49 protein-coding genes, 1 tRNA gene, 2 rRNA genes and 3 pseudogenes (2 of these 55 only partly in view) are annotated in these 56,172 nt (G+C 60.7%); 22 read left to right on the top strand and 33 right to left on the bottom strand.

Features of this window, described 5'->3' with window-relative positions:
* Together ACA051_RS14060 and ACA051_RS14055 are read left to right on the top strand one after the other, a co-directional pair.
* Window positions 1-1,217, top strand: partial view of a nitrite/sulfite reductase gene (locus tag ACA051_RS14060; RefSeq protein WP_497375302.1) — the 3' portion only. Its footprint begins 442 nt before the window's first position; only the last 1,217 of its 1,659 coding nucleotides appear in the window; its start codon lies off the left edge, out of view; the stop codon is at window positions 1,215-1,217.
* Window positions 1,201-1,695 (top strand): DUF934 domain-containing protein, encoded by a 495-nt coding sequence (locus ACA051_RS14055; protein ID WP_497310340.1) that lies wholly within the window; start codon window positions 1,201-1,203, stop codon window positions 1,693-1,695. The genes ACA051_RS14060 and ACA051_RS14055 overlap by 17 nt, the downstream gene beginning before the upstream one ends.
* Before the next feature lie 50 nt (window positions 1,696-1,745).
* On the opposite strand, the gene ACA051_RS14050 is transcribed toward ACA051_RS14055, so the two are convergent.
* Together ACA051_RS14050 and sohB are read right to left on the bottom strand one after the other, a co-directional pair.
* Window positions 1,746-5,552 (bottom strand): dermonecrotic toxin domain-containing protein, encoded by a 3,807-nt coding sequence (locus tag ACA051_RS14050; protein ID WP_497375300.1) that lies wholly within the window; start codon window positions 5,550-5,552, stop codon window positions 1,746-1,748.
* A gap of 175 nt (window positions 5,553-5,727) precedes the next feature.
* Window positions 5,728-6,750, bottom strand: coding sequence for a protease SohB (gene sohB, locus ACA051_RS14045; RefSeq protein ID WP_497375298.1), 1,023 nt, complete (start codon window positions 6,748-6,750; stop codon window positions 5,728-5,730).
* A gap of 204 nt (window positions 6,751-6,954) precedes the next feature.
* Between sohB and ACA051_RS14040 the strand changes: the two genes are divergently transcribed.
* From ACA051_RS14040 to ACA051_RS14030, 3 genes are all read left to right on the top strand, one after another.
* Window positions 6,955-7,665 (top strand): histidine phosphatase family protein, encoded by a 711-nt coding sequence (locus ACA051_RS14040; RefSeq protein ID WP_497375296.1) that lies wholly within the window; start codon window positions 6,955-6,957, stop codon window positions 7,663-7,665.
* A gap of 64 nt (window positions 7,666-7,729) precedes the next feature.
* Complete coding sequence (locus ACA051_RS14035; RefSeq protein ID WP_403098197.1) at window positions 7,730-8,044, top strand: SCP2 sterol-binding domain-containing protein; 315 nt, start codon at window positions 7,730-7,732, stop codon at window positions 8,042-8,044.
* 294 nt (window positions 8,045-8,338) lie between these two features.
* A complete protein-coding gene (locus tag ACA051_RS14030; RefSeq protein WP_497375553.1) occupies window positions 8,339-10,186 on the top strand; it encodes an amidohydrolase in 1,848 nt (615 codons plus the stop codon).
* Between the two features lie 143 nt (window positions 10,187-10,329).
* Here ACA051_RS14030 and ACA051_RS14025 read toward each other — a convergent pair whose 3' ends face one another.
* The gene (locus ACA051_RS14025; RefSeq protein WP_497375294.1) at window positions 10,330-12,960 is read right to left on the bottom strand and encodes an MGH1-like glycoside hydrolase domain-containing protein; all 2,631 of its coding nucleotides are present in this window, start codon (window positions 12,958-12,960) and stop codon (window positions 10,330-10,332) included.
* A gap of 169 nt (window positions 12,961-13,129) precedes the next feature.
* Between ACA051_RS14025 and ACA051_RS14020 the strand changes: the two genes are divergently transcribed.
* From ACA051_RS14020 to ACA051_RS14010, 3 genes are all read left to right on the top strand, one after another.
* Window positions 13,130-13,993, top strand: a complete 864-nt coding sequence (locus ACA051_RS14020) for a LysR family transcriptional regulator (RefSeq protein WP_497310335.1) — start codon at window positions 13,130-13,132, stop codon at window positions 13,991-13,993.
* A 100-nt stretch (window positions 13,994-14,093) separates the two neighbouring features.
* Window positions 14,094-15,239 (top strand): sterol desaturase/SRPBCC family protein, encoded by a 1,146-nt coding sequence (locus ACA051_RS14015; RefSeq protein WP_497375292.1) that lies wholly within the window; start codon window positions 14,094-14,096, stop codon window positions 15,237-15,239.
* A complete protein-coding gene (locus ACA051_RS14010; RefSeq protein ID WP_497375290.1) occupies window positions 15,236-16,327 on the top strand; it encodes an SMP-30/gluconolactonase/LRE family protein in 1,092 nt (363 codons plus the stop codon). The genes ACA051_RS14015 and ACA051_RS14010 overlap by 4 nt, the downstream gene beginning before the upstream one ends.
* 121 nt (window positions 16,328-16,448) lie before the next feature.
* Here ACA051_RS14010 and ACA051_RS14005 read toward each other — a convergent pair whose 3' ends face one another.
* Together ACA051_RS14005 and ACA051_RS14000 are read right to left on the bottom strand one after the other, a co-directional pair.
* Complete coding sequence (locus ACA051_RS14005) at window positions 16,449-16,691, bottom strand: hypothetical protein (protein ID WP_497310332.1); 243 nt, start codon at window positions 16,689-16,691, stop codon at window positions 16,449-16,451.
* A 111-nt stretch (window positions 16,692-16,802) separates the two neighbouring features.
* A complete protein-coding gene (locus ACA051_RS14000; RefSeq protein WP_497310331.1) occupies window positions 16,803-17,045 on the bottom strand; it encodes a DUF465 domain-containing protein in 243 nt (80 codons plus the stop codon).
* Between the two features lie 219 nt (window positions 17,046-17,264).
* Between ACA051_RS14000 and ACA051_RS13995 the strand changes: the two genes are divergently transcribed.
* On the top strand, window positions 17,265-17,789 hold the full coding sequence (locus ACA051_RS13995; RefSeq protein ID WP_497310330.1) for a DUF4142 domain-containing protein: 525 nt from the start codon (window positions 17,265-17,267) through the stop codon (window positions 17,787-17,789).
* A 54-nt stretch (window positions 17,790-17,843) separates the two neighbouring features.
* On the opposite strand, the gene ACA051_RS13990 is transcribed toward ACA051_RS13995, so the two are convergent.
* Window positions 17,844-18,116, bottom strand: coding sequence for a hypothetical protein (locus tag ACA051_RS13990; protein ID WP_497310329.1), 273 nt, complete (start codon window positions 18,114-18,116; stop codon window positions 17,844-17,846).
* 88 nt (window positions 18,117-18,204) lie between these two features.
* Here ACA051_RS13990 and ACA051_RS13985 point away from each other — a divergent pair, with 88 nt between their 5' ends.
* Window positions 18,205-18,396, top strand: a complete 192-nt coding sequence (locus ACA051_RS13985) for a hypothetical protein (RefSeq protein ID WP_497375666.1) — start codon at window positions 18,205-18,207, stop codon at window positions 18,394-18,396.
* A 97-nt stretch (window positions 18,397-18,493) separates the two neighbouring features.
* Here the strand turns inward: ACA051_RS13985 and uvrA are convergent, their stop codons facing one another.
* Both uvrA and ACA051_RS13975 read right to left on the bottom strand, forming a co-directional pair.
* Window positions 18,494-21,124: an excinuclease ABC subunit UvrA gene (gene uvrA / locus ACA051_RS13980; protein WP_497375288.1), complete on the bottom strand. Its 2,631-nt coding sequence runs from the start codon at window positions 21,122-21,124 to the stop codon at window positions 18,494-18,496.
* Window positions 21,125-21,184: 60 nt separating this feature from the next.
* Entirely contained in the window at window positions 21,185-23,296 is a 2,112-nt protein-coding gene (locus ACA051_RS13975; RefSeq protein WP_497310327.1) for a hybrid sensor histidine kinase/response regulator, read from the bottom strand.
* A gap of 251 nt (window positions 23,297-23,547) precedes the next feature.
* Here ACA051_RS13975 and ACA051_RS13970 point away from each other — a divergent pair.
* Window positions 23,548-23,931: pseudogene (locus ACA051_RS13970) on the top strand (flavin reductase family protein); the annotation flags it as partial.
* Between the two features lie 222 nt (window positions 23,932-24,153).
* Here the strand turns inward: ACA051_RS13970 and ACA051_RS13965 are convergent.
* The 8 genes from ACA051_RS13965 to ACA051_RS13930 form a co-directional block, all read right to left on the bottom strand.
* On the bottom strand, window positions 24,154-24,813 hold the full coding sequence (locus ACA051_RS13965) for a DUF799 domain-containing protein (protein ID WP_497310326.1): 660 nt from the start codon (window positions 24,811-24,813) through the stop codon (window positions 24,154-24,156).
* Complete coding sequence (locus tag ACA051_RS13960) at window positions 24,810-25,151, bottom strand: DUF4810 domain-containing protein (RefSeq protein WP_370654478.1); 342 nt, start codon at window positions 25,149-25,151, stop codon at window positions 24,810-24,812. The genes ACA051_RS13965 and ACA051_RS13960 overlap by 4 nt, the downstream gene beginning before the upstream one ends.
* Before the next feature lie 60 nt (window positions 25,152-25,211).
* Complete coding sequence (locus ACA051_RS13955; protein ID WP_497310592.1) at window positions 25,212-25,886, bottom strand: CsgG/HfaB family protein; 675 nt, start codon at window positions 25,884-25,886, stop codon at window positions 25,212-25,214.
* A 326-nt stretch (window positions 25,887-26,212) separates the two neighbouring features.
* Entirely contained in the window at window positions 26,213-29,311 is a 3,099-nt protein-coding gene (locus ACA051_RS13950) for an error-prone DNA polymerase (protein ID WP_497375286.1), read from the bottom strand.
* Window positions 29,287-30,702 carry a Y-family DNA polymerase gene (locus ACA051_RS13945; RefSeq protein ID WP_497375284.1) on the bottom strand — a complete coding sequence of 472 codons (1,416 nt, stop codon included), beginning with the start codon at window positions 30,700-30,702 and terminating at the stop codon, window positions 29,287-29,289. Before ACA051_RS13945 ends, ACA051_RS13950 begins: the two co-directional genes overlap by 25 nt.
* A 7-nt stretch (window positions 30,703-30,709) precedes the next feature.
* Complete coding sequence (gene imuA, locus ACA051_RS13940) at window positions 30,710-31,327, bottom strand: translesion DNA synthesis-associated protein ImuA (RefSeq protein WP_497375282.1); 618 nt, start codon at window positions 31,325-31,327, stop codon at window positions 30,710-30,712.
* Window positions 31,327-31,944, bottom strand: coding sequence for a transcriptional repressor LexA (lexA, locus tag ACA051_RS13935; RefSeq protein ID WP_497375280.1), 618 nt, complete (start codon window positions 31,942-31,944; stop codon window positions 31,327-31,329). Before lexA ends, imuA begins: the two co-directional genes overlap by 1 nt.
* 38 nt (window positions 31,945-31,982) lie before the next feature.
* Entirely contained in the window at window positions 31,983-32,900 is a 918-nt protein-coding gene (locus ACA051_RS13930) for a LysR family transcriptional regulator (RefSeq protein WP_497375278.1), read from the bottom strand.
* Between the two features lie 103 nt (window positions 32,901-33,003).
* On the opposite strand from ACA051_RS13930, the gene ACA051_RS13925 reads away from it, so the two are divergent.
* The gene (locus ACA051_RS13925; RefSeq protein ID WP_497375276.1) at window positions 33,004-34,746 is read left to right on the top strand and encodes an amidohydrolase; all 1,743 of its coding nucleotides are present in this window, start codon (window positions 33,004-33,006) and stop codon (window positions 34,744-34,746) included.
* Window positions 34,747-34,854: 108 nt separating this feature from the next.
* A complete protein-coding gene (locus ACA051_RS13920) occupies window positions 34,855-35,592 on the top strand; it encodes a TorF family putative porin (RefSeq protein WP_497310319.1) in 738 nt (245 codons plus the stop codon).
* A gap of 100 nt (window positions 35,593-35,692) precedes the next feature.
* On the opposite strand, the gene ACA051_RS13915 is transcribed toward ACA051_RS13920, so the two are convergent.
* From ACA051_RS13915 to ACA051_RS13870, 10 genes are all read right to left on the bottom strand, one after another.
* The gene (locus tag ACA051_RS13915) at window positions 35,693-35,965 is read right to left on the bottom strand and encodes a DUF971 domain-containing protein (protein ID WP_497310318.1); all 273 of its coding nucleotides are present in this window, start codon (window positions 35,963-35,965) and stop codon (window positions 35,693-35,695) included.
* Window positions 35,962-36,924: a HEAT repeat domain-containing protein gene (locus ACA051_RS13910; RefSeq protein ID WP_497375274.1), complete on the bottom strand. Its 963-nt coding sequence runs from the start codon at window positions 36,922-36,924 to the stop codon at window positions 35,962-35,964. The genes ACA051_RS13915 and ACA051_RS13910 overlap by 4 nt, the downstream gene beginning before the upstream one ends.
* On the bottom strand, window positions 36,921-37,769 hold the full coding sequence (locus ACA051_RS13905; RefSeq protein ID WP_497375272.1) for an ABC transporter ATP-binding protein: 849 nt from the start codon (window positions 37,767-37,769) through the stop codon (window positions 36,921-36,923). The genes ACA051_RS13910 and ACA051_RS13905 overlap by 4 nt, the downstream gene beginning before the upstream one ends.
* Entirely contained in the window at window positions 37,769-38,551 is a 783-nt protein-coding gene (locus ACA051_RS13900) for an ABC transporter permease (protein ID WP_497375270.1), read from the bottom strand. Before ACA051_RS13900 ends, ACA051_RS13905 begins: the two co-directional genes overlap by 1 nt.
* A gap of 207 nt (window positions 38,552-38,758) precedes the next feature.
* Window positions 38,759-40,177: an ABC transporter substrate-binding protein gene (locus ACA051_RS13895; protein ID WP_497375268.1), complete on the bottom strand. Its 1,419-nt coding sequence runs from the start codon at window positions 40,175-40,177 to the stop codon at window positions 38,759-38,761.
* Between the two features lie 236 nt (window positions 40,178-40,413).
* Window positions 40,414-40,659 carry a 4Fe-4S dicluster domain-containing protein gene (locus ACA051_RS13890; protein ID WP_007946457.1) on the bottom strand — a complete coding sequence of 82 codons (246 nt, stop codon included), beginning with the start codon at window positions 40,657-40,659 and terminating at the stop codon, window positions 40,414-40,416.
* 25 nt (window positions 40,660-40,684) lie between these two features.
* The gene (locus ACA051_RS13885; RefSeq protein WP_497310313.1) at window positions 40,685-42,415 is read right to left on the bottom strand and encodes a fumarate reductase/succinate dehydrogenase flavoprotein subunit; all 1,731 of its coding nucleotides are present in this window, start codon (window positions 42,413-42,415) and stop codon (window positions 40,685-40,687) included.
* Window positions 42,412-43,164: a GntR family transcriptional regulator gene (locus ACA051_RS13880; protein WP_497310312.1), complete on the bottom strand. Its 753-nt coding sequence runs from the start codon at window positions 43,162-43,164 to the stop codon at window positions 42,412-42,414. Before ACA051_RS13880 ends, ACA051_RS13885 begins: the two co-directional genes overlap by 4 nt.
* Window positions 43,165-43,446: 282 nt before the next feature.
* Window positions 43,447-44,415, bottom strand: coding sequence for a Gfo/Idh/MocA family protein (locus ACA051_RS13875; RefSeq protein ID WP_497375266.1), 969 nt, complete (start codon window positions 44,413-44,415; stop codon window positions 43,447-43,449).
* A gap of 17 nt (window positions 44,416-44,432) precedes the next feature.
* A complete protein-coding gene (locus tag ACA051_RS13870; protein ID WP_497310310.1) occupies window positions 44,433-45,320 on the bottom strand; it encodes a Dyp-type peroxidase in 888 nt (295 codons plus the stop codon).
* A gap of 661 nt (window positions 45,321-45,981) precedes the next feature.
* Here ACA051_RS13870 and ACA051_RS13865 point away from each other — a divergent pair.
* The gene (locus ACA051_RS13865; RefSeq protein ID WP_497310309.1) at window positions 45,982-47,607 is read left to right on the top strand and encodes an NADP-dependent glyceraldehyde-3-phosphate dehydrogenase; all 1,626 of its coding nucleotides are present in this window, start codon (window positions 45,982-45,984) and stop codon (window positions 47,605-47,607) included.
* A gap of 68 nt (window positions 47,608-47,675) precedes the next feature.
* Window positions 47,676-48,692 carry an FUSC family protein gene (locus ACA051_RS13860; RefSeq protein ID WP_497375264.1) on the top strand — a complete coding sequence of 339 codons (1,017 nt, stop codon included), beginning with the start codon at window positions 47,676-47,678 and terminating at the stop codon, window positions 48,690-48,692.
* 7 nt (window positions 48,693-48,699) lie between these two features.
* Here ACA051_RS13860 and ACA051_RS13855 read toward each other — a convergent pair whose 3' ends face one another.
* Window positions 48,700-49,593 carry a DMT family transporter gene (locus ACA051_RS13855; RefSeq protein WP_497310307.1) on the bottom strand — a complete coding sequence of 298 codons (894 nt, stop codon included), beginning with the start codon at window positions 49,591-49,593 and terminating at the stop codon, window positions 48,700-48,702.
* A gap of 135 nt (window positions 49,594-49,728) precedes the next feature.
* Here ACA051_RS13855 and ACA051_RS13850 point away from each other — a divergent pair, with 135 nt between their 5' ends.
* On the top strand, window positions 49,729-50,166 hold the full coding sequence (locus tag ACA051_RS13850; RefSeq protein ID WP_010461024.1) for an Lrp/AsnC family transcriptional regulator: 438 nt from the start codon (window positions 49,729-49,731) through the stop codon (window positions 50,164-50,166).
* A gap of 57 nt (window positions 50,167-50,223) precedes the next feature.
* Window positions 50,224-50,550 carry a YceK/YidQ family lipoprotein gene (locus ACA051_RS13845; protein WP_497310306.1) on the top strand — a complete coding sequence of 109 codons (327 nt, stop codon included), beginning with the start codon at window positions 50,224-50,226 and terminating at the stop codon, window positions 50,548-50,550.
* Between the two features lie 59 nt (window positions 50,551-50,609).
* Here the strand turns inward: ACA051_RS13845 and ACA051_RS13840 are convergent, their stop codons facing one another.
* Complete coding sequence (locus tag ACA051_RS13840; RefSeq protein WP_008006561.1) at window positions 50,610-51,281, bottom strand: Bax inhibitor-1/YccA family protein; 672 nt, start codon at window positions 51,279-51,281, stop codon at window positions 50,610-50,612.
* Window positions 51,282-51,404: 123 nt separating this feature from the next.
* On the opposite strand from ACA051_RS13840, the gene ACA051_RS13835 reads away from it, so the two are divergent.
* Window positions 51,405-51,492, top strand: a tRNA-Ser gene (locus tag ACA051_RS13835).
* A gap of 63 nt (window positions 51,493-51,555) precedes the next feature.
* On the opposite strand, the gene ACA051_RS13830 is transcribed toward ACA051_RS13835, so the two are convergent.
* Complete coding sequence (locus ACA051_RS13830) at window positions 51,556-52,002, bottom strand: hypothetical protein (protein WP_497375262.1); 447 nt, start codon at window positions 52,000-52,002, stop codon at window positions 51,556-51,558.
* A 256-nt stretch (window positions 52,003-52,258) separates the two neighbouring features.
* On the opposite strand from ACA051_RS13830, the gene ACA051_RS13825 reads away from it, so the two are divergent.
* The 3 genes from ACA051_RS13825 to tnpC all read left to right on the top strand — a co-directional run bounded on the left by ACA051_RS13825 (window position 52,259) and on the right by tnpC (window position 54,389).
* Entirely contained in the window at window positions 52,259-52,408 is a 150-nt protein-coding gene (locus ACA051_RS13825) for a winged helix-turn-helix transcriptional regulator (RefSeq protein ID WP_497375260.1), read from the top strand.
* Window positions 52,409-52,478: 70 nt separating this feature from the next.
* Window positions 52,479-52,838 (top strand): IS66 family insertion sequence element accessory protein TnpB, encoded by a 360-nt coding sequence (gene tnpB / locus ACA051_RS13820; protein WP_024647222.1) that lies wholly within the window; start codon window positions 52,479-52,481, stop codon window positions 52,836-52,838.
* 18 nt (window positions 52,839-52,856) lie between these two features.
* Window positions 52,857-54,389, top strand: coding sequence for an IS66 family transposase (gene tnpC, locus ACA051_RS13815; protein ID WP_497370753.1), 1,533 nt, complete (start codon window positions 52,857-52,859; stop codon window positions 54,387-54,389).
* Between the two features lie 193 nt (window positions 54,390-54,582).
* Here the strand turns inward: tnpC and ACA051_RS13810 are convergent.
* Window positions 54,583-54,945: pseudogene (locus ACA051_RS13810) on the bottom strand (isochorismatase family protein); the annotation flags it as partial.
* 1 nt (window position 54,946) lies between these two features.
* Between ACA051_RS13810 and ACA051_RS13805 the strand changes: the two are divergent.
* Complete coding sequence (locus ACA051_RS13805) at window positions 54,947-55,036, top strand: TetR family C-terminal domain-containing protein (RefSeq protein ID WP_497310303.1); 90 nt, start codon at window positions 54,947-54,949, stop codon at window positions 55,034-55,036.
* Window positions 55,037-55,145: 109 nt separating this feature from the next.
* Here the strand turns inward: ACA051_RS13805 and ACA051_RS13800 are convergent.
* From ACA051_RS13800 to ACA051_RS13790, 3 genes and pseudogenes are all read right to left on the bottom strand, one after another.
* A pseudogene (locus tag ACA051_RS13800) lies at window positions 55,146-55,349 on the bottom strand (transposase); the annotation flags it as partial.
* A 125-nt stretch (window positions 55,350-55,474) separates the two neighbouring features.
* Window positions 55,475-55,590 (bottom strand): 5S ribosomal RNA (gene rrf, locus ACA051_RS13795).
* A gap of 173 nt (window positions 55,591-55,763) precedes the next feature.
* Window positions 55,764-56,172 (bottom strand): 23S ribosomal RNA (locus tag ACA051_RS13790); it runs 2,483 nt beyond the window's last position.

The following is a 56,172-nucleotide window of genomic DNA, read 5'->3' as shown; positions in this document are numbered from 1 at the left end:
TCGTTCGTCAGTGGACCACGTTCCACCCTGAATTCGCCTACCTGCCGCGCAAATTCAAGATTGCCATCAACGGTTCGACCTCTGACCGTGCGGCCATCGAAGTCCATGACATCGGCCTTGAGCCGGTGCACAACGCTGCCGGCGAACTCGGCTTCCGCGTGCTGGTGGGCGGTGGACTCGGCCGTACACCGGTGGTGGGCGCGTTCATCAATGAATTCCTGCCGTGGCAAGACCTGTTGAGCTACCTCGACGCCATCCTGCGGGTCTACAACCGCTATGGCCGTCGTGACAACAAGTACAAGGCGCGGATCAAGATTCTGGTCAAGGCCCTGACGCCTGAAGTCTTCGCGCAGAAAGTCGACGCGGAAATGGAGCACCTTCGCGGTGGCCAGACCACGCTGACCGAGGCTGAAGTGCACCGTGTCGCCAAACACTTCGTCGACCCGGACTACAAGGCCCTGGACAACCAGGCGGCCGAACTGGTCGAGCTCGACAAAGAACACCCGGGCTTCGCCCGCTGGCGCACCCGCAATACCCTGGCCCACAAGAAGCAGGGCTATGTGGCGGTGACCCTGTCCCTGAAGCCGACCGGTGTTGCACCGGGCGACATCACCGACAAGCAGCTCGACGCGGTGGCCGACCTGGCCGATCGTTACAGCTTCGGTCAACTGCGCACCTCCCACGAGCAGAACATCATTCTGGCCGACGTTGAACAGTCCCAACTGTTCGCGATGTGGGGTGAGTTGCGCGAGCAAGGTTTCGCCACGCCGAACATCGGCTTGCTGACCGACATCATCTGCTGCCCTGGCGGTGATTTCTGCTCGCTGGCCAACGCCAAGTCGATCCCGATCGCCGAGTCGATCCAGCGTCGTTTCGAAGACCTGGACTACCTGTTCGACATCGGCGAGCTGGACCTGAACATCTCCGGCTGCATGAATGCCTGTGGTCACCACCACGTCGGCCACATCGGCATCCTCGGGGTGGACAAGAAAGGCGAAGAGTTCTACCAGGTCTCCCTCGGTGGCAGCGCGAGCCGCGACGCCAGCCTGGGCAAGATCCTCGGCCCGTCCTTCGCCCAGGAAGCCATGCCTGACGTGATCGAGAAACTGATCGACGTGTACATCGAACAACGTACCGAAGACGAGCGTTTCATCGACACCTATCAGCGTATTGGTATCGACCTCTTCAAGGAGCGCGTCTATGCAGCGAATCATTAAGAACAACGAAGTCGTCGACGAAACCTGGCACTTGTTGCCCAAGGACTTCAACATCGACGAGATCAGCAACTGTGACGACCTGATCGTCCCGTTGCAGCTGTGGCGCGAGCACAGTCGTATGCTCAAGGCCCGCGATGGCGGTCTGGGCGTGTGGCTGGATGCCGATGAAGAAGCCGAGGAAATCGGTGACGACGTCGATCAGTTCAAGGTGATCGCGCTGAATTTCCCAGCCTTCACCGACGGTCGCAACTACTCCAATGCGCGCCTGCTGCGTGACCGCTATGGCTTCAAAGGCGAATTGCGGGCGATCGGCGATGTGCTGCGCGACCAACTGTTCTACCTGCATCGCTGCGGTTTCGACGCCTTTGCACTGCGCGCCGATAAAGACCCCTACGAAGCCCTGGAAAGTCTCAAGGACTTCTCAGTGACCTATCAGGCCGCCACCGACGAACCGCTGCCGCTGTTCCGTCGCCGCTGATATCGGCAAAACCTTGAGCCCCGCCTGGGGCTCAAGGCACTCTCCTTCCCTTAGAAACCGGCACGCGCCTCCAGCGCCCTGAATGCCGCCATTGGGTGATCGAAGCGCCCGCTGCCGCTACTTATTCGACCCCATGTTTCGTCCGTAGCATCGGCCTCTTGCATCAATCGCCAGACCCGGGCCTGAAGTGACAGGTAGCTGACCCGAAAGTCGGCTGTCAGGCTCAGCCGGTCTATGACGGCTAAAAACCGTGTGCCGGAGGGTTTACCTGCCAATCGCTGCCACAGGGCTTGCCGGGACTGTTGCAACGCTTCGTCGCAGTCGCGCAACCACACCGTCGGCGAACCATAATCTGCGCTCGGAGCGCTCAACCACAGATTGACGCCCGTCTGTTCACGATGGCTGATCAACCGGTGCAACGTGTCCGCGTCCGTCAACGGATTCCCCCATAACAGCACGCGGTCGTCCGCCACCGCCTGATTGATAATCGCGGACGGAACCCGGGCAATACGGTTGTCGCGCAAATCCAGCAATGTCAGGCAAGGCTCATCCTTGATCCCTACCGGGCAGCGGCTGATCCCGGTGTTCCTCAGGTTGAGCTTGCGCAAGTTGTTCATGCCCAGCACCACCGGCGGTACGCCCAACGGGTTGTCGCTCAGGTCGAGCGTTTGCAGGTGGGTCAGATCACTCAACTGTGAAGCGGCCCGCTCAGTGAACATCAACTGCGTGGCTCGCAAATTGAGTGAGAGCAGTTGAGGCAATTGGCCGATGACAGGTGGCAAGGCGCGCCCTGCGTCGCCCCCCACGAAGAAAGGACGCAAGTCGACACCTTCCAGATTCAACACTTCAAGGTTTGGAAAGCTCTCCAGGAACCCGTTCAAACTGTCGTGCTCGGTCAGGTGAAAACCTTGCATCGACAATTCGATGACATCGTTGAACCTGGCATTCAGCGTGGGTAACCGGTGATAGTCCTCGAAAGCCAGGTCCAGCCTGACACCGCGCAGTTGTCCGTCGGCAAAGACACGATCCTGCAGCGGCCCGCGTTTTTGCCAAATGGCGACAAGCTCCTCGGCGAGCTCTGTCCTGACACCTCTCTCCTGTTGCAGGGCGGCGTGCACCAGGTGGGCATTGTGCACGGCGATTTGCGCAGGGCTCATCCCCTCCGCCTCTTCATCCCCCAAGGCCACGAAGGGGATGTCCATGTCGGCAATGTCTTGCGCGGCTTGATCGACCCAATCGGTCAAGTCGACGTTGAGCTGTTGCAGTTGCAGATTCAGCTGGTCGATATAGGCCTGCACCCTGCCCTCCGCGAGCAGCAACACCTGATCAATGCCCGCGTCGTTGATATTCGGATAAATGTCCTTGATCTGCAACTTGATCGCTTGCAGCTTCAGGGCGTCACCCTGAGGGGTCGTCGGGTAGCCCCCGCCGCGCAGCCCCTGTGGCTCGAAGGTCATGCCTCTGTCCAGCCTTTGCAGACCGAGCAGGGTTTCAGCACGGGGCAATGCCCGATCGCTCAGTTCGAGCCGCAACGCGCTGGCCTGATCTGCTGACGAGAGGTGCAACGCCGAGCGTTCCTCGTCCGTCAGCACGCCAAGGAGCGCGTCGTAGAAATCCGTTTGCCGGCCTTGGCGCAGGTAACGGTTTCCCACCTTGATGACGTTTCGGTAGTGAGAGGTGTCAAGGGGGCCGCAACGGTCAATAACCCGGCCAGTGGACGAACCGTCGAGTACCTCGATTCGCAGGTCTTTTGGCCAGCCAGGCAGATTGTTCAGAGAGTGCAATGCGAGGGTGTCCGTCTCGGCGTTCGCGACCGAGCGCAGATAGAAGCCTTCATAGGCTCGATCGAGCCGTAGTTGCTGTTGGTATTGCCGCGCCTTGCCGTCAAGACGTGCGAATAGTTGACGTGCCTGCGCAATATCGGGCGCCTGCTGGATGTCCACCCCATAACGGTCGAGCAGTTGCTCAATGGCGATTGTCGGCAAGTCGGGATATTGCTGCTGAAACAGCCGGACCCACTCATGCTCCGACCCTTGAAGTACCGCATAACGCTGGCTGAATTGCGCAGTATCCCCGGCCTGACCGAGATCCTGATCGATCTTGAAACGGCTGATCGTGTCTGCCAGTAAAGGGGTCGGTGGCCGCCCCGTCTGCATCAACCGCAGCATGTCATCGTCGACCGCGCTGACCTTGGCGATCTGCGCCAGGACCTCATCGCTGAAGGAGGCCACCGAGGGGCCAATTCCACGGATCAGCTCGATGCGGTGGCTCAAGGGCGTCGGCGCAACGGCCGGTTCCGACGCAGGACGGGCGCCCGGCTCTCCTGGTTCAACGTCAGGCTCGCGGACGCGCTCCGCCATGCTATCGGCCTCGACAGCGTCCCCCTTCAGCGCCGACTCGGCACCCAGCATCGGCAACGCATTAAGCAAGCCAAACACCGTGCGCGTCCGGCCCTCCGAGCGCTGGCCCGGCGTTTTTCCGTTGACCGCCTGATTCAAACCATATCCGGCGTCAATGAGCCCGGCCAATGCCAGCAACCCCTCGCCGCCGGGGACAAACAAGGCGAGCGGGCCGAACCGGTTGACCCATTGCACAACGGGTTCGACGACAGCGCTCAACTGATCCCGGTTGACCTGCGCATCGTCCCGGATGGCCTGGATCTCTGACTGTGCGGCCTGCTTCATCGTCAGTACCAAGCGGGCAAAAGGATCGGTCGCGACGTTTGGATCGTCGTAGCCGATGTATTCGTTCGGGTCCCAGTAGCCGTCGTTGTTAAAGAAGCCGGCGTTGTTGCCCAGCCAGTGCTTTGCCGGATAAAGCGCCATGCCATCCAGCGCCGTCAGGACACCGGCGTGAAACGTTCCATCCTCGCGATCGTCTTCAGCAAAGTGACGGGCCAGCGCCTGCCGTGCCTCGCTGGACTTGCCCTGTGTGACAACCCATTGGTGCAGTTGCGCGGTATCGGCGAATTCATGCAGCGGGGAAGAATTGCCGGGGATGTACACCAGCAGGCGGGCACTGGCGGTGTCACGAAAGACCCAGATATCGGTCGCGGTGTAGCGGTAGAGTTTCAGAAGGCCGAACTTGACGGTTGAAGGCACGCGAGTTGGTGCTTGCAGTTGCTCCAGGGTCAGCGTTTCCCAAGGCTGATCGGCGGGCAGACCTGCCGCCCGCATCGCAAGTGCCAGACCTTTTTGCGTCAGGCGTTGTTCATGTCGCTGCAACCAGGCCGCCATAACGAACGCCGCTTTGACCGACGTTCTCAATGCGTAAGGCCTGGACGCCACTAGCACAGCGTCGGCTGGCCATGCCTGATCGAGAGACGCTTGATACAGGTCCTTCAATTCCAGCTCCCAGACCCACTTCTTGAAGTCGGCGGGCCGGAGATTGATCTGCGTCAGCGGCCCATACACTTGCGGGGTGGTTTGACGGTAGATGCCTTCATAGGTCCGGTGATTGCCGCTGCCGTGATCGGCGAATTCATCGACGTGCTCGACGATCCGCACCGTCGGCCCGACGTCCGGCGGCGTGTACAGGCCGAACGCCGTCTCGGCAAAACGCCCGTCACCCACGGTCTGATAGTTGGACAACAGCGCTTGCAGCAACGACCGGGAACTCGCTACTCGCCCCTGCTCGAGACCGTTCTCGGCAGGATGGCCCTTGTAGTGGTAATCGAGCGTGACCAGCTGGGCTGTCTGCGGGTCGATGTCCGCGCCCCACTTTTCCATGATCAAGCGTTTGCCAAACTGGCCAGGGGATTGTGGCAAGGCGAGATCCACGGCGGCTTTGAGCTCGGTGCGCATTTGCAGAGACGGCGCGGGATGGGGGCCGGCAACATTATCGTCGGGTTCATTCATGGTGCATTCCATTGCAGTCATTTCGGGACCATCACCCTACCCGGCCTGAGTCCAGTCGGATGCCGGAGCGATCGACGATAGCCCTGGGAAAGTTCGCTATTCTCCCGTGGACTTTTCTGAAGGCAAAAAAAACCGTGGATATCCACGGTTTCATTTTTTTGCTCGGCGTAGAAAATTACCAGAAGCGTTGCTGAGTCAACCGGCTCCACCAGTTCAGCAAGACGCGATCGACCGACCCACTGGCCGCCATGCCGATGCGCTCTTGCAGGCTTTTGCGTTCGGCGTAATGCAAGTGGTACAGCTCGGACTTCTTCGCCCGTTCAGCGAGGTATTCGTCGCTGGTCTTGAGTTCGTCCACCAGTTGCTTGTCCAGCGCGGCGATGCCGAGCCAGATTTCACCGGTGGCAACTTCGTCGATGGCCAGTTGCGGGCGATAACGCGAGACGAAGTTCTTGAACAGCTGGTGCGTGATGTCCAGGTCTTCCTGAAACTTCTCGCGACCTTTCTCGGTGTTTTCGCCAAACACAGTCAAGGTGCGCTTGTATTCGCCAGCGGTCAGGACTTCGAAGTCGATGTCATGTTTTTTCAGCAAGCGATTGACGTTGGGCAACTGCGCCACGACGCCGATCGAGCCCAGAATCGCGAACGGGGCGCTGATGATCTTCTCGCCGATGCACGCCATCATGTAGCCACCGCTGGCCGCGACCTTGTCGATGCAGATGGTCAACGGCACGCCGGCATCGCGGATTCGCGCCAGTTGCGAGGAAGCCAGGCCGTAGCTGTGAACCATACCTCCGCCGCTTTCCAGACGCAGTACCACTTCGTCTTTGGGCGTCGCCAACGTCAACAGCGCAGTGATCTCGTGGCGCAGGCTTTCAGTGGCCGACGCCTTGATGTCGCCGTCGAAATCCAGCACGAACACCCGCGGCTTGTCCTCGGGCTTTTTCTTTTGCTTTTTGTCGGTTTTAGCCTGGGACTTGCGCAAGGCCTTGAGCTGGTCCTTGTCGAGCAAGGTTTGCTCCAGGCGTTCGCGCAGCTCTTTGTAGAAATCATTCAGCTTGCTGACTTGTAACTGGCCGGCCGACTTGCGCCGACCTTTGCTGCGCAGCGCCGCGAAACTGGCCAGGACCACCAGAATGGCGATTACCAGTGTCACGGTCTTGGCCAGGAAACTGGCGTACTCGGACAAAAACTCCACAGTGACTCCTTCAAAACGATGCGCGGCTCAAAACACGCGCGGGACAACGCCAGCATACCCATGCTCCGCCTCGGCGGCCAGCCGTGAAACCTCTGGCAACAGGCCTGTAACGGGCATTTCAAACAAGCGTATGTTTTTTCATTGACAGCTCACCGCCATCCTCATAACCTCGCCAAACCTTCAACGTACCGGGATGACGCGGACGTGGGCAGTATTTATCTGATTCGACATGGCCAGGCCTCCTTTGGTGCAGACGACTATGACGTCCTGTCGCCGACCGGTGTTCGCCAGGCAGAAATCCTCGGCCAGCACCTCGCCGAACTGGGTGTCAGCTTCGACCGCTGCCTCTCGGGCGACTTGCGCCGCCAGCAACACACAGCCACCAGCGCGCTGGAACAGTTCGCTGCCGTGGGCCTGCCGGTGCCGACCCTGGAAACCGATTCCGCCTTCAACGAATTCGACGCCGACGCGGTGATCCGCGCGCTGCTGCCGGCCATACTGGAAGATGAGCCCGAAGCCCTGGACATCCTGCGCAACGCCGCGCAAAACCGTGCCGAATTCCAGCGCATCTTCGCCCTGATCATCGAGCGCTGGCTCGCCGGCACCTATGACACGCCGGGGCTGGAAAGCTGGCTGGGTTTTGTCGAACGCGTGCAGGCCGGTCTTCATCGCATTCTCGAAAGCGCCGACAACACCCAGAAAATCGCCGTGTTCACCTCCGGCGGCACCATCACTGCACTGCTCCACCTCATTACCCAGATGCCGGCAAGGCAGGCATTTGAACTGAACTGGCAAATCGTCAACACCTCGCTCAACCTGCTGAAGTTTCGCGGTCGCGAGGTGGCACTGTCTTCTTTCAACGGTCATGCGCACTTGCAACTGTTGAAGGCACCGGAACTCATCACGTTTCGTTGAGTCCGGACTATTGTGACCCTGGCTGTAATCACCCAGCTCTATTTACCCAAGAAAGGATCGAACCATGACCTCCGTAGCTGATGCCGTACAAGCAATGAAAGCCAAGTTCAACCCAGCCGCTGCTGCCGGTCTGGACCTGGTATTCGGTTTCCGCATCGACGAAGAAAAGAACTTTTCGCTGATCGTTAAAGACGGCACTTGCGACCTGCAAGAAGGCGTGAATCCAGACGCGCAAGTGACCCTGGTCATGGACGCTGAAACCCTGGAAGGCATCGTCGACGGTTCGACCGACGGCATGCAAGCGTTCATGGGCGGCAAACTGCGCGCTGAAGGCGACATGATGCTGGCCATGAAACTGTCCGAGCTGTTCCCGAGCTAAGACAGCGGCTCCCGGTCTTCGGGAGCGCGCCTAGCTACAAACGAATCCCGCCCCTCGAGGCGGGATTCGTCGTTTTCCGCCCTCGGAAAACGGCTATCTGTGGATTTGCCGTCTATATTCCTTCTGGCCGCATGCGTCAGACATCGGCTGTTTGCCCCCGATCAATTTGTGCGGAGCACTGCCATGAGCCCACCTGACGAGCACGACGGTTTCAATCGCCGACGTGTACTGCAAGGCCTTTCGGCAGGCGCCGTCGGTGCCTGGATCAGTCCTCTCATCGCAGGGAGTAAAACCATGCCCGATACCCCGGCCGACCTCATTCTGTACAACGGACGCTTGCACACCGTCGATCGCAAGAAACCCCAGGCCAGCGCCGTCGCGATCAAGGACGGACGCTTCGTGGTGGTCGGCAGCGACGCCCAGGCCATGGCCCTGCAGGGCCCCGGAACACAAATCATCGACCTGCATGGCCGCACGGTGATTCCCGGCCTCAACGACTCGCACCTGCACTTGATCCGCGGTGGCTTGAACTACAACCTCGAACTGCGCTGGGAAGGTGTACCGTCGCTGGTCGATGCCTTACGCATGCTCAAGGACCAGGCCGACCGCACTCCCACGCCGCAATGGGTGCGGGTGGTCGGTGGCTGGAACGAATTCCAGTTTGCCGAGAAGCGTCTGCCAACGATTGATGAACTGAACAAAGCCGCACCGGACACCCCGGTATTCGTGCTGCACCTCTACGACCGCGCCCTGCTCAACCGCGCCGCGCTGAAAGTGGTCGGTTATACCCGCGACACACCGAACCCGCCGGGCGGAGAAATCCAGCGGGACGCCAACGGCGATCCCACCGGCATGCTGATCGCCCGCCCGAACGCCATGATTCTCTACTCGACCCTGGCCAAGGGACCGAAGTTGCCGCTGGAATATCAGGTCAACTCGACCCGCCAGTTCATGCGCGAACTCAATCGCCTCGGCGTGACCAGCGCCATCGATGCTGGCGGCGGTTATCAGAATTACCCGGACGACTATCAGGTCATCCAGCAACTCGCCAAAGACCAACAACTCACCGTGCGTATCGCCTACAACCTGTTCACGCAAAAACCCAAAGAAGAGCTGACCGACTTCAAAAACTGGACCAGCACCTCCCATTACGGTCAGGGCGATGATTTTCTACGGCATAACGGCGCCGGGGAAATGCTGGTGTTTTCGGCGGCAGACTTCGAAGACTTCCTCGAACCACGCCCGGACTTGCCGCAAACCATGGAACAGGAGTTGGAACCGGTGGTGCGCCATCTGGTGGAACAGCGCTGGCCATTCCGTCTGCATGCCACCTACAACGAATCCATCAGCCGCATGCTCGACGTGTTCGAGAAGGTTAATCGCGACATTCCGTTCGACGGTTTGCCATGGTTTTTCGATCATGCGGAAACCATCACCCCGCAGAACATCGAGCGGGTCAAAGCCTTGGGCGGCGGCATCGCCATCCAGGATCGCATGGCTTTCCAAGGCGAATACTTCGTCGACCGCTATGGTGCCAAAGCCGCCGAACACACGCCGCCGATTGCGCGGATGCTCGCCGAAGGCATTCCGGTCGGTGCCGGCACCGATGCCACGCGGGTGTCCAGCTACAACCCCTGGACGTCGATGTATTGGCTGGTCAGCGGCCGTACCGTTGGCGGACTGGAACTGTACCCGCAAGGCTTGAGCCGCGATACGGCATTGGAACTCTTCACCCACGGCAGCGCCTGGTTTTCTTCCGAACAAGGCAAGAAAGGCCAGATCAAGGTCGGGCAACTGGCAGATCTGATTGCACTGTCGGCGGACTACTTCCACATCGACGATGAAGCGATCAAATGGATCGAGTCAGTACTGACCATTGTCGACGGCAAGATCGTCTACGGCAGCGTCGAGTTCGAAAAACTTGGGCCGCCACCGGTGCCTGTGGTGCCCGAGTGGTCGCCCGTCGCCAAGGTACCCGGCCACTGGAAGCCCCTAGCGCCTCTGACGGCGCAGGTACATCAATGCGTCGGCGCGTGCGCGGTGCATGCACACAGCCATGAGCGGGCTCGATTGTCGTCAGCGCCGGTCAGCGACTTTCAGGGGTTTTGGGGCGCGTTTGGCTGTTCCTGTTTCGCGTTTTGAACAAAGACCTCGCCAACACCGCCGATCACTGTGGGAGCGGGCTTGCTCGCGAAAGCGGCGTGTCATTCAATATTGATGTCGACTGACACTCAGCCTTCGCGAGCAAGCCCGCTCCCACAAGGGGGGCTGCGTTGGGCGGTCCATCAAGGCTGCAACAACAGCGCAATCAGCGCGCTCCATCCCGTCTGGTGGCTGGCCCCCAATCCGCGTCCGGTTTCCCCATGAAAATACTCATGGAACAGCACCAGGTCGCGGCTCGCCGGGTCCGCCTGCAACTGCGGATACGCCGCCATTGACGGCCGATTGCCTTCTTCATCGCGAAGCACAAGCCGGGTCAGTCGTTGACTCAGGCTGTCGGCCACTTCTTCCAGTGAAGCCAGAAACCCCGATCCCGTCGGGTATTCCACCGAAAAGTTCTGATCGTAGTAGCGATGAAACTCGCGCAGGGACTCGATCAGCATGTAGTTGATCGGCATCCACACCGGCCCACGCCAATTGGAGTTGCCGCCGTACAGGCGCGATTCCGATTCTGCCGGTTCGTAATGGGCACAGAGCCGTTCGCCATTGATTCGCAGGCCGAATGGCTGTTCGGCGAAGGCTTTGGACAGTGAACGAATGCCGAACCCGGAGAGGAATTCGCTTTCATCGAGCATGCGTTTGAGCAGGTTCTTGGTCCGTTCGCCCCGCAACAGCGCCAGCAGCATCCGGTTGCCTTCCCCAGGTTCGGTCCAGCGTGACACCAGGCTGGCGAGGTCCGGGCGGTGACGCATGAAACCGAGCAGTCGCTCACGCAAGCCGGGCAACCCTTCATGCTCGTGCTGCTCCAAAACCTGCACGGCGAACAGCGGCATCAGGCCAACGATCGAACGTAAGCGCAGCGGTTCATTCACACCATCGGGGCGATGCAGGACGTCGTAGAAGAACTGATCCTGTTCGTCCCACAAGCCTTCGGCATCGGAGTCGACCCGGTTGATGGCCCCGGCGATGTAGAGAAAGTGTTCGAAGAACTTCACCGCAATATCGACGTACACCGCGTTACGCTTGGCCAGTTCCAAAGCGATGCGCATCAGGTCCAGCGCATAGGCGGCGACCCACGCCGTACCGTCGGCCTGGTCGAGCTGATAGCCGGGCGGCAACAGCGCCGAGCGGTCGAACAGCGCAATGTTGTCCAGCCCCAGAAAACCGCCCTGGAACAGGTTGCGGCCTTCGGCGTCCTTGCGATTGACCCACCAGGAAAAATTCAGCAGCAGTTTGTGGAAAATCCGCTCGAGGAAATCCATGTCCCCGGTTCCGGTCAGCGCCTTGTCCTGCTGATACACCCTCCAACAGGCCCAGGCATGCACCGGCGGGTTGGCGTCGTCGAAACGCCACTCGTAGGCCGGCAACTGGCCGTTGGGGTGCATGAAGCGGTCTTTGACCAGCAGCAACAATTGATGCTTGGCAAACCCGGGATCAATCAGCGCGAAAGCCACTGCCTGAAAGCCCAGGTCCCACGAGGCGTACCACGGATACTCCCAGGTGTCTGGCATGGAAACGATGTCGAAATTCGACAGGTGGCGCCAATGGGTATTGCGAATATGCGCACGGCCGGGTGGTGGCGAAGGTTGAGCCGGTTCGCCGTCGAGCCACTGATTGACGTCGAAGTAATACAGCTGTTTCGACCAGAGCAATCCGGCCAGCGCTTGACGCTGAACGTTGCGCGCATCCGCATCGCCGATGCCGGATTGCAGGGCCGCGTAAAAATCATCGGCTTCGCTGCGACGCCGTTCGAACAGGGCTTTGGCGTTGACCCGAACCGCACCGGTCGGCGCAAAACGCAAGTAGATGCATCGGCTTTGGCCGGCTTCAAAATCCAGGGTGAAGTGCGCCACCACCCGGGTTCCAGCGTCAAGGCGGATCGCACCGTTGTCGCCTGCGACCAGAAAATCATTGATGCCGTCCTTGAATGGCCCCTTCGCCGCCACGCCATCGAGTTTGGGGAAGTTGCTTTCGTTGTTGCAGAACAGCCATTGGCAGTCTTCTTCGCCCCAGGCGCTGACCTGCCGGTCGGGGAGTTGTGGGTGTCGGGCCAGGACCTCATCGCCGTTCAGCGTGAGGCTCGGGAGCGGCCCGTCCGCCGTCCAGCTCCAGGTGTTGCGCGCCCAGAGCTGCGGCAACACGTGGAGGCGTCCCGGCTGATCGGATCGGTTATGCACGGTGACGCGCATGAAAAGATCATCGGCCGCGTGTTTGGCGTACTCCACGGCCACATCAAAATAACGGTTGTCCTCGAATACGCCGGTGTCGAGGATTTCGTACTCGGCGTCCGCCAGTCCACGGCGGGCGTTTTCAGCCACGAGGTCGGCGTAGGGAAATTCGGCCTGCGGGTATTTGTAGAGCATGCGCATGTAGGCATGGCTTGGCACGCCATCGACGTAGAAATACAGCTCTTTGACGTCCTCGCCGTGATTGCCCTCGGCGTTGTTCAAGCCAAACAGGCGCTCTTTGAGAATCGGGTCGCGCTCGTTCCACAGGCCCAGCCCCAGGCACCAGTGCTGAGCCTTGTCGCAAAACCCGGCAAGCCCGTCCTCGCCCCATCGATAGGCTCGGCTGCGGGCATGGTCATGGGGAAAATAACGCCAGGCATCGCCATCGGCGCTGTAGTCCTCACGTACCGTGCCCCATTGGCGTTCGCTCAAGTAAGGCCCCCATGCGCGCCAGGCCTCGGCGTCGCGGCCGGTCAGGCGTTTGCCTTCAACCGTATCAAGGATGTTTGCTGCGTGCTTTGCCGTCATGGGGGGCGCCGTTGGGCTAGAGACGGTTGCAGTGTAGTGCTTCGGCACGCCACACAACTGAACAGACCCTGTAGCAGGCTCGCTCCCACAGGGGCTTCGCCAGCTGCTACATCAGCCCGCACCGGCAGGATCCGTTTACAATGCCCACACCTCCCGCACCGGCCGCCCCATGGACATCGATCTCGCTCGCACCTTTCTGGAAATTGTCCGCCACGGCAGTCTTGCCGCCGCCGCTGAAAAACTCCACGTCACCCAGACCGCAATCACGGCGCGTGTGCAAAAACTCGAGAGCCAGCTGGGCAGCACGTTGTTTGTGCGCAACCGTGCAGGGGCGCGGCTGACGCCCAATGGCGAGGCCTTTGTGGTGTACGCCAATCAACTGGTCGAGACCTGGGAAGCCGCGCGTCGGGACTTGCCGTTGCCAGACGGTTACCGCGATGTGTTGCATATTGGCGGCGAGGTCAGTCTGTGCAATCCGCTGATGCTCAGTTGGGCCGGTGAACTGCGCGAGAAGATTCCCAGCCACGCCCTTCGCATGGAAATCCGCGACGGCGAGAACCTGTTGCGCCAACTGGAACTGGGGGTGCTGGACGCGGCGCTGGTCTATCAGCCCGAATATTGGCCGCGCCTGCAAGTCGAGCAGATCCTCGAAGAAAAGCTCATCCTGGTACGCCTCGCCGGGCGGCCCGATCCTTATGTGTATATCGACTGGGGTCCGGACTTCCGCCGCCAGCACGATGCCGCCCTGCCGGAAAAAGCCAAGGCCGCCCTGAGCTTCAACCTCGGCCCCCTGGCCCTGCAATACATTCTGGAGAATGGCGGCAGCGGCTACTTCCGTACACGCGTGGTGCAGAGCTACCTCGAAAGCGGCGTGCTGGAGTCCGTGCCCAAAGCTCCGGAATTCAGTTACCCGACGTACCTGGTTTACTCGCGCGATCGCGACTCGGCGACCCTGCAACGGGCCTTCGATTTATTGCGTGAAGTGATCAAGACCGACGACGACTGGTCCCAGCGCTGGAATCCGCTGACCTGAATACACCGGATCATGGCGCTTAAGTCATCCAGGTTTGCTCAAGCTTGCGCGGGCAGATCAGCTAATCTGCTGGTTATAACAATAAGCAGAGGTGAACGCAGTGAGGCAGACCACCCAGGCATTTCGCGACCGCTATCGCGCTGACATCCATCCGCGCTACAACCCATGGCTGCACGGGGCCTTTGTGCTGCTGTTCGGCGTGCTGGCCATCGGTGGATTCTGGAGCACCGTGCATCAGGTCCGGCCGCTGGAATGGCTGACGGTGCCGTTTACGCTGTTGTTCTTCAACTTCGGCGTGTACCTGGTGCATCGGCACTTGGGGCATCACAAAAAGAGCTTTGCGCGGATGTTCTACGCCCGCCATGCCGGCGACCATCACAGCTTTTTCGCTCCCGGCCACATGACCTACGACAACGCCCGGGACTGGCGGGTGATTCTGTTTCCCGCCTGGCTGATCGTGGTGCACACCGTGGTCTTCACCCTGCCCGTCTGGTGGCTGCTCAAGCAGGTCGATGCCAACGTCGCCGGATTGTTTGGCGGCTGTCTGGTCCTCGGGTACCTGATGTACGAGGTGTTTCATGCCTGCGAGCATTTACCGCCGGACAACCCGGTCACACGTCTGCCGTGGATCCGCCAGATGCGCCGCTTGCATGAACTGCATCACCGCCGCGAGCTGATGCAGGAACGCAACTTCAATATCGTGTTTCCGCTGATGGACTACCTGTTCGGCACCCTTTACTGGGAGCCGGAGCCTGCCCCCCTGCCCCTGACGAGAACGACCATGACCCGCATGCAGCACCAGATCGCTATCGCTGGAAACCCGATTGACGTGCTCGCCTATGCCAGCACCGTCACCCGTTGGCCGGAGTGGCATCCGTCGTCCCTGAAGGTCGAGGGCCAAGGTGGACCGCTGCATGCCGGCCAGCGGTTCGAGGAGGACATCCTTGCCGGTGGCCGCACGGGGCATTTGAGCTGGGAGGTCAACGAATACCTGCCGGGACGCCGCTGGAGCGCCGGCGCGCGCGGTGATCACGGGTTGTCGCTGGTCGTGACCTACGAATGCGAGGCGCAAGGCGAAGGCACACGTTTTGTGCGGACCCTGGAGTATCAGTTCTCGGGCCTGGCGATGCGCATCACCAATCGATTGCTGCTCAAGCGACGTATCGAGCGTGAATCCGCAGAGTCGATGCTCGCGTTGCGCGAAATGGCGCAGAAAAACCTGACCCCCGCAGGAGTCAGCGTGTGAGAAGAACCTTCAGGTTTCGCCATCTGCTGTTGCTGCTGATCATGGTCCTGGGTGCTTTTCTGCTGTTGTTCCCCACCAAGGTTCGGCCGGTGGCCTGGACTCCGCCGCCGGCGCCCTCTCTCACCAGCGGGGTGTATGCCGACAACCAGCGGCTCAAAGGGGTGGAGCGTGTCGGCCCGGCGGACATCGAAGGGCCCGAGGCGCTGTTGTTGGAAGATAACGTGCTCATCACCGGGCTGCACGACGGCCGGCTGATCCGTACCAGCCTCGACGGCAAGGACACCAAAGTGCTGGCCGATACTGGCGGCCGGCCTCTGGGCCTGGCGAGGCACCCGAACGGACTGCTGGTGATCGCTGACGGCGTCAAAGGGTTGCTTTCCCTCGATGCCCAGGGCCGGTTGATCGCGCTGTCCACCGAGGCGGGCGGCGTGCCCTTCGGGTTTACCGATGACGTGGCCATCGACAAATCCGGGCACTACGCCTATTTCAGCGACGCCTCGAGCCGCTGGGGCTACGGTAAAGACGGCGAGGCGATCATCGAGCACGGAGGCGACGGCCGTTTGTTGCGCTATGACTTCCAGACCGGCAAGACCACGGTGTTGCTGGACACGCTGGAGTTTGCCAACGGCGTGACGCTAGGGCCGGACGACAGCTTTGTGCTGGTCAACGAAACCGGCGCTTACCGCATCACCCGCTTCTGGTTGAGCGGGCCGAAGGCCGGAACCCACGAGGTGTTCATCGATAATCTGCCGGGGCTGCCGGACAACCTCGCGTTCAATGGCCGCGACCGCTTCTGGGTGGCGCTCTACGCACCGCGCAATGCGCTGCTCGACGCCACGGCACCGCACCCGTTCGTGCGCAAAATGATTGTTCGGGCATTGACGGTACTGCCCAAACCCATGGATAAGCGCGCCTTTGCACTGGGTCTGAACCTGGACGGCAAGGTGATTGCCAACCTGCAGGATGCGAGCACGGGTAATTACTCGCCGATCACGACGGTGCGCGAGTATGGAGACTGGTTGTACCTGGGATCACTGAAGGCAAAAAACATGGCGCGCCTCCCCCTGACCACCGCCCTCCAGAAATAACCCCAAAACCTGTGGGAGCGAGCCTGCTCGCGATGGCGGTCTGACATTCAACATTGATATTGACTGGCAGGACCTCATCGCGAGCAGGCTCGCTCCTACAGGGGGTATGTGGTGGTTTTGCCTAGCGGGGGTCCATATCGTTATCGCGCACGGCGTTGTCCGTCTCTTCAAGCACCCGCTCAGGGTCCATCGCGGTGGTGTCGACTTCATCCAGCGGGCGCACACCTTCGTTGTTCGGCAATTCGTCGATACCCGGCTCGTCTTCGGGGTTGACCGTCGTGCGGCCGGGGCTTAGCGGTTCGGGATGGGTCGGGATGGGGTCGTACCCGCCCTGCTCTTCACTTGGAAATTTGGGCTCGTTCATAAGGCACCTCGCAACGAGTCGAAAAGGTCGGACTCTGATCTTTCGAGGTGCCGGTATTGATCACCGTTCCAATTTTTCAGTCACCGGTTGTCGGTGGCCGGGTTCGGTGCGTCAGGAAGACGCCTGGAGTTGTTTGACAATCTTGTCCTTGACCTGCACGCGCGTCTCCTTGAGCTTCTTCAGTGCGTCATCGCTGGGCGCATCCGATTGTGCGGTTTCAGCCTTTACTACCTCGGCGTCCGCTTGCGAATACTTGTTGATCAGTGAATCCAGTAACGGATCCTTGGAGCGTTTTTGCTGGATATCTTCCTTTGAAAGTTTCAGGTCCTGATAAAGGTCGTGTGGCACCGGCATGGAACACCTCCGTTTGTTGATCGGCAGCAAACGCGATCGATTGCGTTCGCCAACTATCAGAATGGCCTTGGTTGGCCGGTTCTGTCGACCGCCTATCAGACCAGCGGTGTCCGTTCGTCGTCCTGGCGCAAACCCGATAAAACCTTTGATCGAGCGCCTGCCTCCATTGAATAACGATCACCACGATCGCTGACCCGAAACCTGTGTGGAGAATGACCAATGGACGGATTCACCCTGCGCCACCTCGCCCTGGCAGTCGCCTTGAGCACCAGCATGTGCACAGCTGCTTTTGCCGCCACTTCCAATGACTTTGTCGACAACGCAGCCGCAGGTGGCATTGCGGAAATCGAGACCAGCCGACTGGCGCTGGAAAAAAGCTCATCGGCCGACATCAAGGCATTCGCCAACATGATGATCACCGATCATTCCAAGGCCAATGATGAACTGGCGGCCCTGGCGAAAAAGAATGACATCGAGGTGCCGGACGAGACGACGCTGGTCAAACAGGCCAAGGAAAAAATCCTCGACATGCGTGACGAGTCCTTCGACGCGGCCTACGCCAATAATCAGGTGAAGGCCCACGAAGACACGATCAAGCTGTTCGAAAAACAGGCCAATACGGTGACGGACGACAAAGTCAAAGGCGCCACCGAGCTGAAAGGCTTCGCGCAAAAAATGCTACCGGCACTGGAAAAACACCTGGAAATGGCGAAAAAGCTCCAGGCGGCCCACCCCAGCAAATAACCCGTAAAAAGAAGGCCGCATCGATTGATGCGGCCTTTTTGCATGCTGGCTGAACTAGCCGCCATCGGTATCGATGTCGGCATCCGTGTCATCGCCGGGTTTTGGCCGGTCCGGATTCGGTTTGAAACCGGGGCTGAACTCATTGTCATTGTCGGTGTGTTGATTCTTCTGATCCACCGCCGCATCGGCGCTTGGCGAGCCGGTGGATTGGCTCTGAAGCTGCTCCGCTGGCGCGCCCTCACCCGGCGTCTGCGGGTCGATCGCCGGGTCGTTGCGGTCGACCGGCGCCCCCGATTGATTCTGCTGTTGTGTCGATTGGTCTTTCATACGCACCTCGCTCATGACGGCCAGCCCGCGATTCAAACAGCCGGGGCCTTGAAGGTTCGAAGCCATCCCGGGACAGGGGTTCAATCCAATGGGTGGCCTATCGCCGTCGACGGCAGTGCCGGGCTCGCGCGAAGGCTTGCCGATCCTGTTCATGACCGGCTACGCGGAGAACGCGATCAACCGTCAGGTGTTTCTCGGTGATGGCATGGAGATGCTGATCAAGCCGTTTCAGATCAATGAGCTGCTGGACAAGGTCCGGCGCACGATCGATTGCGCCTGACACCGATCCTGTAGGAGCGAGGCTTGCCCGCGAAGAACGATAACCGGTTATGTCTGATTGACCGCGGCGCCCAATTCGCGGGCAAGCCTCGCTCCTACTAGTTAAGGGTCCGGGCGAGGAACGGGGCCGTCCTGCTCTTCTTGCTCCTGGCCACTTTCTGCGGCGTGCCGGCAACGACAATCTTCCCGCCCTGATCCCCCGCCCCCGGCCCGATATCAATCACCCAGTCACTCTGCGCAACCACGCGCATTTCATGCTCCACCACAATCACCGTGTGCCCCGCCACGACTAGCGTATTCAGCTGCTCGAGCAGCCGGTCAACGTCCCGTGGATGCAAACCGGTGGTGGGTTCGTCGAGCACATACAACGTCGCCCCACGCTGGTTGCGTTGCAGCTCGGTCGCCAATTTGATGCGCTGGGCTTCGCCACCCGAGAGCTCCGTGGCTGGCTGACCAAGGCGCAGATAACCTAGGCCAATATCGCGCAGCACTTCCAGAGAACGGCGAATGCCCGGTTGCTCGGCGAACACCTCGACCGCTTCGTCCACCGTCAATTGCAACACTTGCGCAATGTTCAAACCTTGCCAGATGATCGCCAGCGTCTCGGGGTTGTAGCGAGCGCCGTGGCAGGTCGGGCACGGTGCATAGACACTGGGCATGAACAGCAACTCAACGCTGACAAACCCTTCACCTTCGCAGGTCGGGCAACGGCCCTTGGCGACGTTGAAGGAGAACTGCCCGGCGTCGTAGCCCTCGGCCTGCGCCTGGGGGGTGGCGGCGTACAGTTTGCGCACGTTGTCGAACAGCCCGGTGTAGGTCGCCAGGTTCGAACGCGGCGTGCGGCCGATGGGTTTCTGATCGACCTGCACCAGGCGCTTGATCGATTCCAGCCCGGCCGTGACCTGACCGCCGCTGACTTGCGGCGCATCGTCCTCAAGGCTCAACTCTTCGGGCTCGCTGGCACTGGTTCCGCGCCCAAGATGCGCACCGACCAATTCCAGCAAGGCCTGACTGACCAGGCTTGATTTGCCGGAACCGGAGACGCCGGTCACCGAGGTAAAACACCCCAAGGGAAACTCGACGCTGAGGTCGTTCAGGTTATTGCGCGTGATGCCTTCCAGGCGCAGCCAATCGCTCGGCTTGCGACCGGTTCTGGCTTCAGTGACCTGCTCGGCGAAGAGGTAGGCACGGGTCTGGGAATCCTTGACCTCGGCCAGTCCTTGGGGCGGACCGCTGTAGAGGATCCGACCGCCGTGCTCGCCCGCCGCCGGGCCGACATCGATCAGCCAGTCAGCACGGCGCATGGTTTCCAGGTCGTGCTCAACCACAAACAGGGTGTTGCCGGCAGCCTTCAAGCGTTGCAGCGCTTCGAACAGCGCTTCACCATCGGCCGGATGCAGGCCGGCCGACGGTTCATCCAGCACGTAGATCACGCCGAACAACTGCGAACCCAATTGAGTGGCCAGGCGCAGCCGCTGCAACTCGCCGGACGACAGCGTCGGCGTGCTGCGGTCCAGGGCCAGATAACCAAGACCCAGATCGGTCAGGGTGCTGACCCGCTCCAGCAAATCCTGAGCGATCCGTTGCGCGGCCAGGCGTTTCTCCACCGAGAGGTTAGGCGTATGCCGCACGTCCGGCGCGCTGACATGGCCGCTGGCGCCGTGGGCCACGCGCTGTTCGCGGGCCTCGCGGGTCTGGCGGTGAGTCAACACCTCGCCCGCCTCATCGGCCTGTTCAAGGTAGCTGTGGGCCGCCACCGGTTTCAGCACCTCGGCCACTTGCAGTAACGGCATCTGCGACAGCTCGCCGATGTCGTAGCCGGCAAAGGTCACCGACAACGCCTCGCGCTTGAGCCGTTTGCCGTCGCACAACGGGCACGGGCTGCCGAGCATGAATTGTGCGACGCGCTTCTTCATCAGCGCACTTTGCGAGTGGCTGAACGTGTGCAGGATGTAGCGTCGGGCGCCGGTGAAGGTGCCCTGGTAGCTGGGCTCCATTTTGCGTTTGAGCGCCACTTTGGTTTCTTCCGGGGTGAGCCCGGCATACACCGGCACAGTCGGTGTTTCCTCGGTGAAGAGGATCCAGTCACGCTGCTTTTTCGGCAGCTCGCGCCAGGGTTTGTCGACGTCGTAGCCCATCGTCACCAGAATGTCGCGCAGGTTCTGCCCTTGCCACGCCGTGGGCCAGGACGCCACCGCCCGTTGGCGGATGGTCAGGCTCGGGTCAGGGACCATCAAGGCTTCAGTGACTTCATACACCCGGCCCAGGCCGTGGCATTCGGGGCAGGCGCCCTGAGGCGTGTTGGGCGAGAAGTCCTCGGCGTACAGCATCGGCTGCCCCGGCGGATAGCTGCCGGCCCGGGAGTACAGCATGCGGATCAGGCTCGACAGCGTCGTCACGCTGCCCACCGAAGACCGCGTACTCGGCGTGCCGCGCTGTTGTTGCAGGGCCACGGCCGGTGGCAGGCCTTCGATGGAATCCACATCCGGCACACCGACCTGATCGATCAGCCGCCGCGCGTAGGGCGCCACGGATTCGAAATAGCGGCGCTGCGCCTCGGCGTACAGCGTGGAAAACGCCAGCGACGACTTGCCCGAACCCGAGACGCCGGTGAACACCACCAGGGCATCTCGTGGAATGTCGACGTCAATGTTCTTGAGGTTGTGTTCCCGGGCACCGCGTACCCTGACCATGCCGGAAGGAGGATTGGAGGTGCGCGTTGAAGACATCGTGAGCCCTTGAATAAATAACTGAAATAAACAACTCCCCTGTGGGAGCAGGCCCTGTGGTCAGCCGCTCAGGACCGTGTGGATCATGTGTGTCAGTGCTTCGGGCCCGTAAGGTTTGCTCAGCAGATGGGTATCGGGGCTGAGCTGGTGATTGCGCGAAATGATGTCCCGGGTGTGGCCGGAGGTAAACAGCACCGCCACCGGGGGATTTTGCACCTTGGCCCAGGCTGCCAGGTCCGAGCTTTTGATCAGTCCGGGCATGACCACATCGGTGAAGATCAGGTTCACCGCCACGCCATCCAGCAACATCTGCATCGCCTGGTCGCCGTTGGCCGCGGTCAGGACCTGATAGCCCTCCTCGCTCAGCAACTCCACCGCCGAGCTGCGCACCGCTTCGTTGTCCTCGACCACCAGAATGGTTTCGTGCCCGCCCCGTTGCGGTGAATCCCGCAGCGTTGTTTCACTGGGCAACGCACGCATGCTGCGCGGAAAGTAAAGCTGTACCCGAGTGCCCTGCCCGACGACGCTGGAAATCTCGATGTGCCCGCCGCTCTGTTTGACGAAACCGAACACCATGCTCAGTCCCAATCCCGTGCCCTGACCGTCGGCCTTGGTGGTGAAAAACGGCTCGAACGCCTGCCCGAGCACTTCGGGCGACATTCCGGCGCCGGTATCGGCCACCGCGACACGCACATAATCGCCCGCTGCGATGCCCTTGCCGGCGCAGAATTTACGATCGAGCGCCACATTGCCGGCATTCAGCTCAATGGTCCCTTCGCCCTGCATGGCGTCACGGGCATTGATCGCCAGGTTGAGAATGGCGTTTTCCAACTGGTTGCGATCGACGTTGATGTACCAAGGTTCTTGCGGCACCTGCACATCGATCTGGATGGTTTCCCCCAGCGCCCGTTGCAACAGCTCACCCAGCCCTTCGAATATCTGTTGTGGGTCGCACACCGCCGGCGACAACGGTTGACGGCGGGCAAACGCGAGCAATTGCGAAGACAGTTTGGCGCCGCGCTCGACGGCCGCAATCGACGCACTGACCCGGCGCTGCACGTTCGCGTTGTCCGGCTCACTCCGCGCCAGCAAGTGCAGGTTACCGGCGATCACCTGCAGCAAGTTATTGAAGTCGTGGGCCACGCCGCCGGTGAGACCGCCGATGGCTTCGAGCTTCTGCGATTGCCGCAGTTGCTCTTCAGCTGCCAGCCGCGCATCGACTTCGTCGGCCACGCGTTGCTCCAGGTTGCGGGTGAATTTGAGCAAGGATTCTTCGGCCATCTTGCGTTCGTGAATATCGATCAACACGCCAGGAAAGCGGAAGGGTTCGCCCTGCTCGTTGAACTCGCAGCACCCACTGGCCTGCACCCACAAATAGCTGCCGTCAGGGCGCAAGACCCGGTACTCGGCATTAAAGGCCTCGCCGGTTGCCACTGACTGATTGACCTGCTCCTGGACCCAACTGCGGTCGTCGGGGTGAATCTGCGCTTCAGCAATGTCGGTGGGCAGGTCGGCGAGGTTCTGCTCGGCAGGGTAGGAAAAAGTCCGGGCGAAACGCTCGTCGCCGGACAACACATTGCCCTTGATGTCCCAGACGAACGAGCCAAGCAAAGCCCCGGCATTGAGCGCCAGGCGCACCCGTTCATTGTCGGCGCGATAAGCGTCTTCGGCTTCCTGGCGCCGGCGTTCGGAAATCACATGTTCAGTGGTGTCGACGACCATCGCCATGACCCCGGCGGGGAACCCTTCATCATCGGCGACAGGGCTGTAATAGAGGTCCAGCCAGACGTCTTCAGGGACCCCGTCGCGCAGCAATTCCAGCTGTTTATTGCGATAGGACAAAGTGCCGCCTGCCAGGCAGGTATCGACCACATGTCGATTGAACTCGGCCACTTCCGGCCAACCCAGCTCGACCGGGGAGCCCAGCAGATACGGATGGCGGCCACCGGCAAACGTCGAGTAGGCATCGTTATAGATCATGTAGCCCTCGCGCCCCCAGAGCATCACCATCGGCAGTGGCGACGCGAGCATCAGCCGCACCGAGCTGCACAGACTGGCGGGCCAGGTGTCGATGTTTCCAAGCTCGGTCTGGCTCCAGTCGAACGCGCGGATGCGCCCGGCCATTTCACCGTTCCAGCCGGCACACCCGTGGCTATCAGATAGAAACTGCATCGACTGGCTCTGTGTCCCTGTGAGTGGCTGACATGCGGAATCGCTGTGCGAGGACGGCGCGGGCCCGTTTGTTTCGAGCATCGCCGACGCCAATGGTTTCATATGAGGTTAGCCGATTCTTGATCTTCGGATTTGTTGTGGACTTGCCTGACAAAGAACCCTGTAGCAGCTGAGCCTGCGGGGACCTCTGTGGTGAGGGGGCTTGTCGGAACGCCGCATCGTCCCGTTCGGCTGCGAAGCAGTCGTGAAAATCGGTGCACGCGGTGCCATTTGCTCCCGGCTTCGACGAGTTGACGGCGGCGGGGCTGACAGCGATTACCGGCACCAGGGTCAAATGCCCGCGCATCGGTGAGGCGCCGGTGGCGGTGGCGTTGGAGTGTCGGCGGATGATGGCGCTGTCCATCGGGCAGTCGCGGGAGATTATCTTCGGGGAAGTGTTGATGGCGCACGTGCGGGACGAATTGATCGACCCGAAAACCTTGTACATCGATCAGCTAGGGCTGGATGCGATCGGGCGCATGGGTGGGCATGGTTATGCGCGGACCCGGGATTATTTCGATTTGCCGACGCGGTCATTGCAGGCATGGACGGATGCGCCTGGAGGCGGGGAGCGGTTTTGGCCTGCCACCAAATAAACTAAAATCACCTAATACTGTGGCGAGGGAGCTTGCTCCCGCTGGGCTGCGTAGCAGCCAAAAAACCTGTCAGCGCGTTTCTTCAAATAGATCGCGTCTTCAGTTTGACGACTGCTGCGCAGCCGAGCGGGAGCAAGCTCCCTCGCCACAGGAGGCACTTCACTACAGGAGCTTCCTTAGCTGATCGTTCCTACGCTCTGCGTGGGAACGATCTCACTAGGTTCAGTCAGTACCGTATTTCGGCGAACGCGGTCCGTACAGCAACCCCGCCGGTTGCCCGGCCGACAGCAGTCGCGCACTGGCCACACCGGCAATCGGGTGACCGGCGTCGGTGGCGCTGTTGATCACTTGCTTGACCGCTGCCGTAATCAGCATGCCAACCAAACCACCGCCACCGTTGTTGCCGCCCTCTTCGCTCGAAGCCCGGGCCGAGCCGGTCCAGAGGGTGGTGCCGCTCTTGAGGTCCACCAGCTTCGCGGTGGCGGTCACCACGGTTTCGCTGCTGATGATCATGTAGCGCGTGCCGTAGTCCGTCACGGTGATGTACAACGCCGCATCGGCACCGAAGATTTCCTGCAGCTTGTTGGCCGGTGCCTGGTGAATGTCCGCCGGTGTGGTCAGGCCATTCTGGCGGAATGTCTCATCGACCAGGGTGATCGGCAACACGTAGTAACCGGCTTCCGCCAACGGGTACGTAACCTGCGACAACATGCTGTAGGACGCCTTGACGTCCGGCGAGTTGTTCAGCGGCGGTAGCACCAGAATGGTTTTCGGACGGGCTTGCTTGTACGCCGAATAGTCCACGGTCTTGGGGCTGACGCAGCCACCGAGCACAGCCAGCGCCAGCAACCCGGCCAACAGTTTCAATGAGCGCGCGATCATTGGGTGTCTCCGGTCTTGGCGTTTTTAAGCAGAAAATCCATGTACGGCGTCGACTCGGGAAACAGAGTTTTCTCGGTCCTGAACTGCTGCACCATTTGATCGTCCTTACCCATGCTCAGGTACAACAGACCCAGGTGAGCGTGGTAGCCAGGCGGTGGCGTCTTGCCGGTGGACTTGATCTTCTGCAGGTCGCGCTCCAGCGCTTCGGCCTGAGCTTCCTTGGGTTCTTCACCCTTGAAGTACTCGTAGACTTCCGGCTGGTAGCTTTCCCACTGGTAAAGGGTTTTCGGGCCGGCGCAACCGGCCAACAGGCCGCTGACCAGCAATGTCGACGCCATCAGCGCCCACGACACATACGTCTTGAACATGCTTGTACCGCTCCTTGTCATCAACCTTGATCAGTTACCCGGTTTCCATGCCCCGGCGTTCATCCCGTCCACCAGGCGATTGATCGCCTCGCGCATGGCCAGGTCGAGCACTTTGCCGTTGAGGGTCGAATCGTAGGCAGCGGTGCCACCGAAGCCGATGACTTCACGGTTGGACAAGGCGTACTCGCCCGCGCCCTGGGTCGAATAAACCACTTCGGAAGTGCTGATGTTGACGATGTTCAGGTTGACCTTGGCGTAGGCCACCTGGGTCTTGGCGCGACCGAGAATGCCGAACAGCTGGTGGTCGCCGGTTTCTTTGCGGCCGAACTCGGTGACATCACCGGTGACCACAAAGTCGGCACCCTTGAGGCGCTGAGACTGGCCCTTGATCGCGGCTTCCTGCTGGATCTCGCCCATGTTGTCGCGGTCCAGCACGCTGAAGCGGTTGGTTTGCTGCAAGTGAGTGATCAGGATGGTCTTGGCCTGACCGCCGAGGCGATCCACGCCGTCGGAGAAGATCCCGCGCATGTAGCTCGAACGGTTGTCGAACTTGCCGACCGCCATGGGTACACGAACACCGGCATACGCCACGCTGGCGCTTTCTACTTTTGCGACCGGCAAGGCGCGCGAGCTTTCGGTCGCACACCCGGCCATCGCGCCGAAAAGGGCAATCGCTGCCGCCGATACCAACATCCGAGAGATCATTCTCACTGTGCATTCCTTCTGAAAAAACGGTTATCCCGGCACGGCCATAGCCAACCGCTGCGGGTTGCAGCGGCGAAAAAGCGAGGGGGAATCAAATCGATAATCGACGTGCGGGACGTCGGCGGCCGGCATTATGCCAAAGTGCCATCACTGAGAACAGTGTTTAATTTTTATTGGCGTCAGTGATTTGGCAACACACGTCCCTGTAGCAGCTGTCGAGTGAAACGAGGCTGCGATCTTTGACTTTGCTTTTTAAAAACAAGATCAAAAAATCGCAGCCTCGTTTCACTCGACAGCTGCTACAGAGGGTGTTGTATAGGCAAAGATCAGCGGAAATCCCGGCTACGCACGCTGATGCCGTCCAGCAAGGGGCTCAGGTCGCTCAACCGTCCGGCAATCAGGTGCCGCACCTCGCCTTCCTTTTCCCAGCGGCCATCGACCTTGAGCAATTGCGAGCCGACAAGGACCTTTCGCTGCCGGTCGGCGAGGTCGCGCCAGACGATGACGTTGATGTTGCCGAACTCGTCTTCCAGGGTGACGAAGGTCACGCCACTGGCCGTGCCTGGCCGTTGCCGGCCGGTGACCAGCCCGGCGACGCTGACCGGTCGCCCGTGTTCGACCTCCATCAGTTCTTTCGAGCTGCGGCAACGTCGGGCTTTCAACTCCGCGCGCAGCAACGCCAGCGGATGCGGACCGAGGGTGGTGCCGACACTGTTGTAGTCGGCCAGCAAGTCCTCGCCCACCGTCGGTTTGGGCAGATAGATCGCAGGTTCTTCCTGACTCGGCAGGCCGGCAAACAAACCGAGTTGTTTCTGCACCCCCGCCACTTCCCAGCGCGCACGATGCCGGTCACCGGCCAGGCCACGCAGCGCGCCGGCATCGGCCAGTTGCTCCTGGGCGCGAGCATCGAGCCGCGCACGTTCGCCCAGGTCGGCGATGTCGACAAATACCCCCCTCGCCCTCGCCGCCTCGATGCGCCGGGCATCGTCCTCGCGAAAGCCCTTGATCATCCGCAGCCCCATGCGAATCGCCGGCTGCGCGCCGGTGATCGGTTCGAGGCTGCAATCCCAGTCGCTGGCGCGCACGTCCACCGGGCGAATCTGCAAATGATGCCGGCGCGCGTCCTGCAGAATCTGGTCCGGGCTGTAGAAACCCATGGGCCAGCTGTTGATCAGCGCACAGGCGAAGGCCGCCGGCTCGTGGCATTTCAACCAGCAACTGGCGTAGGTCAGCAAGGCGAAACTGGCGGCGTGGGACTCGGGAAAACCATAACTGCCGAAGCCTTTGATCTGTTCGAAGATCTGCGCGGCGAACTCGGCCGTGTAGCCGTTTTTCTTCATCCCGGCGGCCAACCGGTCCTTGTGCGGTTCCAGTCCGCCGTGGCGTTTCCAGGCGGCCATGGAGCGACGTAACTGATCAGCCTCGCCGGGGCTGTAGTCGGCGGCGACAATCGCAATCTGCATCACCTGTTCCTGGAACAGCGGCACGCCCAGGGTGCGCTTGAGCACGACTTCCAGTGCCGGGGACGGATAAACCTCGGGTTCCTCCTTGTTTCGCCGTCGCAGGTACGGATGCACCATCCCGCCCTGGATCGGCCCAGGACGGACGATCGCCACCTCGATCACCAGGTCATAAAAGGTCCGGGGCTTGAGCCTCGGCAGCATCGACATCTGTGCCCGGGATTCGATCTGGAACACGCCGATGGTGTCGGCGCGGCCGATCATGTCGTAGGTTGGCGAGTCTTCGGCCGGGATCGTCGCCAGGCTCAAGTCCAGATGGCGATGACGGCGCAGCAGATCAAAACAGCGGCGAATCGCGCTGAGCATGCCCAAGGCCAGAATATCCACCTTGAGCAATCCGACCGCATCGAGATCGTCCTTGTCCCACTGGATGATGGTGCGCTCGGCCATGGCGGCGTTTTCCACCGGCACCAAGCTGTCCAGCGGCTGCTCGGAAATCACGAAGCCGCCGGGGTGCTGGGACAGGTGGCGAGGGAAGCCAATCAGTTGCCCGGTCAAGCTCAGCACCCGGCGCAGCACCGGGCTTTCGGGGTCAAAGCCGCCTTCAAGCAGGCGCTCCACGGGCGGTGTTGCATCGCTCCAGTGGCCACAGCAATCGGCCAGGGCGTTGATCTGATCCGGTGGCAAACCCAGGGCCTTGGCCACATCGCGCACCGCGCCGGCCGCGTGATAAGTGCTCACCACCGCCGTGAGCGCGGCGCGGGTCCGACCATAACGCTGGAACACGTACTGCAAGACCTCCTCGCGGCGTTCGTGTTCGAAATCGACGTCGATGTCCGGTGGTTCATTGCGCTCTTTGGAGAGAAAGCGTTCGAACAACAGCGTGGTGCGATCCGGGTCGATTTCCGTGATGCCCAAGGCAAAACACACCGCCGAGTTCGCGGCAGAACCCCGGCCCTGACAGAGGATTTCCTGCCCACGGGCGAACCGCACAATGTCGTGCACCGTGAGGAAGTAGCTTTCATAGCCCAGCTCGGCGATCAGCTCCAGCTCCTTGTCGATCTGCGCCAGCACTTTGGCTTGCGGACCGTCTGGCCAGCGCCACGCGATCCCTTCATCGGTCAGATGCCGCAGCCAGGACGTGGCCGTCTGACCTTCTGGCACCAGCTCGCGGGGATACTGGTAACGCAACTGGCCGAGGTCGAAGGTGCAACGCCGGGCAATGGTCAGCGTTTCATCGAGCAACGCTTGCGGGTAGATCGATTGCAGGGCATCGAGGCTGCGCACATGCCGCTCGCCGTTCGGATGCAGCCGCAACCCGGCCTCGGCCACCGGCAAGTGATGACGGATCGCGGTCATGGTGTCCTGCAAGGCGCGCCGTCCACGGGTGTGCATGTGCACATCGCCGCTGGCCACCGCTGGAATCCGCAGTTCCCGCGCCAGAGTCAGCAGCGCGTCCAGTCGCCGGGTGTCGTCCTGACCGCGATGCAACTGCACGGCCAGCCACAGGCCATCGGTGAATGTCTGTTTGAGCCAGTGACCGCTGGCAAAATCATCGACCGCGTCCGGCACCCACAACGCCAGCAACCCCGGCATCGGCTCACTGAAGTCCTCACGCAACACTTGATACTGGCCTTTCTGCGTGCGGCGCCGTGCTCGGGTAATCAGCCGGCACAGGGTCTGGTAACCCTCAAGGTTTTCCACCAGCAACACCAGTTTCGGGCCGTTCTCGATGCGCATTTCGCTACCAATGATCAGCGGCAGCTCCACGGATTTGGCCGCTTGCCAGGCGCGGACGATACCGGCCAGGGTGCATTCATCGGTGATCGCCAGTGCTTGATAGCCGTGCTTTTTCGCCCGCTGAAACAGTTCCAGGGCACTGGAGGCACCGCGCTGGAAACTGAAGTTCGACAGGCAGTGCAGCTCCGCATACTCGACGCTCATGCGAACCAGCCTTGCAGCCACAGCGGGCCGCCCTCACCCACCGCACGGTAGGCCCAGCCCTGCTGGCCGGAACGGGTTTCGATCAGGTAGTAATCGCGGCGCACGTCGTCGCCGTCCCACCAGCCGGACTCGATGCGCTCCGGCCCCATGAGGATCCGTGTCGAGCCTTCGTGTACAGCCTGCGGTTCCGTCAGCAACCAGCCCGGACGCTGCACGCCCGCCAACGCCGCGCAGAGTTGGCTGTCGTCCCGTGCCTGCCACGCGCACTCTGGCCGGTGATCGGCCTGGAAACGCAAGCCGTGCACCGCGTCATCCCCAAGCCGTGCACGCAAGCGTTCGCGCAGTTGCTCCCAGGGCAAGGATTGCTGCGGACGGTCGTCGAACAGTTCCTGACGCTGTGGGACAAAGCTGGGCAGGTCTTCGGCGCGCAGCCGGAAACCGCGCACCGGGGCCTCGACCTGCACCTGTTCCAGCAGTCCCCGGGCCAGTTCGAAGAGCATCGCCGGATCGCGCTCGGCGCTGAGCAAGCCGACCTTGATCACCGTGTCCGGCAAGCCGGCGTGTTCAAGGTGCAGGTCGAAACGCTGCACGCCACTGTCCCGACCGCAGAGGAAGGCCGACAGATCGCCGGTCAGCCGACGCAATGGAAACAGCAGCGCCTGATGGGATTGCACATCGAAGTTGAGCTCGATGCGCACATCAAACCGGTCCGGCGGCAGGTAGAACGCCAGCGCCAGCCGCCGCTCGCCGAACAGCGCATCCAGGTGCTTGAGCACTTGCGCCTCGAAACGTCGCGCCAGGCTGTTGCGCGGCAACGCCTGAACCTGGCTCAAGGTGCGCAACCCCATGCGCGACAACGCCGTGGCCACCGCCGGCTCCAAGGCAATGCGGTCAACCGGCAATTGCCCCAGGTGATAGCGCAAGGCTTGATCGTCCGGCACCACCAGGCCGTCATACATATTGGCCAACACCCGCGCAGCCACCGGGTTGGGCGCGGCGACGATCCGATGCCGAAAGCCCAGTTCGCCGAGTTCAGCGCGCAACCGCGCCTCGAACTGCGGCCACGGCCCGAACAACCCCAGGCTGGATTCGATTTCAAACACCACGGCACGCGGGTAATGCACGCTGACCTGAGAGCTGAATCGATAGGCCCACGCCGCCAGGAACTGTTGCCAGTGCTCGATCTCAGCGACGTCATATTCGGCCGTGACAAAGCCTTTGCTCAAGGCTTGCGCGGCGGTCATCGACTGCCCCGGGCGCAAGCCCAGCGCCCGCGCCGAAGCGTTGACCGCTTGCAACACCCGACGCTGTGCCGGGCCGGTCAGCAGCGCCAACGGCTCATCGGGATCGGGGCGCTGCCGCAGTACCGCGTCCAGCGCCAATTGCGGGAAGAGAATGCACACCCAACGCATGGCAACCTCAATGCCCCACAGGGAAGGCAATCGGTGCCGACCGCGCCAGCCCGCCCCGACACTTGAGCACGCGCAACTGCGCGGGCCTGGCATCGATGGCGATGCGCAGTGCGGCTGGCGAAGGGTTGATGGCTTCGTTGATCGAGCGATAGGCGAACGCCAGGGTCGAGCCGGTTTCGGCCGCCACCTGCAAGCGCCGCAGCGCCCGGTCATCGGCCTTGCGCGGCCAGCACAGCACCGCGCCGCAACTGCCCGAACGCAGGCATTGTTCCGCCGCCCACAGCGCATCGCGCTCGCTGGCCTGGATGATCGACAACTGGCGCAGATCGACCCCGGCGTTCTGCCAGGCCTGGGGATACGGCACGTAAGGCGGCGCCACCAGCACAATGCGTTCGCCCGCCGCCGACAGCCGCGCCAGGGCCGGCCACACCAGCTGCAACTCGCCAACGCCCTGCCCGGCCAGGAGGATTTCAGTCAATGCCGCTTCCGGCCAGCCGCCGGTAGGCAACGCCGCGTCCAGCGCGGCATGCCCGGTGGGTTGCGGGCTGACAGCCGGTGGCGCAGGCCGGCCCTTCCAGACCTGGCCGCCATTGAACAGCGTGTCTAACGCAACGACGGCGCCCATCACCCTTGCCTCACCAGACCGCAGAACACCCCTTCGATGGCCAGGTCCTGATTGGCCTCGACGATGATCGGCTGATAGGCCGGGTTGCGTGGCAACAACCGGACAACGTCGCCGACCCGTTCGAAACGCTTGATGGTGACTTCGCCATCGAGCCGCGCCACCACGATCTGGCCGTTTAGCGCTTCGGGATTGCGGTGCACGCCCACCAGGTCGCCGTCGAGAATGCCGTCCTCGATCATCGAATCACCCTGGACCCGCAGCATGTAGTCCGGCACCCGCGAAAAGATCGACGGGTCGAGCAGCAAGCGGCTGTGCACTTCGGCATCAGCGCCGATGGGCGCCCCCGCCGCGACCCGCCCGAGTACCGGGATGTCCAGCAACTCGGGCCGCGCCGGTTGCCCGAGCAAACGGATGCCCCGGGCCTGGTTGGGGTTGACCTCGATAAAACCGGCCTCGGTCAGCGCCAGCACATGCTTGCGCGCCACGCTGCGGGAGGCGAAACCAAATGCCTCGCTGATTTCAGCGAGGCTCGGGGGCTGACCGTGCTCCGCGATTCGATCGCGAATGAAGGTCAGGATGGCAGTACGTCGGGGCGTTAAAGTCGTCATGGAGTACATTTGTACTCTTTCGGCATTTTCCTGGCAAGGACCGCCAGTCAGCTCAAGCCACGCGACGCCAGAAACCCTGCGATGTAATCGATGAAAGCCAGCACTTTGGCGGTTGCCCGCCGATGACTGGGGTACACCGCCAGGATGTACGAACCGAAGCTGTCGGGATCAATGGCGTAATCGGCCATCACCCGCACCAGCCGGCCATCGGCGATGTACGGCGCGGCACTCCACAGCGGCGTGTGCAGCACGCCGCGTCCGGCCAGTGCGTTGGCCAGCAGCAGGTCGTAGTTGTCGCTGCGCAATCGCGGCGACTGCGGTTGCGGCAGGCTCAATCTTTGCCCGTCGCGCTCGGCCCACCAGAATTCGCGGCTGAGCAACGGATGACGGTAGAGCAGCCATTCGTGGTCATCGAGGGTGTCCGGCGTGACCGGCAACCCCTTGCGCGCCAGATAATCAGGGCTGGCGCACAACGCCAGCCGATTGCTGCCGACGACGCGAGCAATCAACCCCGGCAAATCGTCATGACCCTCGCGCAATGCCAGGTCGTAGCCGCTTTCCAGCAGGTTGACGAACTCATCGCACAGGTCCACTTGCAGGTTGATCTGCGGGTATTGCTCCAGGAAACCACCGCACACCTGATCGAGAAAAGCCTGCCCATACGCCAGCGGCGCGGTGATCTTCAGGTTGCCGCGCAGGCCATGCTGCAACTGCTCGATTTCCTCGCCGGCCTCCTCCAGCCGCTGCAACACCTGACGCGCGGTTTCCAGATAAAGACGACCCGATTCGGTCAGCAAAATCCGCCGGGTGCTGCGCTCGAACAACCGGGCGCCGAGCTCCGCTTCGAGGTGATTGACCGCTTTGGTCAGGGCCGACGGGGTCTTGCCCAGTTGCTCGGCGGCGCGGCTGAAACTGCCGAGTTGCGCCGTGACCACGAACATTTTCAATGCACCCAACTTGTCCATATTTTTTCCATTCAGGCAAAAACGTTTTTCGTGAGCGAGGCGTTCTGCTAGCCATGACAAGCCACTAATCTGGCCATCAGACGCAATAAAAAGGAAACATTCAATGAAAAGATTCATCCCGAATCTATTGATGGCCGCCGTCAGTTTTGCCTCGATGGAAGCCATGGCAGCCGCCGATCTGGTGCTGATCAATGGCAAGATTTTCACCGCTGACCGCGCCCAACCGAAGGTGCAGGCGTTGGCGGTGCAGGACGGCAAAGTGCTGCAAGTCGGCAGCGATGCGCAGATCAAGGCCCTGATCGCGTCGGGGACCAAAGTCGTCGACCTCGGCGGTAAATCCCTGATGCCCGGCCTGATCGACAGTCATTCCCACGCCATATTCGGCGGTCTGGAAATGGCCTCGGCCAATATGGAAGACGAGGTGGTCGACCTCGACGAACTGGAAAAACGCCTGAAAGCCTGGCGTGACGACGGCAAAGCGAAACATGGTGATGTGTTGAGCGTGGCCGGCATGAGTTCGGCTTATTGGGCCCAAGCCGAAGCTTTCGGCAAGAAATTCAACAGTGGCGAGTGGGCCAAGGTGCCCGTGGTGTTCACCGGCAGCGATCACCACACCGCGTGGGCCAACAACGTGATGCTGCAGCGCGCGGGCATTGATGCCGCGCTGCTGAAGAAACTGCCGGAGGCGGAAAAAGACACCATCGGCAAACTCGCCGATGGCAGTCCCAACGGTTTCCTGGTGGACGCCGGTTGGGATCGCGTCGCCTCAAAGATGCCGGTGCCGAGCCCCGCCGACATGTTGAAAGCCGCGCAATCCGCCGTGCGCTACAACAACAGCCAGGGCATCACCGCGTGGATGGACCCCGCCGCCAACGCCGCGCCCGGCGAGCCGGTGTTCGCGCTCAAACCCACGGAGAACACCGTCGGCGTCCTGCCGGTGTACAAAGCGCTGGCCGAAAGTGGCGGCATGAGCGCCCACGTCGCCGCGTTGCTGGTGGCCAATCCGAAAAGCGTGCCGGCCGATCTCGACACCCTGGACAAGGTCCGCCAGCAGTTCCAGGGCATCCCGAACCTGACCTTGCCCGGGGTCAAGATCTTCGCCGACGGCGTGATCGAATACCCGGCGCAGAGCGCGGCGATGATTGATCCGTACAGCAACTCGCACAAACAGGGTGAACTGCTGATCGATCCGAAGCACTTTGGCGAATTGGTCAGCGCCATCGATCAGCGCGGCTGGCTGGTGCACATCCACGCCATCGGCGACCGTGCGGTGCGTGAATCGCTGAACGGCATCGCCCAGGCGCGCAAGGATCGTCAGAGCGGCGTAACTCACTCGATCACCCACTTGCAAATGGTCAATCCAAAAGAGTTTGCGCGGTTCAAACCGCTCAACGTCATCGCCTCGATGCAACTGCTGTGGGCCAGTGCCGACGAGTACACCCTGGACATGATCAAGCCGTATGTCAGTGCGCTCGCCTTCCGTTATCAATACCCGGCGCACTCGCTGCTTGAACAAGGTGCGACCATCGCCGGCGCCAGTGACTGGGCGGTGTCTTCGCCGAATCCGTGGAACGCCATGGCCCAGGCCATCACCCGGGAAGGTCCGCTGGGCGTGCTGAATGCCGATGAGCGCATTGACCGCGAAACGATGTTCTACGCCTACACCCTGAACGCTGCGCGCACCATTGGGCTGGAGAAGCAGATCGGTTCGTTGAGCCCCGGCAAGCAAGCCGATTTCATCGTGCTGGACCGCGACGTGTTCAACGTCGACAACAAAGCCCTGCATGACACCCAGGTGCTGCAAACCTGGTTCGCCGGTCGCGAAGTCTACGCACCGACGCTCTAAGAAAATCATCTGTAACCACTGCCCGCACCCCGCGTTTGTCGCCGGGGTTCGGCGCAGCCTTGCCGTAAAAAATCTGCCCATAACAATCACAATAACGGGACGCACCCCATGAAAGCTTTCACCCTGTTCGCCCTCGGTTCCTTGAGCCTTCTTCCCTTGAGCAGCCAGGCGCTGCCCTTGAATGACGACTTCGCTCTGCTGGTCGACCTGACCCTGGCCAGCGACTACCGCACCCGGGGCATTTCGCAAACCCAGAACGATCCTGCGGTGCAGGCCGGTTTGACCCTGGCGCACAGCAGCGGCCTGTACCTCGGCGCATGGAGTTCAAACGTCGATTTCGGCGGCGGTTTGAAGACCCGACAGGAAGTCGATTACTACGCCGGTTGGCTCTGGCAGGCGACCGATGCCGTCAGCCTGGACCTCGGCTATCTCAAATACGCTTACCCCAGGGAAAGTCAGTTTAACCAGGGCGAGACCTACGCAATCCTCAGTGCTTATGGCGTGAAGCTGGCGGCCTATTACTCCGCCGATGCACCGGGCATCGACAGCAAGCAGAGCTCGCTGTACAGCTACGTTGGCTATGAAACCGAGTTGCCTTACGACACCGGTCTGAAACTGCGATACGGCAACATGGATTTCAAGGACCCGCACCTGTACTCGATGTCGGGCCATGCCGAAGACTCGTACCGCGAATGGGAAGTCAAACTGTCCCACGAACTGGCCGGTGTGATGCTGGGCTTGAGTTATATCGACACTGACCTGTCGAAGAGCCAGTGCACCAGCAACTGGGGCTTCGACGATGTGTGCAGCGCCACGGTGGTCGCAAGCATCAGCAAATCCTTCTGACCCCCACAGATCCTGTAGGAGCGAGGCTTGCCCGCGAAGGCGTCGTGTCAGCCAACGTTGATGTCGTCTGGCACACCGCCTTCGCGGGCAAGCCTCGCTCCTACAGGGCTGAGAGGTAGGGCCATGGGTAGATTCCGCGCTCATGGCCGTCGCTGAAGATCAGTTGCAGGCCGTAACCTTGTTGGTTGAGTTCGATCACTCGGATGCGCTTATCGACTTTCACCGTCAGCCCCTGCAACCGAAACGCCCGGCACTGCGAACATGGGCACTGCCGGCGCAACTCAACATGATCCAGCAACTGCTCGCGCCCGTCCGGCCAGTTCAATCGCAGTTGCTGTTTACTCTGGGAATTACCAATCGCCAGCGGGTTCATAGCAGCTGGCTCAAGGCGATGCGCACGGCTTTGCGCACTTCCGGGTCACCGTCGTCCTTAGCAGCCTGCAAGGGTGCGATGGCGCCTTTATCGTTCAGTTCGCCGAGGGCCAGCGCGGCTTCCTTGCGCAGGTTGCTGATGCGGTGGCCGAGGGTCTCGATCAGCGCGTCGAGGGCCGGGACGTAACGTAAACGGCCGAGGCTGCGGGTGGCGCGCAGGCGGACTTGCCAGTAATCGTCGCTCAAGGCGTCGACCAGGGCGGCACCGGCGTCAACGTGACCGACCTTGCCCAAGGTCGTCGCGGCTTCTTCGCGCACTTGCCAGGCTTGGTCTTGCAGGGCCTGGCGCAGCGCGGGCAACACTTGTGCATCGGAGGCCAGACCGAGGGCGCCGGTGGCGGCGCGGCGGACTTCGGTATCCGGGTCGTCGCTGGCCAATTTCGCAAGGGCCGGCAAGGCATCGAGCTGTTTGAGCCAGCCAAGGACGCCGACGGCTTCGCGACGAACACCGGCGTCCTCATCGTTCAAGGCGTCTGAAGCAGCCGCGGCGGCATCGGGAAAACGCAACTCGCGCAAGGCCCTGAACGCGGCGATGCGCACGCTGATGTCGGCATGCCCGGTCCACGGCAGAATCACCCTCCCCGCGGCCTCGCTCTTGAGCAGGCTGAGACTTTGCGCGGCAGCGGCCTGCACCGCCAAGGATGTATCGGTCAGGGCCTGGCACAGCGCGTCAACCACCGGCTTGTCCTCCCACGCTTCAAGCAATCGCGCGGCTTCAGCGCGGACCTCTTCGGTCGGGTCTTCTGCCAGGCGATTGACCAGCCACAGCAAACCGTCCGGCTCTTCGAGGTCGGCTAGTTCGATCAAGGCAATTCTGCGCACGCCTGGATCTTCATCGGTAAGGCGCGGTTGCAGGGCAAGAATGTCATCGTTGTCGGTTACATCGAATAGAGAGGTCATAGGGCAAATCGCGGCAGTTTGTTTTCAGGAGGAAGTCCGAGAGGGTTCAGGCGCGGTAACTGCCGACCGTCTTCGTGACGCAGTAATTCGAGGCAATGGCGTTTCAAGCGTGAGAACTCGTGGCTCGTCACCAGTTCGGTGGTGCGTGGCCGGGGGAAGTCGAGGTGCAGGTCTTCGATGATTCGACCGGGGCGCGAGCTCATGACCAGCAGGCGATCGGCGAGGAACAGCGCTTCGTCGATGTCGTGGGTGACGAACACCACGGTGGTGCGAATCCGCGTCCAGATGTCCAGCAGCAGTTCCTGCATGTTCAGCCGGGTCAGCGCATCGAGGGCACCGAAGGGTTCGTCCATCAGTAACAGACGCGGGCGATTGATCAGCACCCGGGCGATCTCAACTCGTTGTTGCATGCCGCCGGAGAGCTGGTCGGGCCAACGGTCGGCGAAGCCTTCCAGCCCCACCAGCGCGAGGATTTCATCGGCGGCCTGGTGGCGCTCGGTTTTGTCGATACCGCGCATTTTCAGGCCGAAGGCGACGTTGTCGCGCACGGTGCGCCAAGGGAACAGAGTGTGGTGTTGGAAGACCATGCCGCGCTGGGGCGATGGACCTGAAACCTGCGCGCCGTCGACTTTCAATGTTCCGGTATACGACTGCAGATGCCCGGCCAATGCGCCGAGCAAGGTCGATTTGCCGCACCCGGACGGCCCGAGGATGCAGACGAATTGCCCCGGTTCGATCTGGCAATCGAGGCCTTGCACGGCCTCGAAGGCCTGCTGGCCTTCGCCGAGGACGATGGACAGTTGGCGGATGTCGATCCGCCCTTCAGGGGTTTGCATCACGCTCATCAGGCTTTTCCTCGTGGCCGGTGCCACGGCGTGAACAGCCCGCCGAGACGTTTGATCAGCAGGCTGCTGACCATCCCGAGTACGCCGATCAGCAACATGCCGACGACGATGTCGGCGTAGTTCTGGATGGTGTAGGACTCCCAGGTGTAATAGCCGATGCCGTATTGACCGGAGATCATTTCTGCGGTCACCAGGCAGAACCACGAGGTGCCCATGCCGATGGCGAGACCGGTGATGATGCTCGGCGCGGCGCCCGGCAGGATTACTTCCAACAGAATCGCCCGGCGCCCTGCCCCGAGGCTTTTCGCCGAGGCGATCAGGCGTGGGTCGACGCCTTCGACGCCGTGCACGGTGTTGAGCAGGATCGGGAACAGCGCGCCGGTGAAGGTGATAAAGACCATCGACAGTTCCGAGGAGGGGAACATCAGGATGGCCAGGGGAATCCAGGCGACTGCGGGGATCGGACGCAGGACTTCCAGGGGTGGCAGCAATAAATCTTCGGCCCATTTCGAACGGCCGACGGCCAGGCCCAAAGCGATGCCGATGATCAACGCTGCCAGGTAACCGGCGAAAACCCGGCTCAGGCTGCTGCTCAAGTGTTGGGCAAGCTTGCCGGAATCGCCGAGGCCCAGTGCGGCTTCGATCACCGCCAGTGGCGTCGGGACATTGGCGAAGGTCACCAGGCCGAGGTTCCAGTGGTGGCTGGCGGCGAACTGCCAGAACAGGAGGCAGAGCAGCAGTGAGGCGGCTCTTGGGATCCAGCGTGTTATGGATCGGGACATAGATCTTCCTCTCAACCGAGTTCACTGTGGGAGCAAGCCCTCTCCCACAGGCGATCTCCGGTGAATCTGGTATTTGCATTCAACTTCGATCCCTTGTGGGAGCGAGCCTGCTCGCGATGGCGGTGGGTCAGTCGACATTGGGGTTGAATGTCAGTCCGCCATCGCGAGCAGGCTCGCTCCCACAGGGGGATTGCGGTGTTTAAGGGGTTAGCGAACGGCAACGGCCTGGGTGGTGGCATCGGTGAAGTCGAGGACTTTGCCGCCCTGAGCCGTGGCGAATTGTTGGGCCTGGCCTTTGAGCAGGAATGCGCTGAGGCGGCCCTTGGCATCGCTGGCGAACCACGCCTGATCCGCCAACAACTTGATCCCGCTGTCACTCGCCTGGGCATACACGGCGCGGATGTTTTTACCTTCCGACTTCAAACCGGCCAACGCAGTGAACGCCGACTCCGCCGACGCGTACTGCCGGACTTTCGGTTCACCCCGCACCCAGATTTCCGCGACATGGCTGAAGTCGGTGATGGCTTTACCGCTCAACGCATCCACCGCTTTGAGCAGCGTCTGCCCGTAGTTGGCCAGTTGCGCGGTGTAATCCAGGTTCGACGCCTTGAACGCGGCACGGATGTATTGGTCATCGATAAAGGTATTGAGGTCGAGACCGCGATCCGCCTTTTTCAACAGCTTGAGGGTGTCGATGGCAGTACCGACGGCCTGACGGTATTCGGGCTTCCAGCTCAGGTCGCGGGTTTGCACGCCCAGCGGGCCATGAAACAGGTAATTGACCTCGGCATCGACGCCGGTGACCTTGGCGATCAGCTCGCTGTACTTCTCCGGCTCAGCGGCCAGTAACTGGTTGGCTTCGATGCTTGCGCGCAGGTAAGCGACGACGATTTCCGGGTACTTTTTCGCGTAGCTCTGATCGACCAGTGCGCCATGAAAAGTCGGTGAGCCGGCCTGGGAACCGTCATAGATCTTGCGGGCGAAACCACGGCTGGGGAACAGTTCGGCGAACGGCACAAAGTCAGCGTGGGCGTCGATTTTTCCGGCCTGCAATGCCGAGCCGGCGACTTCCGGTGGCTGGGCGATGACGTTCACGTCTTTGAGCGGATCCCAGCCTTGCGCCGCCACGGCGCGCAACAACATGCCATGAGCCGTCGAGGCGAACGGCACGGAAATGGTCTTGCCCTTGAGCTCCGCCAATGACTGCACGCCCGACGCGCTCGGCACCACGATGCCATTGCCGCTGCCCTTGATGCTGCCCGACAGCACGCTGATGAACAGGCTGTGTTTGCCGGCGGTTTCGAACGCCACACCGTTGAACGAACCGGGGAAGTCGGCCATGGCGCCGAAGTCGAGTTTGCCGGCGACCATCTCGTTGGTCAGGGGCGCACCGCTGGTGAAGTTTTTCCACTCGACTTCGTACTGGGCGTCCTTGTACTGGCCGTCGTGGGGCAGGTATTTGTCCAGCAGGCCGAGCTCGCGAATCAACAGACCGCCGGCGGCGCAGTTGATCGTGGTGTCCTGGGTGCCGATGGCAATGCGGATGGTTTCGGCCGAGGCCGACAGGGTGAATGAAGCCAGTACCAGACCGGCAAATGCGGCACGCAGCAATGTTGGCAAAGACATGGTGAATCCCCTCGAATCATTTATAGGATGTTCGTCTCCGCCACGATCAGGGCGTGGTGGGAAACGAGGGGTGTTGGGTGAATCCAGCGTCCGGTGTTTCCGGATGGCTTTGGGTTGTCTGGGCGGGCCTCATCGCTGGCAGGCCAGCTCCCACAAGGTTCTCTGCTGCCAGCGAAATCTGTGTCCCACTGCAAATCCCTGTGGGAGCTGGCCTGCCAGCGATGGCGTCCCGTCAGTCAACGCAACAGGTACGGGATTTCGACTTTCACGGCCCCGGTCGGGCAGTCCTTTTCACACGGCATGCAGTACCAGCATTCGTCAAACGCCATGTAGGCCTTTTGCGTGGCCGGGTTGATTGCCAGCAGGTCCATCGGGCAGACGTCGACGCACACGGTGCAGCCTTTGTGGGCGATGCAAAGGTCCTCGTCGACCGTGACCGGCGCGTTGGAGCGGAAGAAGATTTCCTGGGGTTGGTAGGCCATTTTTCGGTCTCTCTTTCTGTGGTGCTCAGGCAGCAAAGGCGCCGACCCGCAGTCGGTCGTAGGCCTGCATTTCTTCGGCGTCGAGCGGGATGATGTAAGGCTCGACGGCTTTCTTGAAACTGGTCATCTGGCCGTCGTCACCCTTTTTCAGATGGCAATGGCAGAACCAGTCGCTGTCGTTGCGTTGCGGATGATCGACCCGATAGTGGTAAAGCCCCCAGCGACTTTCAGCGCGAAACAAGGACGCGCGGGCGGCCATTTCGGCGCAGTCGCGGATCATGCTGACTTCCATGGCGCGCATCAGTTCGTGGGCGTTGTGGGCCTTGATCTGATCGAGATCGCGCTGGATATCGCTGAAGCGTTGCAGGCCGATTTGCATCTTCTTGGTCACTTTCGGCGGTTGCAGGTAGTCGTTCACAAAACGCCGCAGCTTGTATTCCACTTGCGCGGGCGGCAGGCCGTGTTCGCGATCCAGTGGCGCGTAGACCCTCAGTTTTTCCGTTTCGATCTGCCGGGCATCGACCGCTGAAAACTCGCGTCCGGCGACAAAATCCGCCGCGTTGGTGCCGGCAAACCAGCCATAAGTGAACGCGCCGAGCATGTAGTTGTGCGGCACGGCGGCCATGTCACCGGCCGAGTACAAGCCCTTGACCGAAGTCTCGGCCTTCTCGTTGACCCACACGCCGGACGCCGAGTGACCGCTGCAAAAACCGATTTCCGAGATGTGCATCTCGACCATCTGCGTGCGGTAGTCGGTGCCGCGATTGGCGTGGAACTGGCCGCGGCTGGGGCGTTCGTTGCTGTGCAGGATCTCTTCGATGTTCTGGATGGTTTCCTCGGCCAGGTGATCGAGTTTGAGGAACACCGGGCCGTTGCCGCTTTCGAGTTCCTGGTGGAACTCCCACATCATCTGCCCGCTCCAGTAATCACACTCGATGAAGCGCTCGCCCTTGTTGTTGGCGGTGTAGCCGCCCAACGGGCCGGTGACGTAAGCGCAGGCCGGGCCGTTGTAATCCTTGATCAACGGGTTGATCTGGAAGCATTCGAGGTTCGCCAGTTCGGCGCCAGCGTGATAGGCCATCGCGTAGCCGTCGCCGGCGTTGGTCGGGTTTTCATAGGTGCCCATCAGGTAACCGGATGACGGCAGGCCCAGACGTCCGGCCGCGCCGCAACACAGAATTACGGCTTTGGCCTTGATCACATGGAAATCGGCGGTTCGGCAGTCGAAACCCATCACGCCGTTGACCGCGCCCTCTTCGTCCGTCAGCAATCGCGTGCAAACCAGCCGATTGGTGATGCTGACCCGCGCCCGCTTCAACTGGCGGTACAACACTTTCTTGATGTCGTGCCCCTCCGGCATCGGCAGCACGTAGGCGCCCATGTGGTGGACCTTTTTCACCGCGTAGTCGCCGGTTTCGTCCTTCTCGAACTTCACGCCCCAGCGGTCCAGCTGCTCGATGGTTTCGAAGCTGTGGGTCGCGTAGGCATACACCGCCGCCTGGTTGACGATGCCGTCGTTGGCGATGGTGATTTCCTTGGTGTATTGCTCCGGTGTCGAGTGGCCGGGAATGATCGCGTTGTTCAGGCCGTCCATGCCCATGCTGATCGCACCGCTGCGCTTGACGTTGGCCTTGTCGATCAGCAACACGCGCAGATCACGGTTGCGTTCCTTGGCCTTGATCGCTGCCATCGGGCCAGCGGTGCCGCCGCCGATCACGACGATGTCGTATTCCTGTTCAAGCGTGTTTCGCGTCATGCCTGCGCCCCTTTTTGCCGGTCGATCCGCAAGCGGTACTGGAAGGCATCGCCGCGGTAGTAAAGGTGTTCGAAGTCCACGGGCAGGCCTGCGGCATCGTGGGTCAGGCGCTCGATGCGCATGATCGGCGAACCGGCTTCGACGTTCAGCGCCTGGGTCAGGTCGCTGTCGGCCAGCACGGCGTCGATGGCCAGATCGGCATGACCGAGGGCCAGGCCGCAGTCGTTTTCGAGGATCAGAAAAATGTCGCGGGTGACCAGGTCAGCCTTCTCCAGCCGTTCGCCGATGGCCTTGGGCAGGTAGGTGATTTCCAGGGAGATCGGCTCGCGGTTGATCAGCCGCACGCGCTTGATCTGCGCCACGGTCTCGCCTTCGGCCACCTGCAATCGCTCGGCAACGAGCTTGTCGGCCGGGATGAATTTGAAGCTGCGCAGGCGGTTGATCACCTCGTAGCCGCGACCGGTCATGGACTCGGCCAGGCCTTGCAGGGTGCTGACGTTCTGAAAGGTTTTCGGCTTGGCGACGAAGGTGCCCTTGCCGTGAATCTTGAAGATCAGCCCTTCCTTTTGCAGATCGCCCAGGGCCTGGCGCACGGTGATGCGGCTGACTTTAAACAGCGCGCCGAGTTCGCTTTCGGAGGGCATCTGACTGTCTTGCGGGTATTCGCCGTCGAGGATGCGGGCGCGCAGCACATCGCGCAGTTGCGTGTGCAGCGGGATGCTGCTGAGGGATAGAACGTTATCGGTCATGGCAGATCACTTGTTATAACGAGTTATGACGTGATCTTAGAGAAGCCGCGCGGGCATTGAGAAATACTGATTAAGCATAAGGTTAGATTAACCAGACAACCGCGGACTCTGTAGCAGCTGCCGAGCAGCGCGAGGCTGCGAAGCAGTCGCAAATCCTGCATGCAGGGCGCACCTGACACACCGCGTTGTCTGATTTCACGACGGCTTCGCCGCCGAACGCAGCCTCGCGCTGCTCGGCAGCTGCTACAACTGATTCGGTTTCAGCAGTGAGATTGCCTGGCTTCAGCCGCGCTTGAGGATCTGGTCCATCACCCAGTCGGTTTTCAGCGCGTGTTCGGCCATCGCCGGATGCTGCGCCTCGCCCCGGATATGCGCGTTCATGCCCAGCACGTGATGCCACTGGATGTGCTCGTGATGGTCGATGTGCAGGCTGAGATGTTCATCCGCCTCAAGCTGCACAGCGTGCTCATCGAACACCGAAAAACTGATCCGGCCCTGGCTGCCGATCAACTCGACCCGATCTTCGCGCCGGTCGGCGACGAAATTCCAGCAGCCCATGCCCAGGGCTCCCGAAGCAAACCGCCAACTGGCGCTGACGGCGTCTTCGGCGGCATACAAACCAGCCTGCCGTGCAGTGAAACCGGCGACTTCGACGATATCCCCGAGCAAATACTGGAACAGATCGAAGCCATGACTGGCCAGGTCGGCGAAGTAGCCGCCACCGGCAATCACCGGATCGGTGCGCCAGTTATCGGCGCCCCCCAGATCGTTCGGCGAAGGCGCCTTGGTCAGCGTCCAGGACAGATGCCGCACCTCGCCGATTCGCCCCTCCTCCAGCCACTGCCGCACTTGCGCAAAGCGCGGCAGCGAGCGCCGGTAATAGGACACGAACAGGTGCAATCCAGCGTCGGCAAAGACCTTTTGCATCTCGCGGCTTTGCCCGGCATTCAGCGACATCGGTTTTTCGACGCAGCAATGTTTGCCGGCGGCGGCGACCTGCAAGCTATAGGCGTGGTGACTGTCGGGTGGTGTGGCGATGTACACCGCGTCCACCTCGGGATCATTGATCAGCGCTTGCGCGTCGGTGTAAACCCGGGCGATGCCATGGCGGGCGGCGTAGTCGGTCACCGCGTCCAGACGCCGCCCCATCACCGCCACCAGCGCCGAGCCGGGGGCCTTGTAAAAGGCCGGCCCGCTCTTGCGTTCGGCGACACTGCCACAACCGATCATGCCCCAGCGCACCACGTTCATAATCGCTCCCTGATGTTTTAGCCGATGCGCAAGGCGCGCAGGTCAAGATGACCGTCCTTGAGTGGCGGGCACCAGTAGTAGCCGCCGGTGATCGGGCGGCTGATACGGTACAAACCGTCGGTGATGCCGTCTTCCAGTCCACTCATGCGCCGCAGTTGGGCTTCGAAGGCGTCGAGGGAAAAACCGAACGCGAGGAACATCAGGCCGGCGCGATCCCCTTCGATCCACGGCATCGAGCGACGGACCACGAACGCTTCGGGGGCGAAGCTTTCCTGGGCGGTGCGTTTGACGTGGGCGGAAATCGGCGCGTCATCAAGTTCTTCGTTATCGCTCAAGCGACGGCCCATGATGTTGTCCTTTTCCTGGGACGGCATCGCGTGGAAGCCTTTCAGATCATGCTGCCACTGCTGGATCGCCGCGAAGCTGCCACCGACCAGGCCATCAGCGCCCTCGCCCAACAACGCGGCGGCCACGGCGGCTTCGTCGTGCGGGTTTTCGGTACCGTCTTCGTAGCCGGTCAGGTCGTGGCCAGTCATGTGGCGGAAGGTTTCGTTCATCTGCACCAGGCGCAGGGCCGGTGCCAGCGCGGCTTCGATGGCGTTGCTGCGATTGAGCAATTCACCGCGGTCGTCGCCGTGCAGCCAGCACCAGAGCGCGTGCTGGGTCGACGGGTTGTCGACGCCAACGCCGGTCAGCGCCGGAAACGGTCGCAAGCCATCGATCTGCGCGTGCAGCGCCTTGACCAGGGATTCACCAAAGCCGACCACCGCCGATTTCCCGTCCACCCGTTGCATCAAATTGTCGAGCGCGGCCGGCAATGCTTCGGCGGATTCGAGGGCGAAGAACATATGACGGGCTTGAGGCGGAACGGGGGTGGCGAGAATGCCCGGCTGGTAGTAACTCATATGAACTCCTTGAAAAAGAGCGCGGAGTTTAACCGGGGATGAGCCTTTGTGTGCACTCCTGTAGCAGCTGCCGAGCAGCGCGAGGCTGCGTTCGGCTGCGCAGCAGTCGTAAATCCTGTGCTTACGGTTTTCCTGACACACCGCAGTGCCTGGTTTCACGACTGCTGCGCAGCCGAACGCAGCCTCGCGAAGCTCGGCAGCTGCTACGAAGGATGGTCAGCGCATGTTCGGTCAGGCGGCGGCGCAAGGTGCGGCTACTCATGTTCGGGTCGGCGGCGATCTTCTTGATGTGACTGCCCTCGGTCGTGCGGCCCCAGCAGACGCAGGTATTCGCTGAGCAGCGCCGCGCAGACGCCGCCCACCAACGCCAAACAGAGGCTAGGCTTTTCAGAGACTCGACTGTCCCGCACGGTTGTCCTCTCGCGGGGAACACCTTTTTTATTGCGATCTGGCACAGGTCAACACTAAGGTACCGACGCGGGTGGGGTTGAGGGCATTGGGGGCCAACAAGGGGGGCATCTGAGGCCATGACCGAAGGTGGCTGCACTTCCACGATCGAAAACCCTGAACCGCCGAACGATGAGATGAGTCATGACAAGCGAGGCCGAGGTCTGCTAAAACGATTCATCAGTTCATCACACAATCCAGACGGGGTAGCGACATGACCACAGCACATATCCTTGGCAACCTGTTTCCCGACTCAAGTGACATCCCGGAAAAATACCGCCTCGACGGCCAGACCGAGCAGCGTGAATACCTGGTCGACGGCGAACTGAAAACCTGGTCCGGCCCCCTCGCCCAAGTCCGCAGCCCGGTGTACCTGACCGGCAAAAATGGCGACGAACAAGTGATCCTCGGCAGCACGCCGCTGCTCGACGCAGAAACCGCATTGACCGCGCTGGACGCCGCCGTCCGCGCCTATGACCGGGGCCAGGGCCTGTGGCCGACCATGCGCGTGGCCGAACGCATCCAGCACGTCGAAACGTTTCTGGGCCACATGCGCGAACAGCGTGAGGCGGTGGTCAAGCTGCTGATGTGGGAGATCGGCAAGAACCTCAAGGACTCGGAGAAAGAGTTCGACCGCACCTGCGATTACATCGTCGACACCATCAACGCCCTCAAGGAACTCGACCGTCGCTCCAGCCGCTTCGAGCTGGAACAGGACACCCTCGGGCAGATCCGCCGCGTTCCACTGGGTGTCGCCCTGTGCATGGGCCCTTACAACTACCCGCTGAACGAAACCTTCACCACGCTGATTCCGGCGCTGATCATGGGCAACACCGTGGTGTTCAAACCGGCCAAGCTGGGTGTGCTGTTGATACGGCCGCTGCTGGAAGCCTTCCGCGACAGTTTCCCGGCCGGGGTGATCAACGTGATCTACGGCAGCGGACGCGAGACCGTCAGTGCACTGATGGCCAGCGGCAAGATCGATATCTTTGCGTTTATCGGCACCAACAAAGCCGCCAGCGATCTGAAAAAACTCCACCCCAAACCTCACCGTTTGCGCGCAGCACTGGGCCTGGATGCGAAGAACCCGGGCATTGTGTTGCCGGAAGTCGATCTGGACAACGCGGTGAACGAAGCGGTAACCGGCTCGCTGTCGTTCAACGGTCAGCGTTGCACCGCCCTGAAAATCCTTTTCGTCCATGAAGACGTGGTCGAGTCGTTCATCGAGAAATTCAACGCCAAACTGGCCACTCTGAAACCGGGTATGCCATGGGAAAGCGGAGTAGCGCTGACCCCACTGCCGGAAGCGAGCAAGGTCGATTACCTGCACTCGCTGGTCGCGGACGCGGTCAGCAAAGGCGCCAAGGTCGTCAATCCAAATGGCGGTGAATCGCGAGCGTCGTTCTTCTACCCGGCGGTGCTGTTCCCGGTGACGCCGCAGATGCGCGTCTACCAGGAAGAACAATTCGGCCCGGTGGTGCCGATCGTGCCTTACAAGCATCTCGACACGGTGATTGACTACGTCCTGGAATCGGACTTCGGCCAGCAATTGAGTATCTTCGGCACCAACCCGGTTGCGGTCGGTCGACTGGTGGACACCTTTGCCAACCAGGTCGGCCGGATCAACCTTAACGCCCAGTGCCAACGCGGGCCTGACACCTATCCGTTCAATGGCCGCAAGAACTCCGCCGAAGGCACATTGTCGGTGCATGATGCGCTGCGGGTGTTTTCGATCAGGACGCTGGTGGCGACCAAGTTCCAGGAATCCAACAAGGAACTCATCAGCGAGATCATCAGCGGACGCAGTTCGAGTTTCCTGACCACCGATTACATCTTCTGAGGACACCGAGCCTGAACACGTTCAGAGCCCATCGACTGCCACCGCTGCTGCGCCGGTTACTGCGTCCGTTGCTGGACCCGTATCGGCGCTATCGCCACGCCAGACTGATCCACGCGGTCCGCGTGTCGCTCGGCTTGCTGGCATCGATCATGCTGACCACCGGCATCAACCTGCCCCACGGTGAGTGGGCGTCGGTGACGATGCTGGTGGTGATCGGCGGTTTGCAGCACCACGGCAACATCGGCAAAAAAGCCGCGGAGCGCGCCATCGGTACGTTGATCGGCGCCGCTATCGGCCTGCTGCTGGTGGCGCAACAGGCCTGGCTCGGGATGCCTTGGCTGACCTATTTTGTGATGTCGGTGGTGTGCGGGTTTTTCTCGTATCACGCCATCGGCAAGGGCGGTTACACCGCTCTGCTGGCGGGGATCACGGTGTTTATTGTCGCCGGGCATGGCGACAACCCGATCTCCGACGGGCTGTGGCGCGCTGTGGACATTCTGATTGGCGTGGCCCTGGCCCTGGCCTTTTCTTTCGCCCTGCCGTCGTATGCGGTTTTTTCCTGGCGCTATAACCTGGCCAACTCGCTGCGCGATTGCGCGACGATTTACGGACGCATCATCGATGGTCAGTCCGTCTCCGATGACGAACACCTGAAGCTGATGAATCGCCTGAACGCGGCGATGGTGCAATTGCGCTCGCTGATGCCGTCGGTGTCCAAGGAAGTGAAGATTTCCATGACCGAACTCGATGCGATTCAGCGTCATTTGCGCATGTGCGTCAGCACTCTGGAGATCCTTGGCAACACCCGGCCGGATGCAAAGGATCGCGACGCCGTGGCGCATCTGCGGTCGAGTTTTAAAGCCGAGCACCGGCAGATTCGTGTGCAGCTGATCGGCATGGCCCGGGCGCTGAAAACCGGCGCGGCGCAGCGGCTCAGTCGCCCCATCGATTTGCCGGTTGATTCAAGTCTTGAAGCACCGGCCTACAACCCGTTGGGCTATCAATTGTTGATACGCCAGTTCGCTTCGAACATCGACGAGATGCGCCAGCGACTGGCGAAGACCGCGCCGCGCTGGAACATCTAACGCACGCTTATTGAGTCACTGCCCGACGAGACTTCAAGCCCCAGCCCTGCTGCATGCCTGCGGCGGCCAGCAGAATCGCGGCAACGCCGATCCACTGCAGCGGCTCCAGGCGATGACCGAAGGCAAACCAGTCAACGAAAATCGCCGCAATCGGGTAGATGAACGACAGCGTACCGGTCAATGTCGTCGGCAGTTTTTGAATCGCGCCGTACAGCAGCACATACATCACGCCGGTGTGGACGATGCCCAGCGTCACCAGGCTGGCCCAGGCGCTGGGTGCTTGCGGCAACGCCGAAAAGTGCGCAAAAGGTGCGAGCAACAGCACCCCGGTGCTGACCTGGACCAGGGCAATCAAATGCGGTGGCGTGCCGGTCAGGTGTTTGATGATCAATGCTGCAATCGCGTACAGAAACGCAGCCCCCAAGGCCAGACCGATTCCCATCAGGTAATCGTTGCCCCCTGCGCCCTGCTCGCCATGAGCGCTGACAATGGCCAGCATCCCGAGAAACGAAATACCCAGCCAGAACAGCTTTTGCAGGGTGATTTTCTCGCCCAGAAACAGCGCCGCCAACCCGACTAGCATGAACGGTTGAACGTTATAAACCGCCGTGCCAATGGCAATCGAGGCACGGGAGTAAGAGGCGAACAACAGCACCCAGTTGCCGACAATTGCAACCCCGCTGAGCACCGCCAGCAGGAAGGTGGTGCGGGTCAGAATGCCCGGGCGCAGGAAGCCGAATGCCGCGCAGATCAACAACAGCGTGCCCGCGCCGAACACGCACCGCCAGAACACCACGTCCAGCACGGGCTGCCCGGACACCAGCACGAACCAACCGATGGTCCCGGAAATCAGCATGGCGGCGGTCATTTCGAATGAACCGCGACGTATGTTTTTGTCCATCATCAGACTCCTGTGATTGAGGCCAAATTATGACAATCCGTCCAAGGGCATCTCCAGCGCAAAAAGCAGGCTAAACTCGGCTTCTGCCTTTTTTATCAAGGCGTATTCTGTCAACTGCCTAACAGGGGATTTGCCATGACCGACGACATCGACCAAGTGCTCATCACCGCATTAATGGACGACTCACGCCGCTCGCTCAAGGCATTGGCGCAGATCAGCGGCCTGTCCTCCCCCAGCGTTGCCGAACGCCTGCGCCGACTCGAAGAGCGTGGCGTGCTCAAGGGCTACACCGTCGAAATCGACCCCAAGTGCTTCGGTTATCAACTCCAGGCCATCGTGCGGATCCGCCCGTTGCCGGGCCAGTTGCAGGAAGTCGAACGGCAGATTCAGGCCATCCCCGAATTCACCGAGTGCGACAAAGTCACCGGCGATGACTGCTTCATCGCCCGGCTGCATGTGCGCTCGATGGAGCAACTGGACACCCTGCTTGATCGCCTAAACACCCACGCCGAAACCAACACCGCCATCGTCAAGAAGACTCCGGTCAAACGCCGCTTGCCACCGATGGCGTGAGTGCGATTTAGATTCGAAACGCGTAAATTGACTGTTTTCCGGCGAAGGATTGGCGGTATGAAATTTCAGGTGATTTTACTCGCGGTGGTTATGCTGGCGGGTTGCGGCACGGTTCAAACAGTTGTGCGCGGTGATGAAGTGGCGGCGAAGAGTCTCAAGGATCAGAAAAGCTACTGCGGTGCGGTTCCCCGAATCTACAGCGGCGTGACCTATGATTTCTGCATGCTCAATGCGCCCCTGGAAAAAGGACGGGATGCGCAGGTGCATGACAATGCTCCGGCCATTGTGCTGATCGACGTGGTTCTGTCCGGCGCGCTCGATACCTTGCTCCTGCCCTATACCCTCTACCGTCAGCAGGCCGATGGCAGCATTCTTGTTGACTGACCCCGAATTTCAGTCAATAAAAAACCCGCCTAGGCGGGTTTTTTACTTAAAGCCTGCGATTAATCATCGCGACTCATGATGCCGAACAGCTGCAACAAGCTGACGAACAGGTTGTAGATCGATACATACAGGCTGATGGTCGCCATGATGTAGTTACGCTCGCCGCCGTGAATGATGGCGCTGGTCTGGAACAGAATGCAGACCGAGGAGAACAGCACGAAACCTGCGCTGATCGCCAGTTGCAGGCCGCTGATCTGGAAGAAGAAGCTCGCCAGCGTCGCACCCAGCAGCACGAAGAAGCCTGCTGTGATGAAACCACCGAGGAAACTCATGTCCTTGCGGGTAATCAGCACGTAAGCCGACAGACCACCGAAAACCAGCGCGGTCATTGCGAAAGCCGAACTGACGACTTCAGCACCGCCCTGCATGCCCAGGTAGCGGTTGAGGATCGGGCCGAGCAGAAAACCCATGAAACCAGTCAGGGCAAATGCCGACACCAGGCCCCAGGCCGAGTCACGGAGCTTGTTGGTGAGGAAGAAAAGCCCGTAGAAGCCGATCAGCACCACGAAAATATTCGGGTAGCCAACACGCATCTGCTGAGCAACGAACGCCATCACGCCGCTGAATGCGAGGGTGAGAGCGAGCAAGCCGTATGTGTTGCGCAGGACGCGGCTAACCTCTAGCTGCTCAGCCTGCACGCTGTTATTAACTGCGTAATCCTGTTCGCGCATGGCGACACTCCTGTTGGTTTGAAACGTTCAGTCGCAAAGATCATAACAGACGCTCTGTAACAAGCCATGCAGAGAGTTTGACAGTGTGTTTCATTCAGGTATTATGGCGCCCGCAACGCAAACGGAGGTGTGGCCGAGTGGTTTAAGGCAACGGTCTTGAAAACCGTCGACTGTAACAGGTCCATGAGTTCGAATCCCATCGCCTCCGCCATATTTGTACCGATAGAGCCCTGATTATTCAGGGCTTTTTCGTTTCTGGCTTTTGATGAAACGCCTACAGCCCATACTGCAGCCCTTGAGGTGTAAGTTTGGCCAGATGTCGGAGGTTAAGAATGCACGAGGGCTCCCTTGCGCTTGGCAAGATAAGTAACGGTAAGCCAGCCAGAAGCCAACGCCAGCAGAACGCACACGCCGACAGAATCCCGCCTACCCAATTGGGTGCGGCATAACCGACCCCTTGGGCGATCACCCAACCGCTCAGCCAGGCGCCGATCGCGTTGCCTAGATTGAACAACCCGATGTTCACGGATGCGGCCAAGTTGGGCGCACCGGCAGCACGCGCCTTGTCCATCACCAGGCGCTGAATCGGCGACACACTGGCAAAGCCAAAACCGGCCATCATAAACACGCACAAGGCTGACGCAACGCGGCTTTCCACGACGATGAAAAACGCGAACAGTACCAACGCCTGTCCCGCCAAGGTCACGTACAACAAGGGCATCAAGGCGCGGTCGGCGCGCGCCAGGACACTATCTGTCCCAGCCAGGTGCCGGCTGGCGTGCCGATCAGATTCGCCAGCGTCAGACCGCGGAACATGAAGGCAATGGCGCTGGTGCGGCGGTTAGGTGCCACCAACTCTTAAGCGAGGATCGAGCCGATGCCGATGAAGGCGCCGTGGGTCAGCGAAGTGACGACTCAACCGGTCAGGGCCCAGGCAAATGTCGGAGCGAGCGCGGTCAATAAATTGCCCACGATGAATGCTGGTACAGACACTGCGCGACGTGGAGGCCCGGGGCTTGGTCACGCGGTACGTTCACACCGTCGTGCCGCCCAAAGTGGAATACGAACTCACGCCCCAGGGTAAAACCTTCGCCGAAGCCGTTGAAATGCTCGTAACCGCTCCATGAACCCCACATTCAAAGCCGCCAATTGATCCCGGATGCTGTGCTCCCGATTCCTTTCTGGAGCCCATCCGCCATGATGCGACCCGACGCAAAAGTCGAAAAAGTGTATCTGTACCCCAAGCCCGTCGACTTCCGAAAATCAATTGATGGCCTGGCTGCGCTGGTCGAGCTGGACATCAAGGTCGCCGTGTTTGACCCGGTGCTCTTCGTCTTCCTCAACAAACCGCGCAACCGCGTGAAGATTTTGTACTGGGAGCGCAACGGCTTCTGCCTTTGGCTCAAGCGCCTTGAATCTGAGCGATTCAAAACATCGCCCGATGCCACCGACGAGGCGATTGTCCTAACTGTTCAGGAACTCAACTGGATGCTCGACGGTTTCGACCTCTGGCGTAACCGTCCTCATCAGGTTTTGACGCCGCGATTCGTGGCCTGATTCGTTATAATCCAGGGCATGATTTCAATGCCCAAAGATCTTCCTGACGATCCTGCGCTGCTCAAGCAATTGCTAGAGCAAATGCTGCTTGAGCGCGAGTCTAACAAGGGCCGTATTGTTCATCTTGAAGAAGAAAACGCGCTGCTGCGTCAGCGCCTGTTCGGACGCAAGTCCGAACAAACAGCCGATCCGGCCACGCCGCAGTTAGCTCTTTTCAACGAAACTGAAAGCATCGCCGAACCCGTCGGCGAAGACGCTGAAGAAGAGGTCGTCGGTCCAGCCAGGCGTCGCGGTAAACGAAAGCCGCTGCCCGCCGACCTGCCACGTATCGAAGTCATCCACGAACTTCCCGAGGATGAACTGACTTGCGTTTGCGGCTGCCGCAAACACGCCATTGGCGAAGAAGTCAGCGAGCAGCTTGAAATCGTGCCGATGCAGATTCGCGTTATCAAACATGTGCGCAAAGTTTATGGCTGCCGCGATTGTGAGACCGCACCGGTCACTGCGGATAAGCCGGCTCAACTGATTGAAAAAAGCATGGCCAGCCCAAGTGTTCTGGCGATGCTGCTGACCACCAAGTACGTGGACGGTCTGCCGCTTCACCGTTTTGAAAAAGTACTAGGCCGCCACGGCATCGATATTCCGCGCCAGACCCTGGCTCGCTGGGTTATCCAGTGCGGCGAGCACTTCCAGCCGCTGCTGAATTTAATGCGCGATAGCCTGTTGGCCAGCCGTGTCATCCACTGCGATGAAACACGCGTACAGGTGTTGAAAGAGCCTGACCGAGAGCCGAGCAGTCAGTCCTGGATGTGGGTGCAAACCGGCGGCCCGCCAGACAAACCGGTGATCCTTTTCGACTACTCCACCAGCCGAGCGCAGGAGGTACCGTCGCGCCTGCTCGAAGGTTATCGCGGCTACGTCATGACTGACGATTACGCGGGTTACAACGCGCTGGGAGCACAGGCCGGAGTTGAACGTTTAGGGTGTTGGGCTCACGCACGGCGTAAATTTGTCGAAGCGCAAAAAGTACAGCCCAAGGGCAAGACAGGACGGGCCGACATCGCATTGAAGTTGATCAGTAAACTATATGGCATCGAGATCGCCTACAAACGGAGTGGTGATGAGGCGCGGAAAAGAGGCCGCCAGGAGTTGAGCGCCAGCGTGCTGAGTCAACTGAAAGACTGGATGCTAAAGACGCTGCCGTACGTGACTACACAGAACGCATTGGGCAAAGCCGTCAGCTACTTGGCAAACAACTGGAACAAACTCGAGCGGTACGTCGAGGAAGGTTACTTGCCCATCGACAACAACGCCGCAGAACGTGCAATACGGCCGTTCGTTATCGGAAGAAAAAACTGGTTGTTTAGCGACACGCCAAAAGGGGCGACGGCTAGCGCTCAACTTTACAGCTTGGTCGAGACTGCTAAAGCCAACGGCCAAGAGCCCTATGCGTGGCTGCGCCACGCACTTGAGCGCCTGCCAATGGCGGCTTCGGTGGAAGATTACGAAGCCCTGCTACCTTGGAAATGCGCACCCCAATCTCATAGCTAACCGCACCGCCCACCTTTGACTAGGTGGGTTTTATGGAGCGCTTACAAATGCTCTATCGCTGGGGGGAGGAACATCAGCAAGCACTGGACGACCTTGAAGCGAACTTGGCCGGTGCTCAGGTAAACCTCGACCCTTCGTTGGAAGAAAGTTGAAAGGCCGCCTTCTCATCAGGGTGGAAGGCAGCCCGGCAGATTTATTCCGACGCGTCCTGGCTGAACTGGATACCGGCATTGCCGCCGGTTTGGATGAACAGATCGACGAAGCCGGGGACGGTCTCGCTGCGGTTCCAATCGCGCTGAAGCTCGCAGAACAGGCCCATGGTGGAGATTAGCTTGCCGCCCGCTTGTTCGATGCGGCGCAATGCCGCTTCGTGTCCGGCTCCCGAAGTAGCGCCGGACGCGTCGACAATCGCGTAAACCTCATAACCGGCGGCAAGGGCGTCTAGTGCAGGAAACAGTAAGCAGGCATCCGACCATAGCCCAGCCATGATCAGCTTCTTGCGACCGGTCTGCTTGACCGCTTGAACAAATTCGACATCTTCCCAGCTGTTGATATTGATGTCCCTGGAGCCTGATATCCAGCGCATTGTGCTCCTCGACGGCCCGTCGGTGCTTGGCGAGACGCGGTTCGCAGGTGTCGCCTTCTGAGCGCACTACTCTTATGGAAGTCGGAGGGGATTATGGAGCGCTTACCATCCAACACCCCTCCCCTGAAAACGGCCGTGTCAATTTTCAGAAAAGGCCTAGTGATGAGGGTTTCATCTTCAAGGCTCAACCGGCAGAACCAGCGATAAGCCAAGCTCAAATGGGCCTTTTCGCACAACCGCCGTTCTGAGCAAATACCGTAGCAATAGCCCACGATCAGCATACGAATCAGCAGTTCAGGATCAATCGGGCTGTAGACATCGGTGAGGTGAAGGCGCAACTGGCTCAGATCGAGACACTGATCAATGCTGCGCAGAGGGGCAAGGAGCAATCAATAGTTGGCGCAAACCCAGCAGGCACTCCGTACCAATCTCCGGATACTTATTTCGAGACAAAACAAAACCCCTACCTGCATACGCAGATAGGGGTTTCGGAATTTAATCTTGACGATGACCTACTCTCACATGGGGAAACCCCACACTACCATCGGCGATGCATCGTTTCACTGCTGAGTTCGGGATGGGATCAGGTGGTTCCAATGCTCTATGGTCGTCAAGAAATTCGGTAGCCAGGTCGTTCTCCTTACGGATTACGCTCCAGCGAATGGGTATGTGATAGATCTCGGTGTTTTGTGAGTCTTTCGAACTTTCGGTTCGTTTCGTCTTCACACACCGCAATCTGGTGCTCTTTCGCTTTTCAGCTCAAAGCTTGCAAATTGCTTGGGTGTTATATGGTCAAGCCTCACGGGCAATTAGTATTGGTTAGCTCAACGCCTCACAGCGCTTACACACCCAACCTATCAACGTCGTAGTCTTCGACGGCCCTTCAGGGGACTCAAGGTCCCAGTGAGATCTCATCTTGAGGCTAGTTTCCCGCTTAGATGCTTTCAGCGGTTATCTATTCCGAACATAGCTACCCGGCAATGCCACTGGCGTGACAACCGGAACACCAGAGGTTCGTCCACTCCGGTCCTCTCGTACTAGGAGCAGCCCCTCTCAAATCTCAAACGTCCACGGCAGATAGGGACCGAACTGTCTCACGACGTTCTAAACCCAGCTCGCGTACCACTTTAAATGGCGAACAGCCATACCCTTGGGACCGGCTTCAGCCCCAGGATGTGATGAGCCGACATCGAGGTG

It is taken from the genome of Pseudomonas sp. LBUM1669, assembly GCF_059695705.1.
This window is presented reverse-complemented; position numbering and strand designations above follow the sequence as displayed.

What these genes read in the sequence shown, in the direction of transcription:
- ACA051_RS13875 (WP_497375266.1), bottom strand. Translation starts at nt 44,415, where the DNA reads ATGAACGTGGTGCGCTGGGGCATGATCGGTTGTGGCAGTGTCGCCGAA.
- ACA051_RS13955 (WP_497310592.1), bottom strand. Translation starts at nt 25,886, where the DNA reads ATGATCTCTCGGATGTTGGTATCGGCGGCAGCGATTGCCCTTTTCGGC.
- ACA051_RS13830 (WP_497375262.1), bottom strand. Translation starts at nt 52,002, where the DNA reads ATGCCCTTGTTGTACGTGACCTTGGCGGGACAGGCGTTGGTACTGTTC.
- ACA051_RS13915 (WP_497310318.1), bottom strand. Translation starts at nt 35,965, where the DNA reads ATGAACCCGCTGGCGATTGGTAATTCCCAGAGTAAACAGCAACTGCGA.
- ACA051_RS13850 (WP_010461024.1), top strand. Translation starts at nt 49,729, where the DNA reads ATGACCGACGACATCGACCAAGTGCTCATCACCGCATTAATGGACGAC.
- ACA051_RS13990 (WP_497310329.1), bottom strand. Translation starts at nt 18,116, where the DNA reads ATGAAAGACCAATCGACACAACAGCAGAATCAATCGGGGGCGCCGGTC.
- ACA051_RS13880 (WP_497310312.1), bottom strand. Translation starts at nt 43,164, where the DNA reads ATGACCGATAACGTTCTATCCCTCAGCAGCATCCCGCTGCACACGCAA.
- ACA051_RS14020 (WP_497310335.1), top strand. Translation starts at nt 13,130, where the DNA reads ATGGACATCGATCTCGCTCGCACCTTTCTGGAAATTGTCCGCCACGGC.
- ACA051_RS13965 (WP_497310326.1), bottom strand. Translation starts at nt 24,813, where the DNA reads ATGATCGCGCGCTCATTGAAACTGTTGGCCGGGTTGCTGGCGCTGGCT.
- lexA (WP_497375280.1), bottom strand. Translation starts at nt 31,944, where the DNA reads ATGTACTCCATGACGACTTTAACGCCCCGACGTACTGCCATCCTGACC.
- ACA051_RS13900 (WP_497375270.1), bottom strand. Translation starts at nt 38,551, where the DNA reads ATGTCCCGATCCATAACACGCTGGATCCCAAGAGCCGCCTCACTGCTG.
- ACA051_RS13910 (WP_497375274.1), bottom strand. Translation starts at nt 36,924, where the DNA reads ATGACCTCTCTATTCGATGTAACCGACAACGATGACATTCTTGCCCTG.
- ACA051_RS13870 (WP_497310310.1), bottom strand. Translation starts at nt 45,320, where the DNA reads ATGAGTTACTACCAGCCGGGCATTCTCGCCACCCCCGTTCCGCCTCAA.
- ACA051_RS13920 (WP_497310319.1), top strand. Translation starts at nt 34,855, where the DNA reads ATGAAAGCTTTCACCCTGTTCGCCCTCGGTTCCTTGAGCCTTCTTCCC.
- ACA051_RS13825 (WP_497375260.1), top strand. Translation starts at nt 52,259, where the DNA reads ATGCTGGTACAGACACTGCGCGACGTGGAGGCCCGGGGCTTGGTCACG.
- ACA051_RS13960 (WP_370654478.1), bottom strand. Translation starts at nt 25,151, where the DNA reads ATGGCGTCGACATTGCTGGTCAGCGGCCTGTTGGCCGGTTGCGCCGGC.
- ACA051_RS13855 (WP_497310307.1), bottom strand. Translation starts at nt 49,593, where the DNA reads ATGGACAAAAACATACGTCGCGGTTCATTCGAAATGACCGCCGCCATG.
- ACA051_RS13975 (WP_497310327.1), bottom strand. Translation starts at nt 23,296, where the DNA reads ATGCAGTTTCTATCTGATAGCCACGGGTGTGCCGGCTGGAACGGTGAA.
- tnpB (WP_024647222.1), top strand. Translation starts at nt 52,479, where the DNA reads ATGATGCGACCCGACGCAAAAGTCGAAAAAGTGTATCTGTACCCCAAG.
- ACA051_RS13885 (WP_497310313.1), bottom strand. Translation starts at nt 42,415, where the DNA reads ATGACGCGAAACACGCTTGAACAGGAATACGACATCGTCGTGATCGGC.
- ACA051_RS13895 (WP_497375268.1), bottom strand. Translation starts at nt 40,177, where the DNA reads ATGTCTTTGCCAACATTGCTGCGTGCCGCATTTGCCGGTCTGGTACTG.
- ACA051_RS13840 (WP_008006561.1), bottom strand. Translation starts at nt 51,281, where the DNA reads ATGCGCGAACAGGATTACGCAGTTAATAACAGCGTGCAGGCTGAGCAG.
- ACA051_RS13845 (WP_497310306.1), top strand. Translation starts at nt 50,224, where the DNA reads ATGAAATTTCAGGTGATTTTACTCGCGGTGGTTATGCTGGCGGGTTGC.
- ACA051_RS14025 (WP_497375294.1), bottom strand. Translation starts at nt 12,960, where the DNA reads ATGACGGCAAAGCACGCAGCAAACATCCTTGATACGGTTGAAGGCAAA.
- imuA (WP_497375282.1), bottom strand. Translation starts at nt 31,327, where the DNA reads ATGGGCGCCGTCGTTGCGTTAGACACGCTGTTCAATGGCGGCCAGGTC.
- ACA051_RS13930 (WP_497375278.1), bottom strand. Translation starts at nt 32,900, where the DNA reads ATGGACAAGTTGGGTGCATTGAAAATGTTCGTGGTCACGGCGCAACTC.
- ACA051_RS13890 (WP_007946457.1), bottom strand. Translation starts at nt 40,659, where the DNA reads ATGGCCTACCAACCCCAGGAAATCTTCTTCCGCTCCAACGCGCCGGTC.
- uvrA (WP_497375288.1), bottom strand. Translation starts at nt 21,124, where the DNA reads ATGTCTTCAACGCGCACCTCCAATCCTCCTTCCGGCATGGTCAGGGTA.
- ACA051_RS13985 (WP_497375666.1), top strand. Translation starts at nt 18,205, where the DNA reads ATGGGTGGCCTATCGCCGTCGACGGCAGTGCCGGGCTCGCGCGAAGGC.
- ACA051_RS13805 (WP_497310303.1), top strand. Translation starts at nt 54,947, where the DNA reads ATGTCCCTGGAGCCTGATATCCAGCGCATTGTGCTCCTCGACGGCCCG.
- ACA051_RS13865 (WP_497310309.1), top strand. Translation starts at nt 45,982, where the DNA reads ATGACCACAGCACATATCCTTGGCAACCTGTTTCCCGACTCAAGTGAC.
- ACA051_RS13995 (WP_497310330.1), top strand. Translation starts at nt 17,265, where the DNA reads ATGGACGGATTCACCCTGCGCCACCTCGCCCTGGCAGTCGCCTTGAGC.
- ACA051_RS14000 (WP_497310331.1), bottom strand. Translation starts at nt 17,045, where the DNA reads ATGCCGGTGCCACACGACCTTTATCAGGACCTGAAACTTTCAAAGGAA.
- ACA051_RS13945 (WP_497375284.1), bottom strand. Translation starts at nt 30,702, where the DNA reads ATGCGTTGGGTGTGCATTCTCTTCCCGCAATTGGCGCTGGACGCGGTA.
- ACA051_RS14030 (WP_497375553.1), top strand. Translation starts at nt 8,339, where the DNA reads ATGCCCGATACCCCGGCCGACCTCATTCTGTACAACGGACGCTTGCAC.
- ACA051_RS13905 (WP_497375272.1), bottom strand. Translation starts at nt 37,769, where the DNA reads ATGAGCGTGATGCAAACCCCTGAAGGGCGGATCGACATCCGCCAACTG.
- ACA051_RS14035 (WP_403098197.1), top strand. Translation starts at nt 7,730, where the DNA reads ATGACCTCCGTAGCTGATGCCGTACAAGCAATGAAAGCCAAGTTCAAC.
- tnpC (WP_497370753.1), top strand. Translation starts at nt 52,857, where the DNA reads ATGATTTCAATGCCCAAAGATCTTCCTGACGATCCTGCGCTGCTCAAG.
- ACA051_RS14005 (WP_497310332.1), bottom strand. Translation starts at nt 16,691, where the DNA reads ATGAACGAGCCCAAATTTCCAAGTGAAGAGCAGGGCGGGTACGACCCC.
- ACA051_RS14050 (WP_497375300.1), bottom strand. Translation starts at nt 5,552, where the DNA reads ATGAATGAACCCGACGATAATGTTGCCGGCCCCCATCCCGCGCCGTCT.
- ACA051_RS14055 (WP_497310340.1), top strand. Translation starts at nt 1,201, where the DNA reads ATGCAGCGAATCATTAAGAACAACGAAGTCGTCGACGAAACCTGGCAC.
- ACA051_RS13925 (WP_497375276.1), top strand. Translation starts at nt 33,004, where the DNA reads ATGAAAAGATTCATCCCGAATCTATTGATGGCCGCCGTCAGTTTTGCC.